38 protein-coding genes (2 of these 38 running past the window's edge) are annotated in these 57,671 nt (G+C 57.4%); 15 read left to right on the forward strand and 23 right to left on the reverse strand.

From position 1 onward, the window contains the following. The 9 genes from H1Y61_RS18045 to H1Y61_RS18085 all read left to right on the forward strand — a co-directional run. Positions 1 to 1,139: the 3' portion of a transporter substrate-binding protein gene (locus tag H1Y61_RS18045; protein ID WP_180574932.1), read on the forward strand. 46 nt of this gene lie to the left of the window's left edge; only the last 1,139 of its 1,185 coding nucleotides appear in the window; the start codon falls outside the window, past its left edge; the stop codon is at positions 1,137 to 1,139. Continuing rightward, entirely contained in the window at positions 1,136 to 1,741 is a 606-nt protein-coding gene (locus H1Y61_RS18050) for an ANTAR domain-containing response regulator (protein WP_156537252.1), read from the forward strand. The genes H1Y61_RS18045 and H1Y61_RS18050 overlap by 4 nt, the downstream gene beginning before the upstream one ends. A gap of 31 nt (positions 1,742 to 1,772) precedes the next feature. Then, positions 1,773 to 2,666 carry a proline iminopeptidase-family hydrolase gene (locus tag H1Y61_RS18055; protein WP_180574933.1) on the forward strand — a complete coding sequence of 298 codons (894 nt, stop codon included), beginning with the start codon at positions 1,773 to 1,775 and terminating at the stop codon, positions 2,664 to 2,666. Between the two features lie 65 nt (positions 2,667 to 2,731). Further along, on the forward strand, positions 2,732 to 4,429 hold the full coding sequence (locus H1Y61_RS18060) for an ABC transporter substrate-binding protein (protein ID WP_235680930.1): 1,698 nt from the start codon (positions 2,732 to 2,734) through the stop codon (positions 4,427 to 4,429). A 155-nt stretch (positions 4,430 to 4,584) separates the two neighbouring features. Beyond that, complete coding sequence (locus H1Y61_RS18065; protein WP_409364001.1) at positions 4,585 to 5,616, forward strand: ABC transporter permease; 1,032 nt, start codon at positions 4,585 to 4,587, stop codon at positions 5,614 to 5,616. A gap of 10 nt (positions 5,617 to 5,626) precedes the next feature. Next, positions 5,627 to 6,598 (forward strand): ABC transporter permease, encoded by a 972-nt coding sequence (locus H1Y61_RS18070; protein ID WP_174112584.1) that lies wholly within the window; start codon positions 5,627 to 5,629, stop codon positions 6,596 to 6,598. 2 nt (positions 6,599 to 6,600) lie between these two features. Continuing rightward, on the forward strand, positions 6,601 to 7,626 hold the full coding sequence (locus H1Y61_RS18075; protein ID WP_180574935.1) for an ABC transporter ATP-binding protein: 1,026 nt from the start codon (positions 6,601 to 6,603) through the stop codon (positions 7,624 to 7,626). Then, positions 7,623 to 8,609 carry an ABC transporter ATP-binding protein gene (locus H1Y61_RS18080; protein ID WP_180574936.1) on the forward strand — a complete coding sequence of 329 codons (987 nt, stop codon included), beginning with the start codon at positions 7,623 to 7,625 and terminating at the stop codon, positions 8,607 to 8,609. The genes H1Y61_RS18075 and H1Y61_RS18080 overlap by 4 nt, the downstream gene beginning before the upstream one ends. A gap of 17 nt (positions 8,610 to 8,626) precedes the next feature. After that, entirely contained in the window at positions 8,627 to 9,571 is a 945-nt protein-coding gene (locus H1Y61_RS18085; RefSeq protein WP_180574937.1) for an acetamidase/formamidase family protein, read from the forward strand. Between the two features lie 48 nt (positions 9,572 to 9,619). On the opposite strand, the gene H1Y61_RS18090 is transcribed toward H1Y61_RS18085, so the two are convergent. The 9 genes from H1Y61_RS18090 to H1Y61_RS18130 form a co-directional block, all read right to left on the reverse strand. After that, positions 9,620 to 11,431 (reverse strand): acyl-CoA dehydrogenase family protein, encoded by a 1,812-nt coding sequence (locus H1Y61_RS18090; protein ID WP_180574938.1) that lies wholly within the window; start codon positions 11,429 to 11,431, stop codon positions 9,620 to 9,622. A gap of 77 nt (positions 11,432 to 11,508) precedes the next feature. Continuing rightward, positions 11,509 to 13,200 carry an acyl-CoA dehydrogenase family protein gene (locus tag H1Y61_RS18095; RefSeq protein ID WP_180574939.1) on the reverse strand — a complete coding sequence of 564 codons (1,692 nt, stop codon included), beginning with the start codon at positions 13,198 to 13,200 and terminating at the stop codon, positions 11,509 to 11,511. Further along, entirely contained in the window at positions 13,197 to 14,777 is a 1,581-nt protein-coding gene (locus H1Y61_RS18100; RefSeq protein WP_180574940.1) for a PfaD family polyunsaturated fatty acid/polyketide biosynthesis protein, read from the reverse strand. The genes H1Y61_RS18095 and H1Y61_RS18100 overlap by 4 nt, the downstream gene beginning before the upstream one ends. Positions 14,778 to 14,792: 15 nt before the next feature. Next, positions 14,793 to 21,914, reverse strand: coding sequence for a beta-ketoacyl synthase N-terminal-like domain-containing protein (locus tag H1Y61_RS18105; protein ID WP_180574941.1), 7,122 nt, complete (start codon positions 21,912 to 21,914; stop codon positions 14,793 to 14,795). Further along, the gene (locus H1Y61_RS18110) at positions 21,911 to 29,239 is read right to left on the reverse strand and encodes a type I polyketide synthase (RefSeq protein ID WP_180574942.1); all 7,329 of its coding nucleotides are present in this window, start codon (positions 29,237 to 29,239) and stop codon (positions 21,911 to 21,913) included. The genes H1Y61_RS18105 and H1Y61_RS18110 overlap by 4 nt, the downstream gene beginning before the upstream one ends. A gap of 37 nt (positions 29,240 to 29,276) precedes the next feature. After that, complete coding sequence (locus tag H1Y61_RS18115; protein WP_180574943.1) at positions 29,277 to 30,158, reverse strand: thioesterase domain-containing protein; 882 nt, start codon at positions 30,156 to 30,158, stop codon at positions 29,277 to 29,279. 54 nt (positions 30,159 to 30,212) lie between these two features. Further along, positions 30,213 to 30,494, reverse strand: a complete 282-nt coding sequence (locus tag H1Y61_RS18120) for an acyl carrier protein (RefSeq protein ID WP_012653955.1) — start codon at positions 30,492 to 30,494, stop codon at positions 30,213 to 30,215. A 49-nt stretch (positions 30,495 to 30,543) separates the two neighbouring features. Then, entirely contained in the window at positions 30,544 to 31,002 is a 459-nt protein-coding gene (locus H1Y61_RS18125; protein ID WP_012653954.1) for a DUF2269 family protein, read from the reverse strand. Positions 31,003 to 31,377: 375 nt separating this feature from the next. Beyond that, on the reverse strand, positions 31,378 to 32,688 hold the full coding sequence (locus H1Y61_RS18130; protein ID WP_041698532.1) for an NAD(P)/FAD-dependent oxidoreductase: 1,311 nt from the start codon (positions 32,686 to 32,688) through the stop codon (positions 31,378 to 31,380). Positions 32,689 to 33,491: 803 nt separating this feature from the next. Here H1Y61_RS18130 and H1Y61_RS18135 point away from each other — a divergent pair. Beyond that, positions 33,492 to 34,472, forward strand: coding sequence for a mannonate dehydratase (locus H1Y61_RS18135; protein WP_180574944.1), 981 nt, complete (start codon positions 33,492 to 33,494; stop codon positions 34,470 to 34,472). 13 nt (positions 34,473 to 34,485) lie between these two features. Here H1Y61_RS18135 and H1Y61_RS18140 read toward each other — a convergent pair whose 3' ends face one another. Beyond that, positions 34,486 to 35,043, reverse strand: coding sequence for a nucleotidyltransferase family protein (locus H1Y61_RS18140; protein WP_235680958.1), 558 nt, complete (start codon positions 35,041 to 35,043; stop codon positions 34,486 to 34,488). A 337-nt stretch (positions 35,044 to 35,380) separates the two neighbouring features. Between H1Y61_RS18140 and H1Y61_RS18145 the strand changes: the two genes are divergently transcribed. From H1Y61_RS18145 to H1Y61_RS18165, 5 genes are all read left to right on the forward strand, one after another. After that, a complete protein-coding gene (locus tag H1Y61_RS18145; RefSeq protein WP_180574946.1) occupies positions 35,381 to 36,526 on the forward strand; it encodes an extracellular solute-binding protein in 1,146 nt (381 codons plus the stop codon). Beyond that, positions 36,526 to 37,416: an ABC transporter permease gene (locus H1Y61_RS18150; protein WP_180574947.1), complete on the forward strand. Its 891-nt coding sequence runs from the start codon at positions 36,526 to 36,528 to the stop codon at positions 37,414 to 37,416. Before H1Y61_RS18145 ends, H1Y61_RS18150 begins: the two co-directional genes overlap by 1 nt. Before the next feature lie 10 nt (positions 37,417 to 37,426). Next, positions 37,427 to 38,236: an ABC transporter permease gene (locus H1Y61_RS18155; protein ID WP_012653948.1), complete on the forward strand. Its 810-nt coding sequence runs from the start codon at positions 37,427 to 37,429 to the stop codon at positions 38,234 to 38,236. A gap of 43 nt (positions 38,237 to 38,279) precedes the next feature. Then, positions 38,280 to 39,368 (forward strand): ABC transporter ATP-binding protein, encoded by a 1,089-nt coding sequence (locus H1Y61_RS18160; RefSeq protein WP_174112569.1) that lies wholly within the window; start codon positions 38,280 to 38,282, stop codon positions 39,366 to 39,368. 95 nt (positions 39,369 to 39,463) lie between these two features. Beyond that, on the forward strand, positions 39,464 to 40,312 hold the full coding sequence (locus H1Y61_RS18165) for a glycerophosphodiester phosphodiesterase (RefSeq protein WP_180574948.1): 849 nt from the start codon (positions 39,464 to 39,466) through the stop codon (positions 40,310 to 40,312). On the opposite strand, the gene H1Y61_RS18170 is transcribed toward H1Y61_RS18165, so the two are convergent. The 13 genes from H1Y61_RS18170 to H1Y61_RS18230 form a co-directional block, all read right to left on the reverse strand. Then, on the reverse strand, positions 40,306 to 41,145 hold the full coding sequence (locus tag H1Y61_RS18170; protein WP_180574949.1) for an inositol monophosphatase family protein: 840 nt from the start codon (positions 41,143 to 41,145) through the stop codon (positions 40,306 to 40,308). The genes H1Y61_RS18165 and H1Y61_RS18170 overlap by 7 nt on opposite strands. A gap of 158 nt (positions 41,146 to 41,303) precedes the next feature. Continuing rightward, entirely contained in the window at positions 41,304 to 41,768 is a 465-nt protein-coding gene (locus tag H1Y61_RS18175; RefSeq protein ID WP_012653944.1) for a cyclic nucleotide-binding domain-containing protein, read from the reverse strand. 35 nt (positions 41,769 to 41,803) lie between these two features. After that, positions 41,804 to 44,518 carry an ABC transporter transmembrane domain-containing protein gene (locus H1Y61_RS18180; protein WP_180574950.1) on the reverse strand — a complete coding sequence of 905 codons (2,715 nt, stop codon included), beginning with the start codon at positions 44,516 to 44,518 and terminating at the stop codon, positions 41,804 to 41,806. A gap of 179 nt (positions 44,519 to 44,697) precedes the next feature. Then, complete coding sequence (locus H1Y61_RS18185; RefSeq protein ID WP_180574951.1) at positions 44,698 to 46,050, reverse strand: adenylate/guanylate cyclase domain-containing protein; 1,353 nt, start codon at positions 46,048 to 46,050, stop codon at positions 44,698 to 44,700. A gap of 192 nt (positions 46,051 to 46,242) precedes the next feature. Beyond that, complete coding sequence (locus H1Y61_RS18190; protein ID WP_180574952.1) at positions 46,243 to 47,958, reverse strand: adenylate/guanylate cyclase domain-containing protein; 1,716 nt, start codon at positions 47,956 to 47,958, stop codon at positions 46,243 to 46,245. Positions 47,959 to 48,104: 146 nt separating this feature from the next. Further along, a complete protein-coding gene (locus H1Y61_RS18195) occupies positions 48,105 to 48,935 on the reverse strand; it encodes an MBL fold metallo-hydrolase (protein ID WP_174112563.1) in 831 nt (276 codons plus the stop codon). Between the two features lie 174 nt (positions 48,936 to 49,109). Further along, positions 49,110 to 49,817 carry an FkbM family methyltransferase gene (locus H1Y61_RS18200; RefSeq protein ID WP_180574953.1) on the reverse strand — a complete coding sequence of 236 codons (708 nt, stop codon included), beginning with the start codon at positions 49,815 to 49,817 and terminating at the stop codon, positions 49,110 to 49,112. Between the two features lie 239 nt (positions 49,818 to 50,056). Then, positions 50,057 to 52,027: a putative bifunctional diguanylate cyclase/phosphodiesterase gene (locus tag H1Y61_RS18205; protein WP_174112561.1), complete on the reverse strand. Its 1,971-nt coding sequence runs from the start codon at positions 52,025 to 52,027 to the stop codon at positions 50,057 to 50,059. 9 nt (positions 52,028 to 52,036) lie between these two features. Then, positions 52,037 to 52,543 (reverse strand): putative pterin-binding protein, encoded by a 507-nt coding sequence (locus tag H1Y61_RS18210; protein ID WP_156636003.1) that lies wholly within the window; start codon positions 52,541 to 52,543, stop codon positions 52,037 to 52,039. 786 nt (positions 52,544 to 53,329) lie between these two features. Continuing rightward, positions 53,330 to 54,481, reverse strand: a complete 1,152-nt coding sequence (locus H1Y61_RS18215; RefSeq protein WP_174112560.1) for a SphA family protein — start codon at positions 54,479 to 54,481, stop codon at positions 53,330 to 53,332. Positions 54,482 to 54,602: 121 nt separating this feature from the next. Then, positions 54,603 to 55,787 (reverse strand): MFS transporter, encoded by a 1,185-nt coding sequence (locus H1Y61_RS18220; RefSeq protein WP_180574954.1) that lies wholly within the window; start codon positions 55,785 to 55,787, stop codon positions 54,603 to 54,605. A gap of 549 nt (positions 55,788 to 56,336) precedes the next feature. Further along, positions 56,337 to 57,077: an IclR family transcriptional regulator gene (locus H1Y61_RS18225; protein ID WP_174112558.1), complete on the reverse strand. Its 741-nt coding sequence runs from the start codon at positions 57,075 to 57,077 to the stop codon at positions 56,337 to 56,339. Between the two features lie 201 nt (positions 57,078 to 57,278). Continuing rightward, on the reverse strand, positions 57,279 to 57,671 hold the 3' portion of the coding sequence (locus H1Y61_RS18230) for a sigma-70 family RNA polymerase sigma factor (RefSeq protein WP_234626604.1). It continues 132 nt past the right edge of the window; only the last 393 of its 525 coding nucleotides appear in the window; its start codon lies off the right edge, out of view; it ends in the stop codon at positions 57,279 to 57,281.

The raw sequence follows: 57,671 nt of genomic DNA on the forward strand, positions 1-57,671 counted from the left end.
GGCCTTATGCGGCACTTGGTCGGGAAGCAGTGGATGGGGCGATGGCGGCCATTGCGCAGATCAATACAGATGCGGCATCTGCTGTTCAAATAGAGGCAAAACTGGCCGATCCCGGTGGCAATGCCGAGCGCTATGGATTGATGGCGGAAGCGGCAACCCGCGACGACGGCTGCAAACATATCATCGGCGCCATCACCTCCTGGAGCCGCAAGGAAATCCTGCCGGTGGTCGAACGGTCCGGCGCCCTGCTCTGGTATGCCTTTCCTTATGAGGGCTATGAAGCCAGCGACAGTGCGCTTTATCTGGGCGCCTGCCCCAACCAGCACCTTCTGCCGCTGTTTGCGCATATCCTGCCACGGTTCGGGCGGCGGCCTTTCATTGTCGGGTCCAATTATATCTGGGGCTGGGAAGTCAGCCGCATCGCCCGGGAACTGACCGAGGCCAGCGGCGGCCAGGTCGTCGCGGATCGTTATATGCCGCTCGGCTCGACCCAGGTCGATCACCTGATTGCCGAAATCCGCCTGAAGCGGCCCGATTTCATCCTGAGCAATCTCGTCGGCCAATCGGCTGCCGCCTTTCTGGCCGCCTATGATGCCCTGCGGCGCGAAGATCCCGCTTTTGGCCCTGAAAACTGTCCGGTCACCGCCTGCAATCTCTGCGAAACCGATCTCGCCGTTCTGGAGCCATCCGCACGGATTGGCCATATCACCACATCTGTTTATTTCCAGGGGCTGGAGAGCGCGGAAAATCAGAAGTTCAAGGCAGGAATCGCACGGCGGCACGGTCAGGACCGCCGCCTGACGACACCTTTCGTTTCCGCCTATACCGCTGTCATGGTTCTGGCACAGGCGATGGCCGATGTGGGCAGCGACATGCCGGAGGCCGTGCGCCATGCCGCCACGAACCGGCTGTTTCGCACCCCGCTTGGGCCATTGAAAATCGACCCCCGCACCCAGCACGCAGCACTTCGTCCGCATATTGCACTTTCGGACCACGATGGTTCTTTCACGGTGTTCCAGAGTGCGGCGGTTCCCATCGAGGCTGATCCCTATCTGGTGCGCAGCCAGCCAAAGCGAATGGAAGACACTCCACCCGCGCCTAAACCCCAGACGTCACCATCGCTGAAGGTGATCAAATGAAGCGGCCCGAACGTCCTCTGCTAGCCAATTGGCATGCAATCATCCTGCATCGCCCGCATCCTTCCGTCGATGCGCTGCAACGCCAGCTCGAACTCCTGCATATCCGGGTGACGGTTGCCTGGCCCCAACTGGACGAGAGCCATGCCGGGGCCGATATCGTGTTTTTCGATGCTGATATGGGCCATGATGGTCAATTTCCCTGGCCAGCCGGCTTTGCGCCGATGCCGATGATTGCGCTGATCGGCTCGGAAACCCCGGGGCGGATCGAATGGGCGTTATCGCAAGGCTCCAATGCCCATCTCCTAAAACCGGTCGGCTCCACCGGCGCCTATAGCGCCCTGTTGATTGCCGCCCACGCCTATCAGGCAGCCCGCAGCCAGGCCGATGACATCCGCAGCCTGGAAAACCGCGTCCGCCAAAGGCCGGTCGTGGTGCATGCCGTACTGGAATTGCTGCGGCAGGGTGCCTGCACCGAGGCTGAGGCCTGGCGCAGATTGCGCATGGTGGCGATGGACTGGGGCATGACCATCGAGGATGCCGCCGAGGCCATCTGCCGCAATGACCGGCATATCGGCGAGTTCCCGATCCCGAAATCCAACTGAAACAGAATTGCAGTCCATAAGGAGTTTTTGCGTGTCGAGTATTGAAGGTTTCGCCCCTTACGGCGAGTATCAGACTTGGTACCGGGTGACCGGCGATATCACCTCCGGCAAGCCGCCGCTGATCGTGGCCCATGGCGGTCCTGGCTGCACCCATGACTATGTCGATAGTTTCAAGGACATCGCCGCAACGGGCCGCGCCGTCATTCATTACGATCAGGTCGGCAATGGCAAATCCACCCATCTGCCCGACAAGGGCGGCGACTTCTGGACGGTGGCGTTTTTCAAGGCGGAACTGCACAACCTGATCGACCATCTGGGCATTCGCAGCGCCTATTGCCTGCTCGGTCAATCCTGGGGCGGCATGCTCGGCGCTGAATTTGCCGTGGACCAGCCCGAAGGACTGAAAGCCCTGGTGATCGCCAATTCCCCCGCCTCGCTGCGCACCTGGGTTTCGGAAGCAAATCGGCTGCGTGAAGCGTTGCCTGCTGACGTGCAGGCGACATTGCTGGCGCACGAACAGGCGGAAACCACCGACAGCGAAGACTATATGAAGGCAACCGATGTCTTCAACCAGCGCCATGTCTGCCGCGTCGTGCCGATGCCAGCAGAAGTGCAGCGTAACTTTGATGCGATTGCCGCCGATCCGACCGTTTATCACACCATGAACGGCCCCAATGAATTCCACGTCATCGGCACCATGAAGGACTGGACAATCGAGGGCAGGCTCTCGACCATCACTGTCCCGACATTGCTGATTTCCGGCCGGTTCGACGAGGCAACAGAAGCCTGCGTGCAGCCCTTCGCCGATGAGATCCCAGATGTGCGCTGGCGGATTTTCGAACAGTCCAGTCACATGCCGCATGTGGAAGAGCGCGACGCCTGCATGGCGGAGGTCAGCACCTTCCTTGACCAGAAAGCGCCCTGATAACGGCCCCGACAAGAGCCGCCAGAATGAACACAACCCAAGAAGAACCAGAGGGAATGAACTCCATGACCAGATTGACCAGCACCTTGTCCTGCAAGGCAGGCACATTTCTCGCAACCTGCCTTCTCGCCCAGACAGCACTTACCGGCCTATCCTATGCGCAGGACCGGGCGGCGCTGATGGCCCAGCATCGCGGCGGCACCATGGTGCTGGCCGCCGTTTCGGCGGCGGGCACCATCGACCCCGCCATCAACTATACCGGCCAATACTGGCAGGTTTTGCAGATGACCAATGACGGCTTGGTCAAGTTCAAGCAGGCCGCCGGCACCGAGGGCTTCAAGATCGTGCCTGATGTAGCCGAAGCCATTCCCGAGCCGCAGGACGATGGCAAGACCTATGTGTTCAAGATCCGCAAGGGCATCATGTTCTCGACCGGGCAGGAGTTGAAGCCATCGGATGTGGTCGCCTCCTTCCAGCGTATCTTCAAGGTCAATGGTCCGACCACTGGCAGTTTTTACAACGGCATTGTCGGCGCCGACAAATGCATTGCCGATGCGGCAAACTGCACGCTTGAAGGTGGCGTGATTGCCGATGATGCGGCTGGCACCGTGACCATACACCTGACCCAGGCGGATTCGGAATTCTTCGACAAGATGGCCGTGCCGCATGCCAGCATCCTGCCAGCCGATACACCCGCCAAGGACGCAGGCACGACGGCCCTGCCTGCCACCGGCCCCTATATGATTGCCAGCTACAACCCGAATGAAAAAATGGTGCTGAAGCGCAATCCGCATTTCAAGGAATGGAGCGTCGATGCCCAGCCGGATGGCTATGCCGACGAAATCGTCTACCAGTTCGGCATGACCGAGGAAGCCACGATCAACGCCATCCAGAACGGTCAGGTCGACTGGATGTTCGACACGCCGCCCGCCGACCGTCTGCCGGAACTGGGCTCGAAATATGCCAAGCAGATGCATATCGATCCGCTGGCCGCCTTCTGGTACCTACCGATGAACACCAATCTGGCACCGTTCAACAATATCAAGGTGCGTCAGGCGGTAAACTATGCGCTCGACCGCGACGCGCTGGTTGGCCTGTTTGGCGGCGATGCACTGGCCTCCCCGACCTGCCAGATCCTGCCGCCGGATTTCCCCGGCTATGCTCCCAATTGCCTTTACACCAAGAACCCCGGCGAAAGCTGGAGCGAGCCGGATATGGACAAGGCCAAGGCACTGATCAAGGAAAGCGGCACGGCTGGCCAGAAGGTAACGATCATTGCCGAGGATAATGCCGTTGGTCGCGGCATTGGCACCTATGTGCAGAGCCTGTTGAACGAGCTTGGCTATGACGCTTCGCTGAAGGCAATCTCGCCGAATATCGAGTTCACCTATATTCAGAACACCAACAACAACGTCCAGATCAGCGTCACGCAGTGGTACATGGATTATCCGGCAGCCTCGGACTTCATCAACGTGCTGCTGTCCTGCGACAGCATTCATCCGGGCAGCGATGCCTCCATCAATATCGCCGGTTACTGCAACAAGGAATTGGACAAGCAGATGCAGGACACGATGGCCCTCTCCATCAAGGACCCAAAAGCCGCTGACGCCAATTGGGCCAAGATCGACAAAGCCTTCATGGAACAGGCACCGCTTGCACCTCTGTTCACGCCAAAGAGCGTCAACTTCACTTCGGCGCGGCTGGGCAACTACCTGTTCAACAAGCAGAACCGCTGGGTGATCTCGCAATCCTGGGTGAAATAAGCTGGTACATCAGGGGCGAGGCGTAAAAAGCCCTGCCCACCCTCCCCTCGTTGGGGAGGGTGGGGAGAAGTCTTTTACCTAAAAAGCCTCCTCCCCTCCATTTCCTCCATGACCGAGCTTGAAGAGAAGCGCAGATGAACGATGTGTCGGAAGGCATGGCCAGCCATGCCCAATCCAATCGAGAGCCTGAACCGCAGGCCCCCAGAAAAGCCGGTGGCGCCGGACCATGGCGGCGGGCGTGGCGTTTGCTGCGTGGCGACCGATCAGCGATCGCAGCGGCCTTTGTGCTGCTGGTCATCATCGCCTCCAGCCTCGCCGCCCCGCTCTATGCCTCGATGGTATCGGGCACCGACCCATTCCGCTCCAATCTCAGCGGCAGGGTGACAATCGACGGTCAGCGGGTGAAGGTTATGCAGGCATCTACCGAAGGCCTTGGCCTGGGCGTTACCCCCATCGGGCCAACCCTCAAAGGGCCGTATTTTCTGGGTGCCGATAGTCAGGGCCGCGATGTTGCTGCCCGCCTGCTCTATGGCGGGCGCAATTCGCTGCTGATATCGGCATCGTCAACCTTGATCTGTCTGGTGCTGGCCGCAATCGTCGGGATTTCGGCTGGCTTCTTCGGCGGCGTCACCGATATGGTTCTGTCGCGCATTCTCGATATTCTCTGGGCCTTCCCGGTCTATCTTCTGGCGATTTCGCTGTCCATCGTGCTGATTTCGCAAGGCATTACCATCGGCCCCATCGAGATCAATTCCAGCAGCCTGCTGCTGCCCATCGGCATTATCGGCATTATCTACGTGCCTTACGTGGCGCGTCCGGTGCGCGGGCGGGTGCTTTCGCTCAAAAACAGCGAATTCGTGCTGGCAGCCATCGGTCTTGGCATTCCCAAATGGCGCATCCTGATCAAGGACATCTTGCCGAATGTCTCGACCACACTGATCGTCTTCATTCCGCTGATGATGGCGCTGAACATTATCACCGAATCCTCGCTGTCCTTCCTCTCCATCGGCGTGCAGGCCCCGGATGCCAGCTGGGGAACAATCATCCAGGATGGCCAGGGGCTGCTTTACACCCGCCCGCTGGTGGCCCTGGCGCCGGGCATTGCCATTGTGCTCTGCGTGCTGGCGCTCAACGTGCTGGGTGACAGCGTGCGCGATGCACTCGACCCGCGCACCAAAGTGATTTGAGGAGCCCCCGATGATTTACGCCCTCATTCAACGTTTCGCCCAGATGATCTTCGTGTTGTTCGGCATTTCGGCGCTGGTCTTCCTGATCTTTTTCGCCACGCCGGGCGCTGATCCTGCCGCCCGTATTGCCGGACGCAATGCCTCGCCGGAAACCGTCCAGGCAATCCGCAAGGAATTCGGCTTCGACCGACCGCTGCCGGTGCAATACGGCATCATGATGAAACGGCTGTTCATCACCCAGGATCTCGCATCCTTCGTCAATCGCGGCATGAAGGTGGTGCCGGAAGTGACGGCGGCCGCCCCCGTGACCCTATCGCTGGTGTTCGGCGCCGCCGTGCTCTGGGTGATCGGCGGGATCGCGGTCGGGGTGATTGCCGCCATGGCGCGGGACACCGCGCTGGATCGCGGGCTGATGGTGCTGGCACTGATCGGTGTTTCCATGCCGGTCTACTGGTTGGGCGAGGTGATGAACCTGATCTCCCAGAACCGCTTCCACGACACGATCTTCTTCTCATGGGTACCATCGCTTGGCTACAAGCCGTTTTTCACCGACCCAGCTGGCTGGTTCAAGACGCTGATCATCCCATGGTGTACCTTGGCAGCACTTTATATCGGCATCTATGGCCGGGTGCTGCGGGCCACACTGGTCGAATCCTATCAGGAGGATTTCATCCGCACCGCCCGCGCCAAGGGTCTCAGCCCATCGCGGGTCATGCTGCACCATGCGCTGCGTACCTCGCTCATTCCGTTCGTCACCATGTTCGGGCTGGATTTTGGTGCGCTGGTCGGTGGCTCGGCGCTGCTGACGGAAGTGGTGTTCGGGCTGAACGGCGTCGGGCGCCTGACCTATCAGGCCCTGCTCAATCTCGATCTGCCGATGATCCTTGGCACTGTGATCTACGCCTCGTTCTTCGTCGTCATCGCCAATGCCCTTGTTGATGTCGTCTATGTGCTGATCGATCCGCGCGTGCGGGGAAGCTGAAAATGACCCAGACCGAAAAACCCCTATTGCTTGATGTCAACGGCCTCAGCGTCTCCTTCGCCACTGATCGCGGCTATGTGCGGGCGGTGCGCGACGTGTCCTTTAGCGTGCGCGAAGGCGAAATCCTGTCTGTTGTCGGCGAATCCGGCTCCGGCAAATCAGTGACCCTCTTGTCACTGCTCGGCCTGCATGACCGCAAGACCACGCGGGTGGACGGCACCGTCACCTTTCGCGGCCAGCGCATTCTGGAAATGTCGGCAAGCCAGATGCGGCGCATTCGCGGCAAGCAGATCGGCCTGATTTCCCAGGACCCGATGACGGCACTGAACCCGGTGAAATCAGTGGGCTGGCAGATCGCCGAACAGATCCGCGCCCATGAGCCGATCTCGGCACGGGCGGCACGGCTGCGGGCCATCGAACTGTTGGGTGAAGTCGGCCTGTCCAATCCAGGTGAAGCGGTGGACCGCTATCCGCATCAGCTTTCCGGCGGCATGCGCCAGCGTGTCGTCATCGCCATGGCGCTCTCCTGTAGCCCGGCGCTGCTGGTGGCCGACGAGCCGACGACGGCGCTGGACGTGACGGTGCAGGCGCAGGTGCTCGACCTGTTGATCCGTTTGCGCAAGGATTTCGGCTCGGCCATCATTCTCATCACCCATGACATGGGCGTGGTCGCAGAAGTCGCTGACCGGGTGGCGGTGATGTATGCGGGCCGCATTGTTGAACGCGGCACGACCGACCAGATCTTCTCGACACCGATGCATCCCTATAGCTGGGGCCTGATGGCCTCGATCCCGCCTTTGACAGGGCCACGCCTGAAGCGCTTGAAATCCATTCCCGGCATGCCCCCCACGCCAGACAGCCTGACGGAGGGCTGCGGTTTTGCACCGCGCTGTATGTTTGCGCGGGAGGACTGCGCAGCACATCCGCCATTGCGGCGCATGGGAGAGCATTCGGCACTCTGCGTGCTGGACGGGCCGGAGCGTGAGGCCCTTCGCCAAGACATCCTGCCGCTGGAGACCCTGGCATGAGCGAGACATCTCACACCACGCCCCTGCTCTCGACGCAGGATCTCACCAAGAGTTTCACTGTCGGTAAGACCATGCGTCCCGGCTCCGGCAAACTGCTGCGCGCCGTCGAAGGCATCAGCCTCGATGTCTATCCCACCGAAACCCTTGGGCTTGTCGGAGAATCCGGCTCCGGAAAATCGACGCTCGGACGCTGTCTGACACGCCTTTACGATGTCAGCGGCGGCTCGCTGACGTTTGACGGACAGGACATTACCAAGGTGGACGGCAAGGCGCTGAAATCGGTGCGGCGCAAGATGCAGATGATTTTCCAGGACCCCTCCGCCTCGCTCAATCCGCGCCGCAAGGTGCGCGATGTGCTGAGCGAAGTGCTGAAGGTTCACAAGATCCGCGAGGGCGCCGCGATCGAGGACCGGTTGGCCGAGCTGATGGATCTCGTCGGGCTCCGGCGCGAGTATCTGGATCGCTATCCGCATGAGTTTTCCGGCGGCCAGCGCCAGCGGATCGGCGTTGCCCGGGCCTTGGCGGTCGAGCCGAAGATGATTGTCGCCGACGAGCCGGTCTCGGCGCTCGATGTGTCGGTGCAGGCGCAGATCGTCAACCTGTTCAGCGATTTGCGCGAAAAGCTCGACCTCACCTATGTGTTCATTGCCCATGATCTGGCCGTGGTGCGGCAGGTCTCAACGCGGGTGGCGGTGATGTATCTCGGCTCCATCGTCGAAATCGGCGAAACGGATGCACTCTATGCCAATCCCAGCCATCCCTATACCCAGGCGCTGCTCTCTGCCATTCCGCAGCCACATAAGCGTGACAAGCGCGAACGCATCCTGCTGACTGGCGAAATTCCAAGCCCGCTCAACCCACCAAGCGGCTGCAAGTTTTCCACCCGCTGTCCTTATGCGAAGGATATCTGCCGCGACCTGCGGCCACCGCTGACGCCTGTCTCGACAGAGCGCAAGGTCGCCTGTCATTTTCCGCTGGATTGAAGAAAAGGGAGCCTGCCATGTGCATCGCCTGCACCCACACCATCCACCGCGCCCAGCATCACTTTGGCTGGGACAAGGATTTCAAACCGGCGCTGGTCGCAAAACCCGGCGAAACAATCCTCTTTGAATGCATGGATGCCTCCGGCGGGCAGCTCGACGCAAATGCAACTCCTGCGAGCCTTGCGACCCTGGATTTCGCCGGGATCAACCCGGTGTCCGGCCCGGTTTATATCGAGGGCGCCATGCCCGGCGATGTCATCAAGGTCTCGATCCGCAAGTTTCATCCCTCCGGCCTCGGCTGGACCGCAAATATTCCAGGCTTCGGCCTGCTGGCCGATCAGTTCAAGGACCCGGCCCTGCATGTCTGGCACTATGATGCGGTGTCCATGGCCCCTGCCCTTTACGGCCCAGGCGGCAAGGTGCCGCTGAAACCCTTCGCCGGAACCATCGGGCTTGCGCCAGCCGACCCCGGTCCGCACTCGGTCGTGCCACCGCGCCGGGTTGGCGGCAATCTCGATATTCGCGATCTCTCCGCGGGCGTGACGCTTTATTTGCCGGTTGAGGTCGAGGGCGGATTGTTCTCGGTCGGCGATACCCATGCCGCCCAGGGCGATGGCGAAGTGTGCGGCACCGCTATCGAAAGCCGGATGGATGTGGAATTGACACTGGATCTGGTGAAGGGCATGACCCTGCAAAGCCCGCGCTTTACCGTCACCGAACCCGTCACCCGGCATCTGGACGGCGCGGGCTATGAAGTGACAACCGGCATCGGCCCTGACCTGATGACCGGCGCCCGGGAGGCCGTAATGCGGATGGTCGATCTTCTCGCCGACGAACACGGCATGGCCCCGGTCGATGCCTATCTGCTTTGCTCGGTCTGCGGCGATCTCAGGATCAGCGAAGTGGTCGATATGCCGAACTGGGTGGTGAGCTTTTATTTTCCCCGAATCGTTTTTGCCTGATGGCATGGTGAAGGCCGCACAAGCAGCCTTCATCAATGTCTTCTCGTATCAACTATTGGTCAGCAGCTTGCCGCCCTGTTCCATGCTTTCACGGCTTCCGGCATATTCGAAGGGGAAGACCGAGAAGGCCCGGTTAGACTGATAGAGATCACCGATCACCTCAATCAGGCCGGACACCTCTTCCGGCTCTGGCAGGAACTCGGTCGGATACATCCAGTGCATGATCCGCTTCAGGCAATAGCCAAGCCAGCCCGATCCGTCCGGCAGTGAGCCAGGCATGCCACCAGCATTGGCCACAGCAAACTGGATGCAGCAGGCGGCAGCATTCAGGCTGCAATAACGGTCCGTCAATGCATAGAAATTGGCGCTGTTGGAAAATCCGCGACCAAGTCTCGCCTGATCGTCACGCCGGGCCTGATCCAGCTTGACGACCTCATCCATCACGCTCAATGCCAGCGCATATTCGCTCTCCGACACCAGCGGCTTCAACTCGCGCAGCGCATCGGGAAGGCCAGCCAGGCTGATATCGTCGCCATTGCCGGACAGACCGAGCTTGCTCCAGCGCGGCGGCCCCACAGGACGGCGGATATCGTAGATATCATCCAGCAACGCCCGGCGCGCTGCATCAAACGGCTGTTCATGAGCAGCCAGCGCCTTGCCAAGAGCCAGTTCCATCTGGCTGCCGACGACGCGCATATTCACATAGCTATTGCCATCGACAAAGCCCGTCATGCCGATATCACGCAGTAGCTTCTGGAAGACGCCATGGCCGAAGCCATCACGCATGTAGAAGCGGGCGCCGATCACTGTTGCCAGGCTTTGCAGCGATTGTTCCAGCCGCTTCGGCACCAGATACTTGGAAATCGACGAATAGAGGAAAAGCTGGCGGGGCAGGCAATGCACCAGCCGGGTCGCAGAGGCGACCATGATTTCCGAAATCATCAGATCAGCATAGGCATCGGCGATCTGGCGACGGCTGACCGGCAATTCGATCACCTTCTGGTTGCCATAGAGGCTTCGGTTGGCAGCAAAGCCATAAGCCAGCCGCAAGCCGGTATCGACAGCGCCGAGGCACATGGCAGCCACGCCAAGCCGCAGGGATTGCTGGCTTTTCAGCGACACTTCCAGCCCGGCACCTTCGCGGCCAAGCACCTGACCAACCGGCACCTTGGCATCTTCATAGCGCACCCCGCCCAGCGGCAGACCGCGCACGCCGTAAAGACGCTCATTGGGCAGAACCCGGTAATTCTTGCGCTCAAGATGGCTGCGGTCAACGATCAGCATGGTGTGAGAGACCGGCGAAATCGCCTCGTCCGTGCGGGCGTGAACAATCATCGCACCGGCCCGGTCGGCAAAACCAATCGGCCATTTCTCGCCGTTGACGCGGTAGAACTCACCATCCTTGATCGCCGTGGTCTCGTTGGTGAGAAGATCGCTACCATGACGGCCTTCGCTCAACCCCCAGGAAATCGAGCCACCGGAGGCGACGAAGCGTCCATATTCGCGGATCTGCTCTTCCGTGCCGCAGGTGACAATCGCCAGATAGCCGATGAACGGCAGGATGGCGATGGTTGCCAGCGTCATATCGCGGCGGGCAATGGCCCGGTACATTTGCAGGGATTCCGGATAGGAAAACATCATGCCGCCAGCACCTTCCGGCACCAGCCATTGGCTGATGCTTTCGCCCACCAGCGCATCATAGGGACGGGCCGGGAACCGCTCTGCTTCGTCATCGGCCATGATCTGCGCGAAGGAGGCCGGTGCTGCCGTATCCCACGGATCGCCCATGGCCAGATCCAGCTGCCGCAATGTCGCCAGGACCTCGGCAGACCCTTTTTTCTTCACCTCGGGAAATAGCATCTGAAACTCCTGATCAAAATGTCTTGCGTGGCCCTGTCGAGACCACCTGAAAAAACGTGAAAAATCATCGACCGCTGCTAAACCGCAGCGTGCCGTCTTTCATCACCATAAACGTCTTCACCAGCCCCCATCGCCTCTGCAAGACGATGCCAAGCCGCCTGATAGAACCGATCTTCTCCGCCGAAGGCATAGCGATCACCGGCCAGCAGCAGGCGTTGCAGCATGAAGGGCAGAAGCGCGTCCCCACCCTCAGCCAGTGCCGATAGCGCGCAGCAGGACACGGCATAGAGCCTTGCAAATTGCGCCCCGGCATTGACGGCTTCCGGCCGTTCGCCCTGGCGCAGGGCCAGCAATTCCGCCATGCCCTCTTCCAGGCTGGCAAAGCGTGCCTCAGCCTGATGCAGCGCCTCCACCACCGCACGGTCCTGCTCGGTTGCCGCGTTGGCAAACCGCTCGGCAAGGCCGGGCAACAGATCCGTCAATGGCTCGCCTGCCCTGTTCAGCATCGGCACCTTGGCAAGCACCATGGCCGGGCAAGGCGACGATGGTGACAATTCCGCCTGCAATTGCGCAAACAGCGCATCCGCAAGACCCGGCTCCAGCTTGGTGCGGCGCTTGGTCAGACTGGGCAATTGATTGGCCAACATGCCGAGGTTAACCTGCGGATTGATATCCATATATTGCGCCACTTCACCGTCACGGCGCAATTTCTGAAGGATCGCCGAGACCGGCTCCTGCGCCAGCACCGACCGAGCACCCAGGGCTGCCATCAGGCTGGTGAAAATCCGGCTGCTGAATTCCTGGGCGATCTGTTTGGCGACCGCCGCCGCCACCGGAAAATGCTGCGGACGGAAAGACGCGAAGCGGGCCGCAGCCTTGGCAACGCTATCCATGATCCGGTAATCGGCATAGGCACCGGCCAGTAGGAAATGCTGGTGCGGATGGCCGCCATTGGCCTGCTTGGCTATCTCCCCATAGGTTAGCCGCAAGGCGCTTTCGCAGGGGCCGAGCATGGCACCGATCGACAGAAGCTTGATGACGGATTCGGCGCGAAACACCAGTTCGATGCCTTCGCCTTCGCCACCCACCCGGTTTGCGACATTGACGCAGGCCACATCGATATCGACATCGGCAACATCGATGCCGCGCATGCCGGACAGCTCTGCGCGCGGATGCGGCAGGGTGGATTCCCATTGCGGCTGCCGGTCGATCAGAAACAGCGAAAAGGCCGCCGGTCCGCCTGCACCCGTCTTGGCCATGACCATCAAGGCCCGCGCCTTTTCGGCCTGGCCGACCAGCCATTTGCGGCCATTGATCACATACCAGTCACCCTGACGGTCCGCCTTTGTCTGGTTGTTGATCAGATCGCTGCGAATGCCGGGTTCGTTGACGGCAAGGGCAACGCTGTGGCCCGCAAGCAGCCAGTCCGACAGGATCTTGCGCTGCGCCTCGGTGCCAGCCAGATCAAGCACCGTGATCGCCCCGATGGAATACATCAGCCGGGGCATCAGCGATGGATTGCGGCCCGCCAGAAGGCGCGCCATTTCAAGCACGGCTTCCAGATCCACCAATTCCCCGCCCGTCTTCCAATGGGCTGGAATGATCTGCCGGATAAAGCCGGACTCGACCAGCGCCGTGGCCTGGAGGTCAAGACTATCGCCGTCAAGATCGGCCTTCACGGCAGTGGCGAAGGAAAAGGGGTGGTCGTCTTCAAGCGGATCACCCAACAGCGTCCGCAACCGGTCGAGATAGAAGGCGGATGTTGTCATAGCGGCGCAATCTCATAGGACATCGGATGGGGGAAGCGCACACCGGCCATGGCCAGCCAATGCAGCCGCGTCTCAAAGGCCGCGCCCTGTAACAGATGAGTGGCGACATCCACCACGCAGCGTCGCTCCGGCTGTTCCAGATAGGTGCCAGCCGTCCATTCGTTGAAGTCACCAATCGCCGGGCCGCTCCAGATCTGGTAGTCGATCTGGCGGCCTTCTTCCCCGGCATTGGCCCAATGGGATGCCTTGCCGAGATAGGCGCGAAACACCAGCGCCATCTTACGCTTCGGATCGGCCTCTGCCTCCGTGACCTGTTTGGGGTCGCGGCCAATGAAATAATCCGCCGTCATCCGCCAGACATCGGCAAGGCTTTGCTTGAACAGCTTCTGCTCCAGTTCCTGCACCACTGGTTCAGGCAGGGCATCCAGACTGTCATAGCGGCGATAGAGATCGTAGAGCATCTTGGCGCGGCTGGCGAACAGCGTGCCACGCTTCAACACCTGCAACTCCACCCCCAGCTCGAACATATCAGCAGCCGGTGCCATGGTCGTATCGGCAAAGCCGCATTTGGCCAGAAGGGCGCGCACCGAAGGCGATGAGCCGGATTCCTGGCAGGCCTGATTGACCGACCCGGTCACCACATAGGCGGCACCCGTTGCAAAGGCGGCGGCAATTGCCTTGGGAGAGCCAAGCCCACCACCGACACCGATGCGGATCGGCTTGGCATAGCCATTTTTCTCGGCCACTTTCTGCGCCTGCCGCAGCAGGATCGGCAGCAGCACGACCAGCGGCCTGCGGTCGGTATGCCCACCGGAATCGGCTTCAGCCGTAATGTCGTCGGCAATCGGCACCTGGGCAGCCAACGCGGCCTGCTCCTCGCTGATCGCGCCTTGGGCCAGCAGCTTTTTCAAGATGTTTTCCGGCGCTGGCTCCATAAAGACCGAGGCCACTTCCGAGCGTGAGACCTTGGCGATCAGCCGATGGCCGATATCGATGCTGCCATCGTCGCGGCGGCGAAGGCCAAGCGCCCGGTAGCGCACCAGTGCTGGCGTCAGCCCCATGAAGGCGGAGGCTTCGACAATGGTGACACCGTAGCGCAGCAGAATATCGATCAGGCCGTTTTCCATGGCCGGTTCGCTGGGGCTATGGATGAGATTGACCGAAAACGGCGCACCCTGAAGCGCTGAGGTAATCTTTGCCAGCGCCTGATCGACCTGTTCCAGCCGGACACCGCCCGCACCATAACTTGCCAGAAAACCCTGCTGCGCCAGCGCAATGACCAGGTCCGGCGAAGCGATGCCATTGGCCATCGCGCCTGCCATATAGGGGAAGCGCAGATCGTAGCGGGCCAGGAAATCCGGGTCCCCCAGCGCACTTGGCGCCAGGGCGGGATAGCGGCAGACCACTTTGAAACCGGCTTCCAGCGGCTCCAGTTCCGAGGTCACCCCAAGCCGGGTGCCATCGCTGACCACGGAGCCAGGTTGATCCAATTTCTGCAATTGCCGACGGATTGACGGGGTATCCCAGACAATAGCGGGTGTTGCGGAGGCGTCTTCAAATCGTGCATTGATTGTCATCATATCCTCCTTGGATTACGCCGGTTTGATGGAAATGCTCATCGACAGCGCCTCATAGATACGCAGCCGATCATTGAACAAATCGGTATCGGCAATCACCACCAGACCCTCGCCTTCGCGGCGGATTTCCTTGATATGCACTTCCAGGCCCATGCGCTTGTCAGTGCGCAGCAATTGGCCGCGATAGCGCCAGTTGACCGGCACGCCGACCGCGATGCCGAAACGTGGATTGGCAATCCCCGCGTCCAGACCGGTGCGGATGGCAAAGAGCTGCATGGCTTGCAGGATGGCCTCCAATCCCAGTGATCCGGGCATGACCGGGTCGCGATGGAAATGGTTGGTGAAATACCATTCGCCCGCATCAATCGTCCGCTCGCCCTTGACATAGCCGAGGCCGAATTTACCACCCTCGCGCACCAGGCTGGCCTGATGCAGCAACCGGAACCGATGGCCGGGCGGCAAGCGCCAATGGGGCTTGTCCGCTGTGCCGGCGAACAGATCGGCGGAGGCCGGGCTCAGAAGGTCAATGTCCTCGGCTTTCGTGCTGTTTTCCTCCAGCCAGAACTTGCTGAGTTTGCCCTGGTCAAGGCCAAGCTGGTTTTCCAGCGCCCGCTTGGTGAAGTAGCCGAAGGAAGACTGGCCCTGATAGAAAGGCTGGCCATCGACCTTCAGGTTGAAGTCGAAGTTTTGCAAGATCGAATCCGTCACCATAGCATTGCTGAGCAGTTTCTGGCTGTGGCGGATCGTCGTGCCGCGCACATCCGGGTCGGACAGATAGACCGCCGTGCCATCCAGATTGCGTATCGAATATTCCTTATCGGGATATTTCAGGGTTGGCCCCAGCGCATAGCCATTGAGAATGGCCGCCTGAAGCGCCGATTCCAGCACCACGAAATTCGGGATATGCGGATGGCTGTTTTCCTGGAAATACCAGCTGTCGGCAGCGGCATCATATTCCGTATCCATCACGGCACCGGGGACCAGCTGGCCGCGCGTGCCTGTTGTTTCCAGGCAGCGATCAACAAACTGGAAGCAGCCGTTGGGAATATGCGGCGCGCGCAATTCCTCACCATAAATGTTGAATTCCGGGCCGAGACCAATGCGCAATTCGCCCTTGGCGGCGTGGTGCATGCTCATTTCATTGAGCACGACCTTCTCACCGCTCTTGGTCTTGCGTCCGCTGAACCAGGTCGGATCGCCAAAGCGCGGCTCAACCGAAACGCCGGGCTTTTCCACCACCTGCAAGCCGAGATTGGACACCCGCACCAGCGGCTTGCCATGCTCGTCATAGATCAGCACATCGGCAATCACATAGGGACGTGGCAGCAGAGCGCTTTCCTGAATGAACAGCTTGTAATGCACCTTCTTCACGTCAGGGGTGATCTGGCCGCGGACCGTGATCTGCATTTCGCGGTGAGTGACCGGCTCAAACACCCCATCGGCAAAGCATTGATGCATGCCATTGGCGATCAGATAGACCTTGAGAAGCTGGGTTGCACCTTCGGCAATCAGCGAGCCCGGCAGGACCGGATCATCAACAAAATGCGAGGTATAATACCAGCCATCGGCGTCAAAGCTCTTCTCGGCCTCCATGACATAATGTTCGCCCTGCCAGGAGCCGATATCTGTGACGCGGTCGATCATCAGCAGCATTTCGGGCGGCAGGCGAATGGAGCTGCCGCTTTCCAGATGCTGCGAACCGGGGCCAAAGATCTCGCCGATCCGGCCCTCGGACAGCGCCACCAGATCGGATTTTTCCAGCGTGTCGCGCACCCGTGGCAGAAGGGGTTTGACAAGGGTGAGCGGGGCTGCGGGAGGCTGCTTGATGACCACACCGCCACCAGCATTCAGCTCGTCCTCGGTGAAGAAACCGGCGCAACCGCTGTGCAATTGCAGCGCCAGTTCGCCATCGACATAGCCGTCATAGCGGAAGAAGAACAGCAGGCCATCGCCCTGCCAGACGAACCGGTCGATGGTGATGTCAAAGCGCAGCGTGCTGCCCGCCTGCGGCAGGCGACCGTAAAAGCTCAACCGCCCATCCAGCAGCCGGTATTTGCGGACACCCTTGTTCTTGAAATCAATGCCCAGCAGCGCGACCAGCAACAAATCGGACTGACCGGATTCCACCGCGATGCCTGGAGGCATCTGGCCGTCAATCAGATACCAGGCGTCGGCTGGAACATCATATTCTGTGGTCAGCGTGCAAGGCTTATATTCGCCGAACTTTGCATCGACCTTGGTGACGCGCGACACGAAGAAATAGGGCGGCGCTGGCAGACGAACCCGAACCGGATAATCATCGATTGGCGCAAATTGCGCGCCCAAGGCATCGGCAACCTTGCCGCTGGCAAAGGTCAACAGATCCTGTTCATCCAGAAACCAGCCCTTCTCCTGCTTTTCACGGGCGCTGGCAGGCAGCGCGGTGGCCACGGCAACAAGTGCTGGTACGCGCACTGGCGCAGGCGCAATGGCGACAGGCTGAGGTGCCTCGATCTCCAACACCGCAGGCGCGGCATCAATGGTTGCCGGTTGGGACAGGCTACGCTGACCCGGCCGTACACTGTGTGACCCATTTCCATGTGCCCCATTTCCGGCATGCTCACGCCAGATCTGCACGAGGTCGGATTGGGTTTGCAGGAACGTTTGATGGCCGAGGCGCTGGCGCTGCAAAAAGGCTTCGACAGCCTGGGCGATCCGCTGAGACTTATCCTGGCTGATGGTAATATTCTTGGCCATGAATGGTTGATCCGCTTCGATAGGTTTCGGGGAAAGAGATGGAAGACCGGGACTTGGTCTTGCTGGCTGATCGTCCGGCTGGATTTCGTCTTGGGTGTCGTCGTCTTGGGTGTCGTCATCCAACAATTCGTGAACCAGGCTGGTGCCTTCGAGGATGAAGGCTGCCGTCGGTCCCCAAGCAATAGACCTTGCTACAGCGCTGGGCGTGAATGGCAGCGCCACAACGGGTTTGGTTTCCAGCGGCCTGACCGTTTCACTAGCAGTTGCGCGCAGAGCGGCACCACCCGGTTGCAGGCTGATGACCGTTTTGGAGCGCTCGGCCTTCACCCCAGGCACCAGGCTGGTAAGATCGACCCTGACACCGTGAGAAACCAGCCGGGCCAGAGCCGCAAGCAGGCTGCGCCCATCGTCAGCCCCGCGCTGGTTGAGATTGATTGACAGATAATCCCGGCCTGTGAGGCACGAATTCACCCAGCGACTGCATGTGGCCGAAGGTCCGCATTCGATGAAGATCCGGTAGCCATCGTCATAGGCCATATCGACCAGCCGAACGAAATCCACCTCGGAGCACATCACATCGGTAATGGTCCGGGACAGGCCCTCGCGGCTGAAATCCGTCATCCGCCCATAGGTCGAGGTGGTATAAAGATGCAGATTGTCCGGAGGTGCTGTGGTCGGATGATCGTGCAGGGAGGAAATCTGGTGCGCCACCCGTTGCAGCAACGGCACATGCAGGACATGCGAGACCGGGCTGCGATAGGCGGAATAGCCATCCAATTGTTTGACCACAGCCGTCACGGCTGCGGGCAGACCGGCAATCACCACTTCCTTGGGGCCATTGACATGGGTGATGAACACATCGGCACGGGGGGCAATCGCGTCGCGCACCGTCTCCACCGGAGCAAGCAGAACATAGCTGGACCAGACCTGATTGTCGCGGACCTCAGGTCCGATACCGAATGTGTCGCGCACCGCCTGACGGGGACCGCCAATCGAAGTTTCGAACAGTGGCAGGTCGTTGCGCAAGCCATGCTGGTCTATCGGCCAGATGCCATTGGCAAACAACATGCTCACTTCGCCCATGGAATAGCCAAGCGCACCATGAGCCTGCACACCGAACTGGTCCCGCAGCAAGGCGGTATACATCAGGGCAAAGCCGACGCCGGTTTTCATCATCGCCGCGATGTCCTGCTGCATCCCGGCTTCGGTCTGCATCAGTCGTACAGTCGCGTCCTGACCCGGCTTGTGGCGCGGATAGAGCTGGTCATGGCAGAGCGTTGCTGCCGGATCATCAACGAATTGCTCGAAAGCGCGCAGGCTGTCCGGGTAACGACGCAGCAATGTACGTCCCAGATGTGGATAGCTGTTGAAACCGCCGGGATACATGAAGGCGATCTTGCCCTCTGCGCCCTGGGGCCGGTCGGTAAAATAGCTGCCCGCTGGTGTCTGGAACTCCACCCCTTGGCCTTCACCCAGGAATTTCTGCGCCTGACGCGCTTCGGTCAGCAATTGCGCCGGGTCTCGACCGGACAGAACCAATACCCGTGCACTGGGCTTTTCACGAAGATTGGCCAAGGCTTCGGTTTGCAATGCCTGCCATGGCGTTCCCTGTTCAAGAGCAGCGATGACCGTGCCCAGAACACCCACCAGGGCTGCCCGGCTCTCGGCTGCGACCGGCAGGAAGGGCGGATAATCCGCTTGCGGCTGGCGCAGGGTTTCCACCACCGCTTCGCTGAGACGGAAGGCGGCGTAGCTGCCGAACGGTCCGGCAGCGCCCACGCCAGCCACAAGCGGACGGCTTCGTTCCTGGCGGGTCCACGGCACGCTTTCGGCCAGAAGCCCAAGCCCGGCTTGTGCGACGGCGACCGTCAAAGGCTGGTTCACCGCCGCATTCAGCCAGGCCGGTGGCGTGGCCGGAAGATAGCGGCCCGACAGGCATAGCGCCGCCCGGATCAACGCCGCCATCGGCTGGGCAACCTTGCAATGGCCGCTCAAATGTTCAACACCGCAGACAATGGCGCCGGGAGCATGGGTGGCAACCGCCGCCAGTTCCACACCATCGCCGCCGATCTGCCCAGCCATGTCGATCAGATCGAGACGATGACCATCGGCGATGGTCGCCAGCGCCACCGCGACGGCACTGTCCTCACCTTTGCCCACATGACGGATGGAGATGTGATCGAGAACCGCATAGGGTGCAGCACTTGCGCCCAAACCGGCGGGAGCAAGCAGGATTGCGCCCGCACCATCGCCTAAGGATTTGGCGGTTTGTGGATTCGCACCAGGAGTCCCGGCCTGTTCCAGCGCATAGGCTTCCAGCCCGGCATTAAGATCAACCGCGACGATCAGCGCTGCTTCCGCCTTGTCATCGGCAATCATCAACCCGGCCTGTTCAATGGCATAGGCAACGCCCAGCATACCGGCAGACAGGGTGAAGACCGGTCCGGTGAAATTCCATTGCGAGGCGATGCGGCTGGCGCAGATATTGCCGATATAACTGGTGATTTCCGTGGAGCGCAGCGGCCCCAGAACAGCGCGTTTGCAGGCATCGATCAGGCCTTGGCGTTCATCCTCACTGAGGTGAAGACCTTGGCCCGCCAGCGCCTGGTCAATCCAATCCGGCACCAGCGTGCGGCCACGGCGCAGATGGGCGCTCAGGTCCAGTTCCAGCACCACCAGCACAGCCACCGGGCGGGCGGAGCGCTTTTCGCCGATATGGCCATAGCCAGCATCGGACAGCGCCTCATTGGCCACCTTCAGCACCAGTCCCTGCTGGGCGTTGAAGGCTTCGGTTTCCGCTGGCGGAATGCGGTTGCGCAGAAAATCGATATCATAGGCATTGATCGCAGCCTGAGGCGGTGCATCGGCAGCCACCGTAGCGCCACGCCAGCGGCGGCTGGACGGTTCCGCCCAGACGGGTTCCCCGCCGAAAGACGCCGCTTCAAAGGCCTGGAGGCTGGCGGCATTGCCGTAATGGGCGGCCATGCCCCGGATTTCCAGCGGCGGCGGTTGGAGGATTTTTGTAGCGCCATTATCTCCTTGCGTCCGTTGCCCTGAGAACGTCCGGTCATCGGAGACGATCATATGCGCATTGGTACCGCCAAAGCCGAAGGCAGAAATGGCCGCATGACGCTTGCCAGCCTGTGTCGGCCAGCTCTGGTTTTCGACCACCAGCCGCTGCTCCATGCCCGGCGCGTCCATGCTTTTTTGCAGTTTTCCAATGCCGGGCGTCGCCGGAATGGTGCCTTCCTGCATGGCCAGGATAACCTTGGCCAAACTGCTCATGCCTGCCACGGTCAGAAGATGGCCGACATTGGCCTTGACCGATCCGATTAGCGGGAAGTGCTGCTTATCCGCGCCGAAAAAGCGTTGCAGCGATGTCAGCTCTGTGCGGTCGCCAAGCGGCGTGCCGGTGGCATGGCATTCAACGTAATCGATCTCTTCAGGCTGCACGCCGGTACGGGCATAGGCGCGCTGATAGGCCAACCGCTGGCCATCGGCATTGGGGACAAGCATATGCTGACCGGTGCCGTCATTGGACAGGCCGACACTTTCAATGACCGCAAGGATCACGTCATTGTCGCGCAGCGCATCTTCCAACCGCCGTAGCACGACGACGCTGGCACCCTGCCCCGTGACGATACCATCCGACGTGCTGTCGAAGGGCTGGCTGACACCATTGTTGGGAAAGGCACCCAGATCGCCGAAGGAGACATGGATCAGCCAGGGATCCGGCAGGCAAACACCGCCCGCCAGCATGGCATCGGCATGTCCGCTCCGCAGATAACTGGACGCAAGTTCGATGGCGTAAAGGGAGGAAGAACACGCAGCATCAAGGCTGAAGCTTGGGCCGCCGAGGCTCAAGCCGCGTGTCACGGCATAGATGCCATCGGCGCTGAGCACACCATGCTCGGCAGGCGGTGCCGTCAAGGACGTGTCCACCAACGTCCCGGGCGAAAGCCCGAGACCGTCTTCCAGCCCTGCGGCTATTTCCCGCTCCCAAACCGGGACAACGGCATTGTTAGAGGCGAAGGTCGGGAAGGTATAATTACCAAGCACCATGCCAACCCGGCCAAGATCGACCCGCTCGCCAAGCCTGCTGGTCTGCAAGGCTTCTTCGGCAACCCGCCGGGCCAATTGCCAAGGCAGATCGAGGCCGTCGCCGCCTTCATCTGCAAGGCCCTTGGTCACCTCGTCCAGATCGACGAAGCCCCCGCGGAGCCAGCGAACCTGATCAACATCCTCCTGACCATCCCTGAGATAGAAAGGGTCGATCCGGAAGTCTTTGACCCCGCCCGTCGAGCGGGAGTCGTTTTTTGCAAGGAGGTTGCGCCAGTAACTATCCAGGTCGTTGGCACCCGGAAAGCAGAGCGACAGGGCGGTGATCGCGATGCGGCTCATTTAACGGCCTCGACGGATTTTGATCCCTGCGCGCCAGACGGTGCCTCGTCACGCTTGACCGTGGTTGCCACCAATTGCATCTGCAAGCGGCCATCAAGGTCATAGCCGGTCAGTTCCCAATCCAGTTCCTGGGCGCGGCTGGCCTTGAGGCGAGCGGCAATCAGCCAATCCGATCCCGGTTCAGGACGGCTCGTCAGCGTCGCCGATCCAAGCCGCATCGGCAGGCTTGGGCTATCGGCTTCCAGCCGCGTTGCGGCCAGCGCTGCTTGCAGGACCGCATCAACGGAGACAGCATCGAGCAATGTGCTGTCAGCAAATCCGTTCAGCGCCGCACTATGGATGGCAGCTGGCTGGGCGATGCGGAACAGGTAGCTCGCGGTTTCCAGCTTCCTGTAGGTCTTGAGCATTTGCAGGCTCTCACCATGGAACAGCGTGCCATCAGAATAAAAGCCATTGGCAGGCGTCGAGGGTTCCAGCGACGGCAGAGCTTTGCCCGGCTGTGGCGACATGAAAGCGGCCTTGCGCAGCAGGATATTGTCCGCCTTGTAGCGTGGGCGACCAGACCCATCGGCCAACATCACATCCAGCCGGATGGTTTCATCCGTCTCGGCGCGGAGTGCGCTGAGCGACAGTTCGAAATCACCGCGCCAATCCTTGTTGATGACAAGGCCGTTCAACACGTTGAACTGATCGAAGCCCGAGAATGTCCAACCTGGAAGCAGGCTTTCCAATCCATCCGCAACGAGGCCAAGCACGAAGGCGGCGGGAACGACGGGACGTCCCTTGATCTGATGATCGGCCAACAGCAAGGACTTCGTCCAGTCGTGACCGCTGAGCGCCAGCCGCCTTGGTGCCTGTGGCAATTCGGCAAAGGGGACGAAGCGGGCATTGATAGGCTTCAACCCACCCACCAGTACCGCGCCGGTTGCTGGCAGAGGCATGGCGGTTTCCCGGGCAAAGAACTGGCCGCCGATATCGCGTGGGATGATCGGAACGCCGCGTTTCATGAAGATATCGCGGATTTCCGGTGTGACCATGCCGCCAAGCCACGGACCCCAATTGATCGCCCGGACATCGACGCCCTTCACCGATTGGCTCGCGGCGAAACGGTTGAGCATTTCATTGGCCATGGCGTAGTCGGCCTGACCTGGATTGCCAAACAGACCGGCAACCGAGGAAAACAGCAGGACGCGGTGGAAGGGCTTGCCTGTCAGCGCCTTAATCAGACCGGCCAGACCGAAAATTTTCGGTGTAAAGACACGGTCCATTTCACTGATTTTCTTCTGAGCAATTGCCGCATCGGCAAGCGCGCCAGCCCCATGCACAAGGCTGATTTTCGCCGCCTTCTGAATTTCGGGGTGATCGCCAAGGCTGGAAATCGCCGGAGAGGAAATATCGAGCGACAGATAGCTGGCATGGCTGCCGAGCTTTTCCAGTGCGGCCAGCAACTGGCGGATTTCACGGCCCGCCAGAACCCCACGCACTGTCTGATCGATCAGCTTTGGTGTCACTGGCGCTTTCCCTTCGCGCAATGCGGCAAGGGCTCCACCCTTCAATTGCGCGTCGGTTTCGAGACCCGCAGCCCAGGACGGTTCGGCTTCCAGGGCGGAGCGACCGAGTAGGAGGAAGCGACGAGGAGCGGCAGAGGCCAGGGCCAACACGCAATCGGCTGTCACACCCCGGGCACCACCGGTGACGATGAACAATTCATCGGGATCGGCGACCGTCACGGCATCGCTGGAGGAAATCGCCTCGATGGAGGGCTTCCAGCGTCCCTGGCCGTCAAGACCGATTTCGGTGATGCTATGGCGGGCATCGAAGACTTCCTGCACCAGCAGATCGGCAGCAGCAGCATCTTCGATCTGCGGCGCGATATCGACGGCGCGGGCAAAGATATGCGGTGCTTCAGCGGCATAAGTCTTGACCAGGCCGGACAAGGCACCGGATGCCACCGTTGCAAGGCTGCCATCCCGGTAGCCGAGGGCTCCATCCATCCGCGACAGGGTCATGAACACCGTGCGCCCCTGGGAAGCCCGCGCCGTGAGCGGCGTGATCGACAGCTTGGCGAGCAGCAAGGCCCGTTTCAGCCAGAGGACCGATGCGTCGCTTTCAGCGCCGGGAAGCGCGTTGTCGATTGTCTTGGGATGAACATAGATCACCCCATCCCAAGGACCCTGAGCTTCGAATTGCTGCTTCAGTTCGGCCTCGTCCTTGCCAGCCGCCAATTGCGGACCAGCCTTAGAGGAAACCTTGCCTTCGAACCGCAGCCAGACAGCCTCGATACCCTTGCTTTTCAATCCCTTCTGAAGGGCAAGGATCAGGGCATCATCGGTACCGGTCAGTAGAAATTTTGCCCCCTTCTGAAAAGCCTGCTGCGTCACCAGATCGAGCGGAGCTGGCAAAAGGGTGACGACACCGCGCCCGATCAGATCGTCACCATCCTTAAAAGAAGCGAGAGCTGCCTCTTTCTGCTGGGGTTCCCCAGCGTTTGAAGCCTCACCTTCAGCAAGGGTCAGAATTTGGGCCAAGGTGCGCAATTCACCCATGCGATCAGGCGAAAGTTCCGCCATTTGCGGCAAGCGTTCTTTCAAGGCGCCGAGAATTTCCACACGCTTGATCGAGTCGATGCCGAGATCTGCTTCGAGGTCCATATCCAGATCGATGACATCGGTTGGATAACCGGTCTTTTCACTGACGACGGCGAGAAGTGCTTCGCGGACAGCGCCAGCGGGCAATCCGGCAGTTTCAGGAACAACCGTCTGTGTCGGAGCGAGCGCCGGGACAGGTACTGCCACGGAGGCAGCAGGCGCATCAGCGACAGCACCCTCAGTGGCCAATGCCAGAATTTGGGCCAGCGTGCGCAATTCACCCATGCGGTCAGGCGAAAGTTCGGCCATTTGCGGCAGACGCTCTTTCAGCGAGCCGAGAATTTCCACACGCTTGATCGAGTCGATGCCGAGATCGGCTTCGAGGTCCATGTCGAGATCAATCACATCGGCGGGATAGCCGGTCTTTTCGCTGACGACAGACAGCAGGGCTTCCCGCACGGCTCCGGCCGCAACAGCAGGAGAGATCACCGCCGATACGGGAGTAGCGATAGAGACGGCGGCGGGCTGTGCGACCGGAGCAGGAGCGACGGAACCGGCGAGTTCGAGGATTTGGGCCAGCGTGCGCAGCTCACCCATGCGATCAGGAGAAAGCTCCGCCATTTGCGGCAGGCGCTCTTTCAGCGAGCCGAGGATTTCCACGCGCTTGATCGAGTCGATACCGAGATCGGCCTCAAGATCCATCTCGAGATCGATGACATCAGCGGGATAACCGGTTTTTTCACTGACAACCGCCAGCAAGGTTTCCCGGATGGCTCCGGCCGCGACAGCCGGGGCGAATGCCGCTGGTGTCGGGGCGACGATGGACGCAGCAGCGTGCTGCGCGGCCGGAGTGGCAGAGGCTTGAAGCGCCGGGGACGCAGAGCCTGCCAGTTCGAGAATTTGGGCCAGCGTGCGCAGCTCACCCATACGATCAGGGGAAAGCTCCGCCATTTGCGGCAGGCGCTCTTTCAGAGAGCCGAGGATTTCGACGCGCTTAATCGAGTCGATACCGAGATCGGCTTCGAGATCCATGTCGAGGTCGATGACTTCTGCCGGATAGCCGGTCTTTTCGCTGACGACAGCCAACAAGGTATCGCGGACAACCGCCGCTGGCGCAGCGGATGCAGCAGCAGGAGCCGCAGCCGGCGCGGCAACAGGCTTTGCAGGGACAGGAGCCGGCGGTGCCACGGAAACCGGTTTGGCGGCTGGGGGCTGAACTGGAGTGGCGACCGGCTCAAATGCCTTGGCTGTGACCGCCGGTTTGGCTGCGGCAACAGGTGCGGCATGGGCGACGGCGGTTTCAATCATCCGTTTGACGGGTTCATGCCTTGCAGGCTCATGCTCGACCGTCCTGACGCGGGCGGCTGGCAATTCGCCCTGACCAAGAAACAGGCTGGGCAGGCTGCGCATGAATTCACGGTGGGTGAGGTTGGTTTCCTCGTGGATCTCGCAGAGCATATCGACATGTGCGGCGCTCAACTCGCTGGCATTGTGCACCAGGGCTTGCAGGGCGCTTTGCTCGAACTTGAGATATTCGCGATGCAGTTCGCCATTGGACCGCGCCAATTCAGCGACGATATCGCCGCCACCGAGAGCCACAGCTGGCTCGGACGAGGATTCATTCTTCAGGATGGACATGGATTTCTCCGCAAATGAAGATCTGGAGGCAGGCGCCGTCAGGGCAACGGCTTGTTTGGGTGCCAATGGCTCGGACGGCTTTTCCACGGATGCCGCTTTTATTGAAGGCGCCGGGGATGATGCCGGAACGCCGAACGCGACATTTGCAGCGACTGGCTTTGCTGGTTCCGACCGGACAGGTGCTGGGCCAGCAGCCAGCGGCTTTGCGGCGACAGGCTGTGGCGGCGTGGGAACCGGTTTAGGGGCAACCACAACCGGATTGGCCAGCGCCTTGGCAAAGGCCTCCTTGCGGGACGGTGACACGTAATTCATGCCATTCAGATTGATCTCACCCTTCTTGGCCGGAGCCTCGATAAGGCCTTCGGTCCCGACCGGGCTTTCAAGTGCAATACCGGCAACCGCCAGATCCACCACCGCTTCGATAAGCCCGGCATCCGCCTTGTCCGGCTGACCATGGTCAAGCGCAATTGCCAGGTGAGGCCGGTCGCCGAGAATATCGGCGGTCATTTTCGACAGCGTCGAGCGCGGGCCGAACTCGATGAAGACGCGGATGCCATCGGCATACATCTGCTCGATAATCTTGATGAATTCGACAGGCTCGCGCAATTGCCCCTTGAGTTGGGCGGCAACATCGGCAGCCGATGCAGCATAGGGCTTGCCATTGCGATTGGCATAAACCTGGATCTGCGGCACGGCAAAACTGGTCTGGTCGATCCGCTCGGCAAATGCCGTGACGGCACCTTCGACCTGCGGCGTGTGAAATGCCCCGGCAACATTCAACCGGACAAAGCCGATGGAAGCGGCCTTGAGGTCGGCCTCGAATTTCTCGATGGCCTCGACCGCTCCGCCAACCACGGTCTGCTTCGGCGTATTCAGATTGCAGAAATGGACGCTGCCCTTGGTGGCGGCAATCAGGCTTTCCAATTGCTCACGCCCGGCCTTCACCGCCGTCATCGTGCCAGCGCCGTCGCCGGTTACAGCAGCCATGGCATCGCCACGCGCCTTGGCCAGACTTGAGAAATCGGCATCGCTCAAGGCCCCAGAGGCCCAGAGCGCTGTCAATTCGCCGAAGCTGTGACCAGCCACTGCTTCCAGCTTAAGGCCGAGATTTTGCAGCCAGCGATAATGACCTGCCGACAGTGCGCCGATTGCCGTCTGGGCATATTGCGTGCGGCGCAAGGCCTGTTCCTGTGCCTTGCGATCCGCATCATCAAAAGCCGGGATCGGGTACATCACCTGGCTAAGGAGCTGGGCGCCGTCCTTGGCAAACAAAGTATCGGTGGCACCGACAAAATCGCCGAGCGCCGGAATGGCAACCGCTGCCATGCGGCCCATATTGGGATGCTGCGACCCCTGCCCGGCAAACAAGCCGGCCAGCTTTGCGTTTTCAAATGCACTGGGGCGGAAAGTGATGCCCTTTGGATGACGCCATTCGGCTGTGGCCGGACGGCTGTCGAGCAATTGGATCGCTTCACTCAACAAAGCGCGGCGGCTGGTCTCGTCTGCGGCTACAAGACCCAGACGCGGATGTTTCGCGGGGATTGAAACGTCGAAAGGCCAGGCCCCCTCGTCTGTGGCGGTGAGAAGCTCTTCACAACGCTTGCGCAAAGCAGCGACAGTCGGGGCTGCGACGACGATGGGTCGTGGCAGGACGCTGCGCAGCTTCGGTGCCTTTGCGGTCTGTGGTGCTTCCTCAAGGACCAGATGGAAATTCGTGCCACCAAAGCCAAAGGCGCTGACGCCAACTCGGCGCTTGGCGGTCTTTGGATCGCGGAACCAAGGACGAGCCGTGGAATTCAAGTACAGCGCCGTCTCGTCCAGACCCAGCTTGGGATCGGGCCGGTTGATGTTGATGGTTGGGGGCAGGACGCCGTGCTGCAAGGCAAGTGCTGCCTTGATGGCGGAAGCCGCGCCCGCCGCTGCCTTGGTGTGACCGATCTGCGATTTGACTGAGCCGAGTGCGATGGGCGAAGAAGACCCGTCATTGTCCCAGCTTTTCAGGAAAGTCTTGAGACCATCTACTTCGGTCGCATCGCCAACCGCCGTGCCGGTACCATGGGCCTCCCACAGATCAACATCATGGGGAGAGATGCCCGCCTGCTGATAGGCACGTTGCAACGCCTTGACCTGTCCGGCGGCGCGCGGTGCGTAAATGCTCTTGAACTTGCCATCGCTGGCCGAACCGAGCCCCTTGATCACGGCATAAACCTGGTCGCCATCGCGCTCGGCATCTTCCAGCCGCTTCAGCAGCATCATGCCGATGCCTTCGCCGATCAACGTGCCGTCGGAGTTCTCATCGAACGGCGAAATCACCCCCTTCTTGCTGAAGGCGGGTGTCTTGGAAAAGCACATATACATCAGGATGGTGTTTTCGGCATCGCAGCCGCCGGTCAGCATCATGTCGGCGCGACCGCTGTGCAGCTCATCGATGGCCATGCGCATGGCCGCCAGCGAACTGGCGCAGGCCGCATCCACGGTGCAATTGATGCCGCCAAGGTCAAAACGGTTGGCGATGCGTCCGGCGACGACATTGCCCAACATGCCAGGGAAGGAGTTTTCCTCCCAAGGCGCATAGGCAAGCTTCAGCGTCTCGACGATATCGTCAACCTGGGCCTTGGGAAGGCCCCGGCTCTCGAGAACCTTCTGCCACAGGGGATATTGCAGGCGTGAGGTCAGCGGCGTCACCAGCGAATTGGCGCCGGTAATGCCGAGTACGACGCCGGTCTTTTCACGGTTCAGCTTGGCATGTTCGTAGCCCGCATCCAGAAACGTCTGTTTGGCGACACTGAGGCTGAGGATCTGGAGAATATCGGTGACATCGAGTTGAGACGGCGGCAGACCGAACTCGACAGGATTGAAGGCCGTTTCAGGAATGAAGCCGCCCCGGCGCGCATAGGTCTTGTCAGGCGTTGAAGGATTTGGATCGTAGTAATCGGAGATTTTCCAATGGGTCTCCGGTACATCCTTCAGGCAATCCTTGCCTTTGACAATATTGCTCCAGTATTCATCAGCATTTTTTGCTTCCGGAAACAAAGCTCCTACGCCAACAATTGCGATAGGAGAAAAGACATCATATACGCGCTGCGAGAACCCGTCCATTATTCGGCCCCTTCCAAAAGGTTTTCGTCAATCTATTTCAAATCAAACGGTGCGATATATTTTCAATATGTGTTGAAATGTGATCCAGGGCCTGTTGCTCCAGCAACATTTCGTAATGGCCCAGTGGCAGGTTCGAGATTGTCAGATTGGGCGCCAATTGCCCCCATCCCATGTCTTCATGCAGATGAAATATCTCGTATAATGGGTAATCCGACCGAACCAGATGCACGGGAAATCCGTAGGATTGCGGCTTGTGGGCAAGGATCACCGCGATGTTACGGTTCATTCCTTTCGAAAACTCCCGGTAAACCTTGGAGAACCCGACGAAGCTGGTGGTTTCCGGCAGGCCGCCATTGGCAATCAACTGGAGACGCATCAGCTCGATTAGATCGTCTTCCGCCAGGCGATGGGCATCGCTGCCTGCCACTTCCCAGGCGACCCGCTTCAGCGCCCGCATATAGTCCGTGAACCAACGAACCCTGACCACTTGTGAACGGCTGAGCGTTATCAACCGCTCTGTCTGCGTCCCATCCATCACGCCATTGAACAAGCGTGGTGCAATGCTGTCGAGCAGGACCGCGCCGCAAGCGCCGTCTGTACGCCGGCTTGCCATTTCGCACGCCAGCACACCTCCAAAGGACCAGCCCAGCAGACAGAGCCGCTCGGCGTTCCAGACCTCTCCCAAATCCGCGATTGCTTCATCGGCAATCTCCCCGAGAATGCCTTCGGGAAGATCGGTCTTGCCCAACGCCGAGGTGTAGCGCTTGTTGAGAGAAAGCTCGACCAGATGCCAGGAATAGCCGGTCATTCGCTCCGCAAGCTGTATGTAACTGCGGATGGGCATTCCGCCGGGATGAACGCAAACCACAGTCATCCCGGCATTCTCTCGGTGGGCAAGTTCACTTGCAGATTTCGGCATCTCCATTCGCCATACCTCGCTGGCCATACCTCGCTGGATTTTGGCTTCTGGAATTCAGAGTTCGCCTTTTTCGAAGAGATCCTTGGCCTCGACAAGATAATTGGCCAACTTCTCGATCGTCGGGTGGTACCACATGGCCGTCGGCGGCAATTCGAAGCCGAGCCACTGTTCCATTTCCCCTGCAAGCACCAGCGTCTCGGTAGAATCCAGGCCGAAATCGGTGAAGATCTTGTTCACATCGATTTCCGATGCCGGAACCGAAAGCTTGTAGGCGAATTTTTCGACCAGCCAGGTCTTGGCTTCTGCGTAGCTGAACTTTGTTTGAACGTCAGACATTATTCGTCACCCTTTGTTGCGTTGAAATGCATTTTAAAAATCGGCCACGTCACCGCGTGACCATGAAAAACAAGGCGCAGATCGCGAAAACATTGGCGAGGGTTCCCCAGAGATACCAACGCTTCGCCAAGGCGCGGAACGGCTCGGCAATCGCATCGAAATCCGATGCCTGGTTGAGAAGCCTTCGCTGGCGGATCTGATTGGGAATGAGCCCCAACATCCAGGACAGGCCCGACAAAAGAAAACAGCCCACTCCATACAGCAACCACGGCGTGTCGAGGAAATTCATGCCGTAGCTGCGAGCCATATATCCGCCTGTCGCAGATAAGAGTACAGCTCCACCGAATGTAAATACATAATCGGTCAAAAAAACCAATTTTATTGCATATCTAAGTATATTAAGATTATTGCTTCGATCTGCAATCAATTTCCACACAGCGGTTACAACAATATTACCAAGGAACATTGTTGCGGCAAAAACATGAACGAACAGGAGCACTTCCGACATGGTCCATCCTGTGACACCATCTCCAGACGCAAATGAGCACCTGGAACCCCAAATGGATTGCAACATCCGGCTAACATGCCGGCTTTCAACTGTCGCAACGTGACTATTGTTTTGGCCCTTAGGCGAGCGACCTTAACGGCACAATTCTCCATTCCTGAAAACAGGATCAGGGTGATCGATGCCGTTATGGCTCTATTGCGAAGGGAATAAATATCTCATAATACCAATAGCTTGTGATAGGGAAATGATTTGCCGCCTATCATTCGACGATAGATGAATTCTAGCAAGGTGCACCCGATGATGCATGCGCCTTACGCTGAAAATCTTGCCTCGATTATAAAAGGCGAAGGCCTATCGACTACACGACTCGATAGATTACGCCGTCTTCCCGATTGGAGCTGCGGCATGCCGCTTCACAAGGCGCGCCGCCTGTGTACCGGAATAGACGCCGCTTTCGTGGAAACCGACGAAATCCGGCCCGAGATCCCTGACAGAGAAGTAAGAACCTGCAAAATACAGCGGACCATCGTCATTGATCGACGGCAAGCGCGCCTGCATTTTGCTGCTTTCGATGGTAATGACCGGATGCTCGTAATCGAAGGTCTTGATCACCTTGGCAGGATCGATGGGCAGCGGACTATCCAAGGACACGAAATAGTCCTGCTCCGCCTTAAACCCTTGAATTGAATTCATATGATAGACGAGATAGGGCCGCCTTTTGCCATCCACCGTCATACAGCCGTAATTCCAGCTCTTCCATCTGTGCGGCGGCACAGGCATCACGGATGAATCGGTATGGAGAACTGTGCTGCAACGATTGTACTCAAACGTTCCCAGAATTTCGCGCTGCTTCACACTTGGATTGTCGAGCAATTTCAAAGCCTGGTCGGCATGGGTCGCGACAATGGCATAGTCGAATTTTTCCCAGCTTCCACCGGTCTGAACCTCGACACCATCTGCAAGAGCACGCACAGACGTTACCGCCGCATTCAACCTTGGTGGACGCTTGAGGCCGCCAATCAGGATATCAAGATAGCCCTTGGCACCTCCCTTGACCGCAAGCCACTTCACACCCTTCCCCCCAAGGCCATCCTTGCCATGATTGAGGAACATACCAATGACCATGACCGCGGGAGAATTCAAGGTCACTTCAACGGGGACAGACCAGTACGAGCAGGAAATCTGGATCATGTAACCGTTGATAAAGTCGTCAGTATAACCATAGGTCCGGAGATATTCCTCCAATGGAATCTGACACTTGCCCTCCATGATATGGCGAGGCGCTTCCCTCAGCAGGCGATCCGCCTGCTCCCAGACAGAAATGAATTCCGGCCCATAATTAGCCCGAACATAAGCCTCGTCCTTTTCAAATTCCTCTGTGCCGTAATAGGTACCGGCATCGACATCGAAGAAGTTGAAACCACCGGAATGCTCGGTCAGCGGCACATTCAGCTCGGCAAAAAACTTGGTAAGCTTAGGATAATTGGGCGGATTAAACACCATAAAGCCCGTATCCACACCGACATCACCCAATGGATCGGAAACGACCACTGTGCTTGCATGCCCACCAGGCCGGTCGTCCTGCTCGAAAACATGAACGTCGAAGTCTTTATCAAGCGAATAGGCTGCACTCAGTCCGGAAATACCGGAACCAATGATAGCGACAGATGCCACACTTACCTCCAATAAGAATTAAATAATTTGCTTATTTTAAATATTCGAATGGAACGAGCTATTCTCAAAATTTCATAAACCAGTTTATATTCTACGTTACTAATTTTTTTTGATTTGTTTTCTCAAAAACTATCTTTGTTATTCAGTCGAAGGATAGCAATATTTAACCGACTGTCAACGATCAATGCAATCAGAGGTAATTGTTTTTTTCGCAGCAGCGTCCATCATTGTTAGCAAACACAAAACACACATGCATATCAAAGGTTTCAGCCCTAGGGCATCACTCGCTTTTCCGATGTAGCCGCAACAGCCCACCTCGCCATCCTGCAAAAGATGCAATGAACAGTTCCGCGACGAACGCCCTCGCACAGCCCTTCACATTCATCAAAGCGGGACGCGCTTAGCGCCCTGGAAGAACAACCCACACCATTTGACTTTTTCAGCCATGTACATTTTGGAGATTGAGTCCGCCGTCGAAAATTATCCCCCAACCGAGAACCCCGACAATAGATCTCTTTTGATTCAGGCAGCTTATGATGAGGCCCGTCGCGCCGCGCAAATTCGCATGCTCGATACGATGCGGAACCACCTCAAACACATATTATATCTAACTAAGTGTCATAGTATGAAATAATCGATTGCGGGCTACTGCACCATATTCGCACCACCATTTTCATGGGCAACGACTTCTAATAGCTTCGATAAAAGCGCTAATGTGCAATAGACCTTCACGCGAAAAAGCCGCAAAATAACTCGACACCCCGTAAAATTCATATTATGTCACGGTAAACAGCACTTGTATGAGGAGGAGCGTCATGTATTTAGGAACGCAGGTTGGCGCGCGAGACGACGACGATTATCGGGTGTTTGCGCAATTGGGTCTCAAGCATATCTGCGCCGATCCGCCGGGCGATCCACGCAGCTGGACACTTTCCGATATCGAGCGCCATCGCGACAAGGTCGAGAGCTTTGGTCTGATCCTGGACATGCTGCAATTGCCCTTGCCCTCCAGCCCAATTGAAAGAGCATCCTATCCGGATATCCTGTTGGCCGGCCCAGACCGCGACCGCCAGATCGATGCGGTTTGCAAGATGATCGAGAACGTGGCGGCGGCCGGGATTCCGGCGGCAAAATACAATCTCAACCTGATCGGTATTCCCCGCACTCCGATGGAAAAGGGCCGCGGCGGCTCAATGAATGAAAGCTTCCGCTGGGACAAGGCCGATCAGGCCGCAGCACCGGGACTGGCTGGCGTTCTTTCGGAGGATGAAAATTGGGAGCGGATCGATTATTTCCTGGAACGGGTCGTGCCGGTTGCCGAGAGCAACAAGGTGCGCCTGGCCTGCCATCCGCACGATCCCTACACGCCGCCTGGCTATAAGGGCGTAACCCGGCTCCTTGGCACAGTCGAGGGTTTGAAGAAATTTGTGCAGATGCGCGAAAGCCCTTATCACGGCCTGAATTTTTGCCAGGGATCAATTGGTGAAATGCTGGACAATCCGCGCGAGGAAATCGACGATATCATTCGCTGGTTCGGAACGCGCGGCAAGATCTTCAACGTCCATTTCCGCAATATCAGCGGTGGCAAACTGTCCTTCATGGAAACCTTTCCCGATGAAGGCGATATGGACATGGTGCGGTCGGTGAAGATCTATCACGAAGTCGGCTACCAATATATGCTGATGCCGGATCATGTTCCCACCATCAGTGGCCGCGATCCAACCGGCGTCGCCTTCGCCTTCTGCTACGGCTATATCGCCGCGCTGCTCGAAAGTCTGAACTCGGCAAATACGTAAGCCAATACGAACGTTATCCGTTCAACACTCCGCCAGCCGCCATAATGGCGTCTGGTGTGTCGACATCGACAAGAGCAGCCGGACCGATATCGACATCGATCACCGGCAGCGTGCTGGCCGCGATGATCGCCTTGGCGCCCTTGTCGCCCGTCAATGTCAGCAATGCCGGACGAAGCGCCTCTGGTAAAATAACCGGATTACCCGGCACGTCACCTGACGCTGCACGGATGATGGCGCGGCCATCTGCGCTTTCGAATGCTAAGATCAGCGCATCGAGATGCAACGCTGTCAGTCCCGGCATATCGCCGAGCACCACCATGACGCCATCCTTGTCAGCCACATCAGGAGAATTTAGTCCGGTGATCAACGAGGATGCCATCCCCTCGGCAAACCCGGCATTGAAGCTCATCGCGGCTGGCAAATCTAAAAGACAAGCCTCGACCTCCTCCCGACGATGTCCGGTGACAACCGTAACGGATGCCGCCCGGCTCGCAAGGCTGATCGCCACCACGTGACGGATGAGCGGGACACCATCAAAGAGAGCCAGAAGCTTATGGGCGCTGCCGCCCATCCGGCGGGCCTGCCCGGCGGCGAGAACGACAATGGCCGTACTGACAGTTTTTGCTTCCGACATCGGCACACTCTTTACACTTTGTCTCGACAACGACTGATGATTGGAAGCTCCGCCTGTTTGCAAGAGTTAATTTCACAAGGCCCGATTTTCCAAAGCCCGATTTTCCAAGACTTCCTGGGACAGCGGACAGACGAAATGACAGAAAACAATCCGTCCTTTTGTTCGAAAAGATACAAAATCATCATCCAGCTTTCATGTCGCTGTCACGGTTCAGCGGTAACGGTGCCCTAAAATATCAGGGGTTTTATATCTCGACCCGTTTCGGAGACCGATGATGAACAGACGCGACTTTCTGCTAGCTTCCTGCGCAACCGCAGGCCTGGCCGCCATGCCGAATTTTGCCTTTGCTGCGGGCAAGGAAATCAATGTCTACAGCGGCTCCGATGCCAATATCATCGACTTCTGGAACAACATCGTTCGCCCAAGCTTCGAGAAGGCCAACAGTGACCTGACGATCAAGGTGATTGATGCCGGCGACAATAACGGTCTGCGTGCGATTGGCGATCGCGCCCTCGCCGCGTTGAAATCCAACAGCGATCCGCAAGCCGACCTGTTTGAGGCCTTCAATCCGCGCCTGCCGACCGGCGCCATCGATGCCGGTCTCTGGGTGGAATTTTCCGAGAAGAATGTTCCCAATTTCGGCCGTGTCAATCCGATGGCCATCGATCTGTCGCAGTCGCTGCCCTATCGCGGTTCGCAGGTTCTTCTGGCCTATGACAGCACCAAGCTCGATCCGAAGGATGCGCCGAAAACCTGGGAACAGCTGATTACCTGGATCAAGGCCAATCCCGGCCAGTTCATTTATAACCGCCCCGACAAGGGCGGTTCAGGCGGCAATTTCGTCCGCCGTGCCATCCACGAAGCGAATGGCCGCGATCCGAGCAAATTCACCGTCGGCAATTACACGGCGGAAGCGGCGGAAAAAGCCTTGCCGCCAAGCTGGAAGATCCTCAACGATCTGGCCCCGTCGCTCTATGAAAAGGGTGCCTATACCTCCGGCAATTCGCAATCGATCCAGCTACTTGCCCAGGGCGTCGTCACCATGGTGCCGGTCTGGTCCGATCAGGCCCTCCAATCGATTGCTCAGGGCGTATTGCCCGACACGACACGGCTGGTGCAACTGACGGATCTGGCGCTTTGCGGTGATTTCGCCCGTATGACGATTTTTTCCAACGGCGCCAACAAGGATGCCGCCCTGAAGCTCGCCAATGCTCTGCTGTCTGAAGAAATCCAGTCGGCAATCATCACCGAGCTCGGTGGCTTTCCGGGTGTGTCCTGGGATTATATTTCCAAGGACCTGCGTGAGAAATACGCCGATGTCATTCCCGCTTCGATCCCAACATTCCCCAACGGCGATTGGGAAATGGCGGTCAATGACGGCTGGTTCCGCAATGTCGCACCAGGCCTGGCGCGGGGTTGATGAGCGCGACCAGTTCGCTGCCGCTTGATAAAGGGCGGAAGGCAAAGGCTGGACGCGGGCTGACTGGCCTACTTCTGGTCGCCCTTCCTATCCTGCTCTTGGGATGGCTGATCATTTATCCGATCATCTCGGCGGTGATCGGCACCCTTGTCATGACCACGCCGGAGGGAGGGTGGCACGTTTCCGTGGCGTCCTACCGGTTCTTCTTCAATGACACCTACAGCCTGCGCAATCTCGGCATCACGCTCTGGACCACCGCCGTCTGTGGCGTTGTGCTGCTGTTGATCGGCGTGCCGATTGCGCTTTACTTGCGCTTTTCCTCCGGCAGGCTGGCCGCTTATGTGCAGGCGCTGGCGATCTTTCCGATGTTCGTGCCATCGATCATCCTCTCCTATGCGCTGATCCGCACCATCGGTCCAAATGGCACGGTCGATATCCTGCTCCACGCCGTGGGCCTGCCGAAACTACCAACGCCCTATCTGACGCCCTGGGGACCGGTAATTGGCCTGGTCTGGGACAATCTGCCGTTGACCGTGCTGATGCTGACGGCGGGTCTCAGCGCTATTTCCAACAATGCCGTCGAGGCGGCGCGCGATGCCGGCGCACGGCCATTGCAGGTGTTTGTGCATATTATTCTGCCACGGATGGCCAATTCCTTTCTGGTTGCCAGTTCCTTTGCCATTCTCGGAATATTTTCGGCCTTTACCCTGCCCTATCTGCTCGGTCCGGCCTCGCCGGAAATGATGGGGCCTTTCATGCAGCGAACCTTTGCCGATCTGAACGATCCGCTGAATGCCACAACGCAAGCCGTGATCAGCTTCGGCTTTTGCCTGTTTTTCGGCGCGTTCTATGTCTATTCGATAGCCAGAAATCAGGAACGAACCCGATGAGGCCCCTGCGATGAGAGTGGGTAGGATCGACTGGACGGGCCTTGCTTTCGCAGGCCTGCTCACCCTGTTTATCGCCCTGCCACTGCTGGTGGTCGGCACCTGGGCCTTTACCGAGGTCTGGCGCTATCCATCGGTCATCCCGCAGCAATTCGGCCTGCGCTTCTGGTTCCTGACGCTTGGCCGCGCCGACGTCTGGGAAGCGCTCTTTCTCAGCCTGCGCCTCACCGCCACGGTGACACTGCTGTCGGCGGTGATCTGCCTTCCCGCCGCCTATGCCTTTGCCCGGATGAAATTTCCAGGCCGCAATTTGCTGTTCCTGTCTTTTCTTGCCTCGCATGCCTTCCCCAAATTCGGCCTGCTGGTGGCCATTGCGGCGATTTTCCTGAAGCTGCATCTGATCAGCACCTTCTGGGGCGTGGCGCTGATTCAATTGGTCGGCACGCTGATGCTGATGATCTGGATACCGGTTGCCGCCTTCCAGAATGTAGACCGGCGAATGGAAGAAGCGGCGCGTGATGCGGGCGCCCGGCCCTTGCGGGTTTTCTGGTCGATTACGCTGCCGCAGGCAGCGCCGACGATCTTTGCCGCCCTGCTCCTGACCTTCGTCAGCACGTTTTACGAAACAGAAGGTGCCTGGTTGATTGGCGCGCCGCAGGTGCGCACCATGCCTGTCTTGATGGTGTCCTTCATCAACAATCAGATGGTGGTGCAATATGGCGCGGTGCTCTCAGTCATGCTGTGGGTTCCCTCTTTCCTCGCGCTAATCTTTGCCCGCCGCGCCATCGGCACAGGCGCATTCGCCAAGGGCTTTGGCGCCTGAAAAAAACCCTCATCGCCTGTAACCGGAACAGAAACGAACACCCATGGCCCAACTGACCCTTGACCGCGTTTCAAAGCAATTTCCAGGCTCGACCGCCGTCGATGCTTTTTCGTTGCATGTGGAGGATGGTGAGCTGGTCTGCCTGCTCGGCCCATCCGGTTCGGGTAAATCGACGCTGCTGCGGATGATTGGCGGATTTGAAGCGCCGACCAACGGTGTGATCCGCATTGACGGCCAGGATGTCACCCGTCTGCCGCCGGAACGGCGACCGACCGGCATGGTCTTTCAAAGTCACGCGCTCTGGACCCATATGAATGTGTTCAAGAACATCGCCTTCGGCCTGAAGCTGCGCGGCATGGCGAGAAGCGAAATCGCTGACCGGGTCGAGGCAGCGCTGGCGATGGTCGGGTTGAAGGATTACGGTCAGCGCCAGACCTATCAACTCTCGGGCGGCCAGCAGCAGAGAGTGGCACTTGCCCGCTCGCTGGTGCTGGAGCCGAAAATCCTGCTGCTGGATGAACCCTTTGCCAGCCTCGACCAGCATTTGCGCGAACGCCTGCGTGAGGAAGTGCGCGATATCCAGCAGCGGCTTGGCATTACCACCCTGTTCGTTACCCACGGTCAGGACGAAGCTTTGGCGCTGGCCGACCGTATTGTCGTGATGCGGGCTGGACGTGCCGAGCAGATCGCCCCGCCGGACCGGGTCTACCGAGAGCCGGAAACCGAATTCGTGGCAGGTTTCATCGGCCAGATGAATTTCATTCCAGGCATGATGCGCCGGGGCGCATTCACTCATATTGACCTTTCCTTGGCGGTCGATGCCGATAGCAATCCAGAGGATGGCGATGCTGTGCTGGCGGTTCGGCCTGAAGCCCTGCATCTGTCGCCCACCGACCGGGCGGACGCGGCCTTCGTTTGCCGGGCCATCGATTTCGGCAGCCATCTCATGGTCGATCTGCAACTCGGTGATGGTACACGGGTAAAGGCCATGACCGATCCGGGAACCGGCTGGCAAAAAGGCGACCGCGCCGAATTGCAGGTCAGGGCTTTCCGGGTTTTTCGCCACAATAAGGTGATCTGTGTGTCCCAGACCGCCGAACAGTCCCAGCGAAAGCAGTTCATTGTTTCATAAAAACAGGGAAATGCTTTCGCTGTTTGTTTTTACGCATTTCCGGACGGAAAACCGCTTCACACTTTTCCTAGAAATGCTTTTAAGGAGTCTGGCCAATGTCTGACGGTTTATTTATCGAGCGCGACGGTTTCAGGACCATGCTGAAATGGCATCGCGGCCATAAGCAGGCGGGCGATATTTCCTTCACGCCGGACCGGATCAGCGAAGGCATGGCGCTTGGCGCCAGCGTCGAAATCGATCTTGTCTGTCATGCCGGTGGCGGCTTCGCCGTGCTGCATGACGAGGTTTTGGACAAAGCCACCACCGGCCAAGGCCCGGTGCGCGCTGCCTCAACGGAGCAGTTGCGCAGCCTGTTTCTGCGCGACCATGATGGACAGCCAAGTGCCCATACGGTTATGCTGATCGATGATCTCGGGCGCGTTCTGGCCAGCAATTCCCATCGTGCAGGCGCCGTATTGCAACTGGACCTGAAGGAAAAGGCAAGCGACTTGACGCAGCAGGACATCGCCGCTTTCGTTGCCGCCATTGGGCCGGTGCGCGACCGTGTTATCCTGTCGGCGGGTGATGCACAGGCCGTCGCTCGTCTGGCGGAGGCCCTGCCCGGCCTGCCGCTCGGTTACGATCCCTGCCATGGCGGCACCATCGAACGGGTGATGGCAAGTGGCGACTTCGTTACCTTCATCGACGATGCTGTCGCCGCCATCCCCGACGCCGAGATGATCTATCTCGATCACGAGGCGGTGCTGTTTGCCGAGGATCGCGGTTTCAACATGGTCGCCGCCTTCCATGCCGCTGGAAAACGGATCGATGCCTATACGATCAACAGGGCAGACGAGGCATCGCTACCACGTGTCCTGCGGCTGCTGGCGCTGAAATGCGACCAGATCACCACGGATGATCCGGTCGGGCTTCAAGCGCTGATCGCCCTCTATGACAGTCAATGATCCATCGCAGGCTGAAACCCGGCGAGCAGCCAGGGATGCAACGCTGGCGAGGCGGTAAGAATGCCACCTCCGGCGTCAACCGGCATTCCGCCAAAGCCTGTGACCACGCCACCTGCCTCGGTCAGAATCAGGGCTGCGGCGCCATAGTCATGCACCTGCAAGCCATCCTCGAAAAACCCATCCAGCCGCCCACAGGCGACATAGGCAATCGATAGCGCCGCCGACCCGAGACGGCGCACGCCAGCGGTATTGTCCATCAACCGGCGGAGTGCCCGGTGATAGAGCTCCTCATCGACGCTTTTCACTTGTCCGGGAACCGGCAAGCCCGCTCCCACCAACACATTCTGGACATCGGCCACATCAGCACACTGTAGTTTTTCGCCGTTCAGAGAGGCGCCCTTACCGATTTCAGCACTGAAAAGCTCATCGAGCATACTGTCATAAACCACGCCGCAGGTGATCACGCCCCGTTCGGCAATGGCGATGGTCATGCCGAAATGCGGCAGGCCCCAGGCAAAATTGGTGGTTCCGTCAATGGGATCAATATAGATGACCGGTGCATCTGGGCCACTTGTACGGTTGCCAGTCTCTTCCTCGCCCTGAATGGCATGGTCAGGAAAGGCCTCGGAGACACCGGCAACGATCAGGCGCTCGACGGCGACATCGATTTCCGTCTGGTAATCGCGCGGACCTTTGGACACCATCTGGTCGACATGACGGCGACGCAGCGATTGACGCGCCAGCGCTCCGGCTTCGAGAGCAATGCTGGCAAGGGCTAACAGGCGTGAAGAACTGTCAGGCGCGAGACGGTCGCGGGCGCTAAGATCGGTCATGGCACATTCCGGGATGTTTGGGACAATAGCCTCGATTCAGGACAGAACGAGGTCGAATGAATGCCGAAACTTCGCGGAAATGGGCAGAAAAGCAAGTAAAGGATATATGACAGCCCGGCTATCCGCTATGCCGGATGCTGCGACGATCGCTCTCGGCATCAGTTCAGCAATTGTTGCTCACGGCTGCGGGCCGCGGACAGCTCGGATGTCGTGTGATTGAGACGATCCGCCAGAACCCGGGTGATTTCCGAGGAGATTTCGGGAAAATCGCTCATCAGTTTCAGGAAGTTTTCCTTGCTGATTTTCAAGACTTCAAGACGCGAGGCCGCCCGCACGGTTGCGGTGCGCGACACATCGCAGAGAATGGCGATTTCCCCGACAATTGAATTGCTTTGAACTTCTGCGACCTTGATCTCGCCAGCATCCGAATTGACCAGAACATCGGCTGTCCCTGACAGCACGACATAGGCTGCGTCACCCACGTCACCCTGGCGAAACAGGTTTTGGCCCTCACGACAGGTCATCCGGTCGGAAGCAAAAGCCAGAAGCTTCAGCTTGGCTGGAGCAATCTGGGAAAACAGCGGCACACGCCGCAACATTTCGACTTCGTCCTTCAGTAGCATTTGCGTCTTACCCCCTATCGCGCTTGATCACGATATTACGAGAGAAACTGTTTGAACATCCCGTCTTTGTCGGAAAGCTCTTCAAAACTCCCGGTTTCGACAAGATTTCCTTTGTCGAACACGAGTATCCTGTCAAAAAGCCCGCTTATATCCGCATTTGGCAAAACCCAGATGATCGAGGGCCGCTGACCGCCGCAATGCAGGTCCTGCATGATGTGGCTGACGATCTTATCCTGCGCCCGCTGATCGAGCGCCGACAAGGGCCTGTTGAAGATGAAATAATCCGATCGCTTCAGCAGCGCCCGCGCCAGATTGAGCTTCTGGCGCTGGACAGCGGTTAACCGCCGCCCCTGCGAGCCGACGTCAAAATCCAGCCCGATTGACAGCACGCTTTCGGCAAGGCCGAGGTCTCTAAAAATGTCGCGAATAATCGCACGGATTCGGTCAGAAGCATCGGCTTCACGCACAGCCAGCCGCCCAAACAGCACATTGTCCATCAACGATGCCGACAGGGTGAACCTTTCTGCATCATGACGCTCGATCTTTTCAGCCAGATCGTCCGGAATCCCGGCATGGAACTGCTGGCGCGCATCGACGATCTTGTCCATCAACTCCTGCGTCAAAAGGCCGAAACGATGGCGCGGCTCGATATAGGCAAAGCTGAGGCGGATAATGCTGCTGCGCTCGCTGGCCGAGGCTTGAGTTGCGGACGTGCCATGGAGCTTTTGCAGCAAAGCCTCGTAGACGGGAAGATCCTCCGCGCTCATGAAGGTCAATTGCTGGAAAAACGGATGGTCGGGCGGAAGGTCTCGAAACAGTTCGACCGCATTCGCCGCGATTTCAAGCCCCATCGCGTAGAACGCATCGCCAATGCCGGTGTCACGCATCACCTTGCGAAAATAAGGATGGGCCGCCAGCCTTTGGCCGTTGATCATCAAGGGTTTCATCTTGCCGAAAAGCAGATTTTCACCCACTGTCGCCTGGCTGTTATAGGCATCGGCCTCGAAGGGTACGACAATGTCGTCCAGATCCTCGTCGTGCAATCGGCGGCGCAGCGCATGGCGGATCTCGACGATCCGCTCTGTCAACTCCTGATGGGCAAGCGTATCCACTTGCGAACGCAGGGCGAGATCGAAAATATCCTCCGAAATCGTCACCGCATCTAGAACCGGACGGATCACCTTCAACAGACCATCAGGGCCTTCGGCTCCAGCCGATCGATAATCCACCCAATCGCTGTTGAGATCGAGAAGCGGATTGCCGGAACGCTGCGCCTCCAGAAGATCACGTTTGTTTCTGCGCGCCGCCAGTCCGTCATAAGTGACATCCGTCAAAGGCGCATGTTTCAACCCGTAGAGAAGATTGTCCCGTAGAGTTCCATGGAAGAAATAGGCATCCGAGGACACGAAGGAAAGCCGCCGCCCGGTGACCGATTCCGGCATGGTGAGAATATCCTGGCCGCCAATGCTGATATTGCCGGATTCCGGCCATAGAATACGCCCGAGAGCTTCCGCCAACGCCTCGCCACCGCCACCGTTCTGACCGATAATCGCAACCGTCTCATTGGGGGCAATATCCAGCGACACGCTATTGAGCAGGCGCGCGCCACTATCGTCGCACAGCACCAGATTCGAGGCCACCAGTGCCTCGGAAAGCGGGCCGACCGGCGTGGCCGCGACCGTGTGAACCCGCGCATCGACCAGTCGCTCAACATCGAATTGCTCGACCACCTGAGCATATTTCACCTGGACGTCCTGGCGGGCCTGATCCCAGTCTATCAATTCCTTCAGCGGACCCGGCAGATCCTTATAAGCGCCGATAACAGCGATCAACTGACCGATGTCGAGCCGGCCTTCCAAAGCCATATACCCGCCGATAGCATAGAAGAGGAAGGGCGTTAGCTGGGCCAGGAAGTTATTGATGAATTTCACCATGAACTTCCACTGATAGAGATCGTAGCGGATCGAAAAAATCAGGCCGAGACGGGCGGCAATGTCAGCGCGCTCAAAATTGGATGTGTCATGGGCATGGATCGTATGAATGCCATCGACAATTTCGCCAACCCGCCCGGATAACTGGCGCGCCGTCAGCTGACGCTGACGGCCCAGCTCCAGCAGCCGTCTGCGCATGCGTGGAATGATAATGGCCTGAACGCAGACCATGCCGGCCGCGATCATTCCCAGCCAGACATTCTGAAGGATGATGAAGATCAGCGCCGTCAGAGCCTGCCCACCCAAAAGCGCGGGTTGGACAAAAGCATCGCCGGTAAAGCCACCCAGCGGTTCGACCTCGTCCTTGATCATCGTGGCAATCTCGGCAGATTTGACCCGCTTGAAATGCACGGGGGGAAACCGCAGGACCCGATCGATCAACTCGAAGCGGATGCGGCGCAGCATGCGCTCACCAAGCCGCCCCTTATAGGTGTTGATATAGAATTTGAACAAACCGTTCAGCACGACAAGACACAGGAAGACGACGCTGAGAGCCATCAGCATTTGTAAGCGGTTAAGCTCGAAACCGCTGAAGATTTCCAGATGTCCGATCCATGGCAGGTCGAAGGCAACATGCAAGAACGGCTTTGTCGCCCCTGCCTCTTCAAAGCCCTGGCCCTGAATAGGGCCATTGACGATCTGCTTGGGCAGATCGAAAGACAGGAAATAGGGGATCATCGACAGACCGACAATACACAGTATCCACACCTGTTGCAGATAGGTATTCGACCAGATGTAACGCCCCAGGCTTTTTTCCATCGTCACTCGTGAAATGCAGCGCCTGTCGTCCCACGCCCCATGCCGCGCGACAACGCATTTGATCATATATGGTGCACTTCGCGCCTGTAAAGGCGATGACGCGCAGATGACGTTCCAACAGCCCTTCACGTTGGCTTCTGGCCTTCTATGAAGACTGTTTCCCGGCATCCTGTCCCGATTTATTGCAAAAACCGGTCCATCATTGCTTGGGACCTTTTCTGTCCATCCAACTGGACGGCATCGCGATGCAGGAGAATCAAACGCTCGGCCTCCGAAAGACCGGTGCGATGCAGATCGGCTTCAACGTCATCTCTCTGCATTTTAGCCATGAGCGGACCGGGTTGCAAAATCGTTACCCGCTGACGAACCCCCCGCAGCTTTTCCTCACCAAGCGTTATCCAGTCACCAGCGCAATAGCCGGCGAATGCATGGCTGGCCACCACATCGCTTGCATATTTCTTGGTGAGCAACTGAAGCCTTACCACTTCATTGACCGCCGAACCGAAGGCTGAAAACGTCAACCGGTCACGCAGTCCGACATTGCCGAACATCACATTGCCGACATGCAGGCCGAGGCCGTAGCCGATAGGGGCCGCGCCCTTTTTCCGACGCTCCGCATTCAGGTCCGCCAACCGCGACTGGGCCACACGAACAGCCGAAAGTGCCGCCTGACAAGCCTGCCGGGAGGGGTCTTTATGACGGTCGCAAGGATAGACGGCCAGAAACCCATCGCCCAGGAAACTGAGGATCTGCCCGCCATTGCGGTTGAACGGTGCAGCAATCGCATCGAAAAAATCATTCAACGTATCAATATAGGCCTGGCGGCCTTCTTTTTCGGCCAGCATGGTCGATTGGCGCATATCGCCGACAACAAGTGCTGCCCGGATGGTTTCGCCGTCACCCCGGCGGATCTGTCCATTCAGCACCCGCTTACCGGCATCGCCCCCCAGATAGGTGGTCAGCATATTGTTGGAAAGCTTGCTGAGTACAGCCATTTTGGCGGCAACCGCCAGATGGTTTTGAATGCGCAGCAACGCGGCAATCATCTCTTCGCTAAAGCCGTCCTTGGCATCCGTGGACCAGGAACCCAACATGCCCTGCACGGATTGATCGCCGAAGGGCTGCATGAAGGCAAGGTAATCGGTGACATTCTCCTTGCGCAAATCCTCAAAGATCTTGAATTCAACAGGACCTTCGGCGGGAATGCGCCGGCGCAAATAATCGAGATCCCGGCTCAGCAATTGATAATAGGGGCTCTGCAAAAACATATCCGTATTATCGGCATCGTGACGATAGCCTTCAATCATCAGTCCACTTTGTGGCCGCCAGGTAAAGCCAACAGCTTCGTAGAGCGGATGCAGCATGGCAAAGGACAAATGGACCCGAACGATCGGCAGACCGGCGGCGGCAATCCGGTCGCAAAAGCCCCGAACGATGTCCTCGAGAGTGCTACCGGAAAGGGCGGCCTGTGTCAGCCAATCGGCGACTTTCTCCATGAAGATCGCCGAGACCGGTGCCGATATAGTCGCCATGGAAGGTCCTATCAAAAAGACGTGTCGTTGAAAAACAGGCCATGGCCGGGTTCATGATAGGAAATAGGGATCTCCGCCACTCCAGACAATGGCAGCCAACGTCCACAATGCCTTATATACAGCATGTTTCAACAAACGGGAATCGAGACGATGCTGTCGTTTTGTTTTCGCATCGGATTTTTTCGCCGCAGATTATGTTTTGCCCACCTCGGAAAGGTTGAGCGCATTGCGTGTCGCCTCATTCAGGATGAAGACTTTTAGCGGCTCCGCACGACCGCGAATGGAAATTTCCCGTCCGGCGCTTTCCGGCACCACAAGCCCCGCCAGAGTAGCGACGGGTTCGGAAATCACCAGTTGCGTTTCGAATTCCTTGGCCACCGATTCCAGCCGGCTGGCGACATTGACGGTATCGCCAATCGCAGTGAGATTACGAACGCTGCCGTAACCCAGTGTTCCCACCACAGCCGGACCCGTATGGATGCCAATGGCGATCCTGAGCGGCACCTTCAGTTCATTGGACAATTGCCGGTTCAACTCCTCCAGACCAGCAATGATACCACTTGCCGCCTTCAGGGCCTGGCGACAGGCGGTTTCGGTCGAACCTGTGACGCCGAAAAGCGCCATCGCGCCATCGCCGATGAATTTATCCAGCCGCCCTCCTGCCTCTTCCACGGCATGACCAACCACGGCGAAATAGCGGTTCAACAGAAAGACGATGTCAAAAGGCAACCGGCTTTCCGTCAGCATCGTAAAATGCCGCAGGTCACAGAATAGTACGGCAATATCACGTTCGCGGCCCGGAACCACTTCATGACTGCTATCGACCGTGGCGCTTTGCGGCATCGCCACCATAAGGGGCATGACTGTGAGGTTCGCCCTGGGCCGAAGCTGGCAGGCAAGCCGCACACCGGGGCCAGCCTTGATCCGGTTGAGCGTACCTTGCTCCAGCGTTTCAGCGGGCGGCAAAAGCTGCTCCCCATCGATAACCTGGACACGGCAGGTCGAGCACTGGCCCTTTCCGCCGCACACGGCATAATGCGGTTGCCCAGCCAGACGGCTGGCCTCAAGCAGCGTGAAACCACGCGGCACCCTGACCGTTTCACCGTTCGGATAACGGACGGTGATCAGATGCGCCCGCTCGGTCAGTCTGCGGGCAATGCGCAAAGCGACGACAACGCCGATAGACAGGAAAAACAATCCGTAAAGTGCCAGACGGATAATCCGGATCCATCCCGCTTGGCTGGATGTCAAGGCGGCCGGCTCGTAATAACCGCCCGGATAACCGCTCAACCAGAAGGTTGGACTGGCAATCGTTCGGCCCATCTCGACAAAGCCGAGTAGGGACAGGATCGGCAGCAGAATGGCCACCGTCAGGAAGCCCGTTTTGGACCTTTCATACCATGGCCGGAAGCGCAGCCAAAAATGGACTCCAATACATCCATGCAGCCATAAAATAACAATGGCCAGCGACTGGCGCCATCCATCGACAGGCGACTTACTCCACATGGAATGGACGACAGACTGATAATTGTCACGCAGATGAAAGAGCGAGGAGGCAATCCTGGTTGCAACAATATGGTCGATGATCAGCAGCGGCACAACCAGACCAAGCACGATCTGCAACGCTTCGGATTTTGGCATGGTAAAGCTGCGTCGGATATAGACGGCGCGCAACACCAGACCCATGTGGGTGAGCAAAGAACCGTAAAGCAACACTGTGCCCGGGGGGGTACGCCAAACACCCAGAAACCACAAACGGGCGCGATCGGCAAAATCCACCGAAATCAACCCGGTGGCATGATTGGCCATATGCATGGCAAGGAACAGGAAAATCACCAGCCCCGAACCGAGCCGGGCCTTGCGTATCCGGCGTTCCGACCAGAGGCTTTTTTTGACGTCCACGGCCATAGGTTTCAGTTCTTCAAAGCCACTTTCCGAAGATCCAGCAATGGCAGTTTTGACAGGACCTGTAAATCACCGCCGGGTTTCCTGATTGATTTTATAGATTGTATGACCAACACGGAAATCAAGTTTCCGATTTTTTGCCCATGCAGTCAGATATCAAGAACCATTCCGTCACGAGCCATAAGCGTTGCTGGGAACGCCTCCTGCGCCAACCGTTCCAGCAGTGCCATTTCGCTGTCGGTACGCCATGGGGCGTGATGGAACAGCAACAATCGGCCCACATTTGCCTCCTGGGCCAATTTCACGCCCTGCTCCCAGCTCGAATGGCCAAACCCTCGATAACGCTGCATTTCCGCTTCGGTAAAGGCGGCGTCGTAGACCGCAATATCGGCATTCTCCATCAGCGCCAGCGCTGTCGGATCGAGTTCACCCGGCTGATGTTCTATGTCAAACACCAATGCCAGCACCTTACCTGCCCATTCTACCCGGTAGCCGATGCATCCGCCCGGATGATTGAGCGCAAATGTGCCGATGGAAATACCAGGACGAGGCGTCAGAATATCGCCGGCACGAAAATCATGAAACTGCAGAGAGGCCTTGCAGATATCCATCTTCACGGGAAAATAGGGCGGACTGACGAATTGGTGGATCATCTGATCCGTCGTCATGCTCCCGGCAAGGTGGCCTGACCAGATATTGACGGTGATCTCGGGATTGTAGATCGGCTTGAAAAAAGGCAAGCCGATAATGTGATCGTAGTGACAGTGGGAAAAGAACAGGTCGACATTGCTGGTCTTGTCTCCCATCATATCCAGACCGGCCTGACGAATGCCGGAGCCAGCATCGAAAATAAGCCTGTGCTCGCCGCAGCGCACCTCGATACAGGGCGTGTTCCCGCCGTAAACATCGAATTCCGCGCCGCAGACCGGGATACTGCCGCGAACACCCCAGAATTTCACCTGAAACACGCTACTGTTCACTTTTATCCAAAGAGTTTCGGTCGCGGAATTAACACGATTGGTTTTGTACCGGTTACCAATACATCATTCCTGAAATTACCAAGGATGCAAAGGGAAATGTCAGGTGCCTTATATCTGCCAGTGCGACTTTCTCAAAATTGCTTGCATGGGTTTAACCATGCTCTGTCCTATCGATTACCCGACGCAATCGAATTTCTCCAATTCCTCTTCATACTCCCGCGCACCATCGTCCTTGGCGAAAAGCACACAGGGACCGTTCGAGCCTCGTGGATCATAGGAAAACCCTCTACTGGCAAGGGCCATGGTAATATCGCGTACCCCAGAAAGGCCATAGAGATGGTCATGCAATTCAAGAAAAATACGCTCTATTCCTATAAGCGCTGCATTCCCTAGCAAATCGCGCTCTGCACCTTCTATGTCCATTACCAACACGTTTATCGCATAAGTCTCTATAAAATCATCGATATTCTGCGAAGTAATCGAAATTTCCCGCTCATAAGGCCCCTGGTTGATATCCATCGAAGACATCCACAAATCTTTGCGGATATAAAACGAGTAAGACTGAGGCATCCCTGCGGTCAACAATCCGTGCTGCAATACCACATTGGCAATATCATTGGCAGCAATGACGCGATGGGCGAGAGCCGCCGTCACGGGATTTGCCTCAAAGGTCCAAACCTGCACACCAGGAACTCGTGCTATAAGCGAGGTGATCACTCCTAGCCCTGAGCCCAACTCCAATACTCTGTCATTCTCCCTAACAGCCCTTGACACCCATTTGGCTTCCTTGGCCTCATAGCTGCTGCTGGTTAATGCCTCCCAAATCACCGGGGACACATCATCGGGCGCAAGAGGGACCGATACACCATGTACGTTTAGCATGTTCGTGCAGTATTCCATTTCTACTCGGATTGGTCATATTCAGTATGATCCAAACAAACTCGCGGTTTTGTCTCGTTTTTCTTTTCAGAAAGTCCTACCCACTTTCCTGCCAAGCTCTAGGGCCTCGAAAACTACGCCTACCCTTATCGTGTAAATCCCCTCAATTTAAAAGGCAAAATTCCAGAGATTTTAGAGCCGGCCTCGACAGAATGTGACGCAATTATTGCGAGTAGACACCACTACGAACAGTCCTCAGAGATTATCTCCTCGTGATTTTTCTCGTCACGAAGATGCATTAGGAAACTAACCGGCTCCGGTCGACCAATCAGGTATCCTTGAACCTGTTCGCACCCTAGCCGTTTCACGCATTCAAATTGTTCTTCCGTTTCCACACCTTCGGCTGTTGTGGTCATACCAAGGCTCGCCCCGATCCCCGTAACCAACTCAGCGATAGCAAGAGCATCAGCCCTTGTCGTCACGTCGCGAATGAAAGATCGGTCAATTTTAAGTTTGTCGAATGGGAAGCCTCTAAGGCTGCCGAGTGAGGAGTAACCGGTGCCGAAATCATCCATAGCAATCTGAATTCCGATTGCTTTCAACTCTCTCAAGGTCAAAAGTGTCAGTTCGTTCTTATCAAGCAGAACAGATTCGGTGATTTCCAGTTCAAGCCGATCTGGAGCAAGACCACTAACATCAAGCGCAGACAAAACGGTTTGCACCAGCACCTTGCTGCGAAACTGAACTGGTGACAAATTGACGGCGATTTTGAGATTGCCGCGCCAACTTGCCGCCTCCTTGCAAGCATTACGCAAAACCCATTCTCCAAGTCCGTCGATCACACCGATCTTTTCCGCAACCGGAATAAAATCGACAGGTGAAACCGATCCGCGGTGTGGATGGGTCCAACGTAATAGCGCCTCGTAGCCGCAAACCTCACGCGTCGCGGTCATCGCCAATGGTTGGTAGAAGACTTCCATTTCGCCGTTTTGTAAAGCCGCTTGCAAATCCGCCTCAAAAGACTTTCGGTCTTTTAACCGCGTCTGCATCTGGCTCTCGAACACACAGGCGTGGCTGGGGCCCAAGGCCTTGGCTTCATAAAGAGCAAGGTCAGCGCGCTTGAAAAGCTCATCTGTATCCGGCTCCTCATTAAAGATCGCCACGCCGACACAGGTGCCGATCTTGATCTCCTGGTCTCCGACCTTATAAGTCACACCAAGCTCGTTCATGATTTGCTTGGCAAAATCCAGAGCCAGTGGCTCGGAAAGGCCCGCAGACAAAATAGCAAACTCATCCCCTCCCAGACGGCAGACGAGATCGCCAAGACCTTTGATTTCCGCCAATCGATCTGCGACCATTTGCAGTAGAGCGTCACCGATGTCGTGACCAAGCGTGTCATTCACATCTTTGAACCCATCGAGATCCAGCAGCAGGATGACGGCAGCCGGTCCTCCATCCTTGGCAGCGACCAATCTTGCTTCTAGATCCTGGCGAAACAAAATGCGATTGGGCAAACCGGTCAAAGAATCATGATGTGCGACATATTCCAAGCGATTGTTTTGCGATTTCAACTCCCATGACGCCGCTCGCAAATCGTCCGTCAAGCGCTGCATGCGTCGATGGGCTTTGTCCAGAAGGCCGTTATGGCGCAAAAGCAAGGCGACAAGGACAATGCCACACAAGATAAGCCCTCCAGCAAGGGCGGTATAAACGAAATGAAGATGTCGCAATTCGGCCTGGGCAGCGCCGATCTTGCCAACATCGGCTTCGACAGCAGTGGAAGCCAGCGCCGTGATTGGTGCATCCAGAAGCTCCATTTTTCGCAGGATTGATTTAATCTCCTCCACGTCTAATGTTTCGAAGTGCGCATTGAGCAGTTCGAGAACGTCGCGAAGTTTAACGATTAAGTCTTTGCGTTGCGGATCTTCTTCGATGAAACTCCGCAAATTCCCCTGCTCAAACAACTCCAATCGGCCCAACATAATATCCAGCCGAAGACGAACTTCTTCACGATCGAATTCCCCCACCCCAAGGGCAAGAGTCGCCAGTCGATGTTCGAGCCTCATATACTCGGAAACAGTCTGGCTTACGGCCCATGAATCATTATAGCGGGCAAATTTCTCCAGGGTCGTTTGACGCACGGCTATAACATAGGCGATATAACCGGTAGCCAAGACGAAACAACATATGATCGCACCAAGAAAACGCCTCACACTACGCCTCTATTCTACAATAAGTTTAGAAACCTGCCATGCCGAACGGGTATAATAAATCTGACTCTGAAGTTGAGGATCGCTGTCATAGGGGTAAACGATGAAGAGCGGTCCTTTGTCCCGCACAGGCATATAATTCCCGTCTCGTTTGAAAGCGAGCAAAACATTGAATCGGTTGAAATCGTCGCGCGGAATTGTCGTCACATAATCGTTAAGAGCCACCGCCTTCACCTTGGTCCCCTTGGCATCGACAAAATCCATAAGCGTTTTAAGCGGAATACCTTCAAAAACCGTACGCCCTTCATACCACGGATTGGTGGTTTTAATCACTGTAGAACCAATGGCCTCGAGCATGCCAAGATCAAAAGCAGCTCCCTCCGCCGTATTACGGTTTTCAATATTGCCGGAAATCACTAGGATAGGCTTGCCTTTCGGCTCAGCGAATGTTCCCGCCAGCGCCATCGAAACGGGAGCGACCGACAGCACGATATAGGCCCAAAGGCGGACGAATCTCATTATAATTCTCCTGACGATCAATCGCTAAAGCAAGGACGACAACACCATTTAGAATTCGAAGAGCGTTTTGCCACAGTCGTGGCCGTCCGGCATGTTGGTTCGGTAACTTTTCACTTATTTCATACAAGAGTTTACAAGTGCAATAAAGCATCCAAGGGTGTCTAACCAAGACAGACCGCAACGCAGCGTATTGTAGATTGAAGCACATCTTTGCGAGAAAAATCAGTTTCGCGTCATCACAGTTAAAATCAACAAGACGCCATCGCGTTTCACCGAAAATTACTTAGATATAATAATATATGAGAAAATTCGCAGATACCAGAGGGATCGTTGATTTGCCTAGCCGACCGATTGGCAACTGCAATTTTTCAGAGCAACGACCGACAGACGGTTTGCTCACCGCTCCCCAGCGTACGGAGCAATCCAAGCAATGTCCTGACGTGACAAGAGTGATGATCTGTGTGCAGAAGAACATGGGAAGCCAGGCATTTGAATGGCGAGCAATCCGCTCTACCATCGGCATGAAGTACACATAATATCTGGTGGTTAACGACCGACTCGGCCTGGCCACCTGCGAATTCCTTCAATCAGTTATAATTTACAGAAGCAGCCAGAAAAATTAAAGCACGACAGTCTCTTTTGGGCGCTCGATAAAATGCCCAAAAGAGACTGTCGTGCAGTATTCGCAAGGATTGATTCTAAGGCCCACTAATTGGCAGTTTCCCCTGAAAAACTTCAGACGATAGAAACGGCGAAGATGGTCGGGCCATCTTCGCCGTCTGCCACTTACCAGAGCTTTTTGATAAAGTTCACTTGCAGATAATCACCCTTGAATGAATTCCTGTTGTAGACATCCGTCAGATATTTGATGGTCACGGTCGCACGCTGTGATGGAAAATCAACCGCGACGATGGGACCAAGGCGTATGGATTTATGCCGCCGCCCATCCGTGGCTGGATTGGCCGGAGACCCATCATCATCCTGAATCTGCCATTTCACATTGCCCGCGAGACCAAACTGGTAGCGATTATACCGTTCCGTAACGGCGAAATCGGCCGAGAGGTAATCACCGTCACGATAGGTGTATCCACCCGTCGAGTCATCGCGGTCGAAATTGTGATTGTAGAAGATACGGGTCGAAAACTCCGTCCCTTCCAAAAGAATAGGACGGGTTCGATAGGTCATGGCGACGTTTGGAGACAGAACCCAGTTACTGAAGCCTGGATTGCCAACCTTTTCATTGTCGAACAAGCCCATTGGTATGGTGACACCAACACCAAGACCCAAGGTGAAGCCAACCGGCATCGGCGGAATGAAATCAGCAGCGGGCTTTGGTTGACCAGGAGCGCCAGGAGGCGGGCCTTCATACCAGCTCTTTGACCAGAAGAAGATATCGGAATAGGCGTCGAACCAACCAGTATTTTTGGAAGACAGATTGGCTGGCGTTGTTTTTGTAATCGTCAGATCGTGCTCTCCGTAAACGAAGACCAGAGACGACGCCATTCGCCCGCCAAAAATCTCTCCGTCATAGACGTAAAGCCCACCCAACTGCCCCTGAAAAAGCCTTTCGCTTGTATCAGGGAACATCGAATTTCCGCTATTATCACGCAGCGAGTTCCGCCAACTGCCCCAACTGCCACCGACTGCATAGAAGCCAGCCTCAGGCGGCAATTCCGCAGCCCGGATATCCGTAGAGGCGCCCGGTGTGGACGTCTGATAAAACTCGGCAGCAAAGGCCTGCCCACCTTGAGAAGCCAATAGGCAAGTGCCCATCAGCAGAACTGCAAAATCTAACCGTCTATTTCCCATAAACTTGTCCCACTTTCCCAGCCAAAATAATAGGCCACCCCAAATCCGGCTCTGTCGAATCGCCCTGGGATACGCTCCATAGTAAATCCCAGCCCACCCTAACCGCCTCTTCTTGCTCCAGGCTTGCAAAGAAACACCACAACCCCTTAAGGCATCAATATATTTAAGAGGTTGCGCATAGAGAAGCGTATTAAAGCGAAGCTGAGTACGTCACAGAGGATGACGAAACCTGCGCCTGGTTCGCTTCGCCTCAATGAAGCCCGACCAGCTCCCGCTTGATGGTCACAGGCTCCTTCAACGCCATGCCGAATATCGACCAGATGGCGAAGACGCCGGCTCCCAGCAGCGTAAAAGCTGCAAAACCCGCCATTGCTCCGATCATTCCGCCAGAGGCCGCGGCGACAGCGCCAACCACGAGTGGACAAATGAACTGGCCGATGAAAAACATCGACGTCCAGATACCGGAGGCCCTGCCTCGATAAACATCCGGCAGCCGCGCCATGGTGAAGGCCAAAACCAGAGGCAGCGAAATACCGCAGCCAATATTATTGATGAACATGCCAACGATTCCACCCATCAATGACGTCTGGGTATAGAGCAGGATGAAACCGATACCCTGCAACACCATAGCCGCCGACAAGAGCACACCGATGGAACGCCGCGCCTGAGACCGGAAAAACAGGGTTCCTGCGACGACACCGAAAGATCCGGCGGCGCTGGCGAGGCCAAGCACGCTTGGCTCGACAATGCCCCGCTCGGCGAGGACCAGAGATATATGAACTGGCATCACGTAGAAAAGCAGGCCGCAGATCATCGTCAGGACGAGGCAAACGATAAACCGCGTGTTGAAAAGCCCACCTTCGGCGTCCCGCGCATCCCCGGGCATGTCAGCAGGACGGCTCGATGCGGCCATGCGTGAGGGTTCGAACAACACCATCAGGATAAGCGGAATGAACAGTGCCGTGGCACCATAGACAAGGAATGGCACGCGCCAACCGTAACCACCCAGAAATCCTGCCAGCACGAAACAAACGGTTGCGACAAAAGAGGCCGACCCGAATTGCAGAGATAGCCAGTGCGCCCGACGTTCGCCTGCAAAATAATCGCAGATCAGGGCCGTCCCTGCCGTCATGACACCCGCTTCGGCGATACCAACCACAACTCTCGATGCGATAATTGTATAAAGGCTATCCAGCCAGACTGGCATGACGCCGGCAATGGCGTAAAACAGCATGGAATAAAACAACAGCGTCTTGCGACCGATTCTATCGGCAAGTATCCCGGCAACCGGGGCAAGCAGCGCCACAAATAGTGCTGGCGTGACGAGTGCGATCGGAGCAAGCAGCGACGCATTCGCTACCGAGGAAAAATGCTGAATGATCTGCGGCAAGACCGGCGCGAACAATGTCGATCCGATCGGTGCCAGCCAGGCCATTGAGATGAGTAACACTCCTTGAGGTATACCGGCGGCTCTTTGCATGTCTCTCCTCCTCCATAAATATCCAGATCTTCAAGACTGGTCCGCAATCCGCACACAGAAAATCGATGCGGGGCAGCCTGCCCTACAATCTGTATTGTTTCGAAATGAGGTTCCGCGAATTCAGGCAATCCATTTCAGCTCACGCACTCGCCTCCAAGCTGACTGGTTGATCAAACTGGATCCACCTCTCTTGCAAAAGCTGCAGCGCCGAACGCGTTACCTGTCACACCAAAGACGTCGCACTATTCTCAAATTGATGCCCCCAAAAGCCGAGTCCGGCTCCAGGAATTATGAACATGGACATCATGCTGAATGCGATGCTGCGACGTGATCTCCTTCCCCTCCCAACACAATTGCGTCAGGACCTCCTCATTTCTTTGCATATTGAGGAATATCAAATCGCTAGTCAACAAAAATTATTATATTTTGATAATATCGACAGAATTTCAAATTATGCGTGCATTTTTTCGAATATAAGAGGCAAACACTACTGGTATAAAACGCTCACAACCACCGGGAATTTAGCTTGTCAGCAAGGATTGAAGATGCAGGCAACAAAAGCATCGCCAGCCGCCGTTCAGTGGAGTCATCGAAATCGCTGGCACGGACGATCAGACTGAAGCTGGCATTGATTGCCCCTTGCGCGCAGGTGACGGGCACCGAAATGCCAACAAGACCCTGGTCCACTTCTCCACGCGTCACCGTAAAGCCGCGTTTACGGATGGCGGCCAGTTCAGATGCGATATCGTCAAATGCCCGGTCCACTTCCTCCGCGCCTTTAATGATCTTGCTCAGCTTTGCCCGCGGTAATTGTGCCAGAATGGTTTTTGACGTGGCACCCCGCAACAATGGCATGGGCCTGCCTCGCTCATAGCTGGTGGCGATATCGGTGGCGGGGCTACGATCATCGGCAACGCAAATCACCTGGTCGCGATACAGCCGTGCGATGACCGCGACACAAGGAAACTGAACGGCAGACACAACGTCACGCAACAAGGGCACGCCCTCGCGGATCAGCGGATCGGAAAGGCGAAGACGTCGATCAAATTCGATAAAAACCGCGCCGAGGCGATAATGACCTTCCCGGGAAGGATCTAGAAACCCTTGTCCGACCAACTCCCGTACCGTGCGGTAGACGGTACTTCCAGGCACATCCAGCCGCTCTGCGATATCCTGTATGGTCCACTCGGACGTCTTCTCGTCGAACAGCCTCAAAATATCGACAAAGCGTCCCAGTCCGGCCATGCTTTTCCTCAGAAAGCTGAAAGAATCCCAATATCAGGCAGTTTCTGACTCGCATTTCGAGCCTGGCAAGTCAATCGCCAGCCTGAAGCAGATTTGAATTCCTATAGGCCCCAACACGCATGCCAACACCGGCAGTCATTCTCTACCGCTAAATTTGGCTTTCCTGGCAAATTTGGATTCTCTTAGAAAATGCACGATCCGTCAGGCTATGCTGAAGCGCTCTGACAATGCTTTTCGGGCTCGATTGACCCGGCTTTTTACAGTTCCCACCTCGCATCCGCAGGCAAGGGCGGTTTCATCGTAACTTGCGCCGCTCGCCACCATCAGCAGGGAACGCCGCGATGCTTCCGGCAAGTGCTGCATAGCCAGACCGAGATCGGCGTATAGAACCACCCATTCCTGTGGTGGCTCCATCACCATGCGCAGGTTAAACTCGTCATCCATTCCGACATGCTCGCGCTTGCGCCTGTTATAGGCCGTATAGAAAGCGTTGCGCATGATTGTGAACAACCAGGATTTCAAAGCCGTACCGGCTCGAAACTGAGATGACGAATTCAAGGCTCTGAGAATGGTATCCTGAACCAGATCTTCGAT

Source organism: Agrobacterium vitis, assembly GCF_013426735.1.
Taxonomy (GTDB): Bacteria; Pseudomonadota; Alphaproteobacteria; order Rhizobiales; family Rhizobiaceae; genus Allorhizobium; species Allorhizobium vitis_D.

Bases quoted from the DNA above. Each gene is read 5' to 3' on its own strand.
- H1Y61_RS18050 (WP_156537252.1), top strand. From the start codon at position 1,136: ATGAAGCGGCCCGAACGTCCTCTGCTAGCCAATTGGCATGCAATCATC.
- H1Y61_RS18060 (WP_235680930.1), top strand. From the start codon at position 2,732: ATGACCAGATTGACCAGCACCTTGTCCTGCAAGGCAGGCACATTTCTC.
- H1Y61_RS18065 (WP_409364001.1), top strand. From the start codon at position 4,585: ATGGCCAGCCATGCCCAATCCAATCGAGAGCCTGAACCGCAGGCCCCC.
- H1Y61_RS18070 (WP_174112584.1), top strand. From the start codon at position 5,627: ATGATTTACGCCCTCATTCAACGTTTCGCCCAGATGATCTTCGTGTTG.
- H1Y61_RS18075 (WP_180574935.1), top strand. From the start codon at position 6,601: ATGACCCAGACCGAAAAACCCCTATTGCTTGATGTCAACGGCCTCAGC.
- H1Y61_RS18080 (WP_180574936.1), top strand. From the start codon at position 7,623: ATGAGCGAGACATCTCACACCACGCCCCTGCTCTCGACGCAGGATCTC.
- H1Y61_RS18085 (WP_180574937.1), top strand. From the start codon at position 8,627: ATGTGCATCGCCTGCACCCACACCATCCACCGCGCCCAGCATCACTTT.
- H1Y61_RS18090 (WP_180574938.1), bottom strand. From the start codon at position 11,431: ATGCTATTTCCCGAGGTGAAGAAAAAAGGGTCTGCCGAGGTCCTGGCG.
- H1Y61_RS18095 (WP_180574939.1), bottom strand. From the start codon at position 13,200: ATGACAACATCCGCCTTCTATCTCGACCGGTTGCGGACGCTGTTGGGT.
- H1Y61_RS18100 (WP_180574940.1), bottom strand. From the start codon at position 14,777: ATGACAATCAATGCACGATTTGAAGACGCCTCCGCAACACCCGCTATT.
- H1Y61_RS18105 (WP_180574941.1), bottom strand. From the start codon at position 21,914: ATGAGCCGCATCGCGATCACCGCCCTGTCGCTCTGCTTTCCGGGTGCC.
- H1Y61_RS18110 (WP_180574942.1), bottom strand. From the start codon at position 29,239: ATGGACGGGTTCTCGCAGCGCGTATATGATGTCTTTTCTCCTATCGCA.
- H1Y61_RS18115 (WP_180574943.1), bottom strand. From the start codon at position 30,158: ATGCCGAAATCTGCAAGTGAACTTGCCCACCGAGAGAATGCCGGGATG.
- H1Y61_RS18120 (WP_012653955.1), bottom strand. From the start codon at position 30,494: ATGTCTGACGTTCAAACAAAGTTCAGCTACGCAGAAGCCAAGACCTGG.
- H1Y61_RS18125 (WP_012653954.1), bottom strand. From the start codon at position 31,002: ATGTCGGAAGTGCTCCTGTTCGTTCATGTTTTTGCCGCAACAATGTTC.
- H1Y61_RS18135 (WP_180574944.1), top strand. From the start codon at position 33,492: ATGTATTTAGGAACGCAGGTTGGCGCGCGAGACGACGACGATTATCGG.
- H1Y61_RS18140 (WP_235680958.1), bottom strand. From the start codon at position 35,043: ATGGGCGGCAGCGCCCATAAGCTTCTGGCTCTCTTTGATGGTGTCCCG.
- H1Y61_RS18145 (WP_180574946.1), top strand. From the start codon at position 35,381: ATGAACAGACGCGACTTTCTGCTAGCTTCCTGCGCAACCGCAGGCCTG.
- H1Y61_RS18150 (WP_180574947.1), top strand. From the start codon at position 36,526: ATGAGCGCGACCAGTTCGCTGCCGCTTGATAAAGGGCGGAAGGCAAAG.
- H1Y61_RS18155 (WP_012653948.1), top strand. From the start codon at position 37,427: ATGAGAGTGGGTAGGATCGACTGGACGGGCCTTGCTTTCGCAGGCCTG.
- H1Y61_RS18160 (WP_174112569.1), top strand. From the start codon at position 38,280: ATGGCCCAACTGACCCTTGACCGCGTTTCAAAGCAATTTCCAGGCTCG.
- H1Y61_RS18165 (WP_180574948.1), top strand. From the start codon at position 39,464: ATGTCTGACGGTTTATTTATCGAGCGCGACGGTTTCAGGACCATGCTG.
- H1Y61_RS18170 (WP_180574949.1), bottom strand. From the start codon at position 41,145: ATGACCGATCTTAGCGCCCGCGACCGTCTCGCGCCTGACAGTTCTTCA.
- H1Y61_RS18175 (WP_012653944.1), bottom strand. From the start codon at position 41,768: ATGCTACTGAAGGACGAAGTCGAAATGTTGCGGCGTGTGCCGCTGTTT.
- H1Y61_RS18180 (WP_180574950.1), bottom strand. From the start codon at position 44,518: ATGGAAAAAAGCCTGGGGCGTTACATCTGGTCGAATACCTATCTGCAA.
- H1Y61_RS18185 (WP_180574951.1), bottom strand. From the start codon at position 46,050: ATGGCGACTATATCGGCACCGGTCTCGGCGATCTTCATGGAGAAAGTC.
- H1Y61_RS18190 (WP_180574952.1), bottom strand. From the start codon at position 47,958: ATGGCCGTGGACGTCAAAAAAAGCCTCTGGTCGGAACGCCGGATACGC.
- H1Y61_RS18200 (WP_180574953.1), bottom strand. From the start codon at position 49,817: ATGCTAAACGTACATGGTGTATCGGTCCCTCTTGCGCCCGATGATGTG.
- H1Y61_RS18210 (WP_156636003.1), bottom strand. From the start codon at position 52,543: ATGAGATTCGTCCGCCTTTGGGCCTATATCGTGCTGTCGGTCGCTCCC.
- H1Y61_RS18220 (WP_180574954.1), bottom strand. From the start codon at position 55,787: ATGGCCTGGCTGGCACCGATCGGATCGACATTGTTCGCGCCGGTCTTG.
- H1Y61_RS18225 (WP_174112558.1), bottom strand. From the start codon at position 57,077: ATGGCCGGACTGGGACGCTTTGTCGATATTTTGAGGCTGTTCGACGAG.